Source organism: Streptomyces sp. G45 (genome assembly GCF_049542095.1).
In the GTDB taxonomy this organism is placed as follows: Bacteria; Actinomycetota; Actinomycetes; order Streptomycetales; family Streptomycetaceae; genus Streptomyces.
The window spans coordinates 1,027,596-1,084,329 of record NZ_JBMUZU010000001.1 but is presented as its reverse complement, the minus strand read 5'-3'; the positions used below and the strand labels follow the sequence as shown (position 1 = coordinate 1,084,329).

Annotated in this window: 46 protein-coding genes and 4 pseudogenes (1 of these 50 running past the window's edge); 28 read left to right on the top strand and 22 right to left on the bottom strand. The window is 72.2% G+C overall.

What is annotated here, in order from left to right:
- The first annotated feature begins 38 nt into the window (after positions 1-38).
- Entirely contained in the window at positions 39-1,343 is a 1,305-nt protein-coding gene (locus ACOBQU_RS04535) for an NAD(P)/FAD-dependent oxidoreductase (RefSeq protein WP_423624604.1), read from the top strand.
- Positions 1,344-1,419: 76 nt separating this feature from the next.
- The gene (locus ACOBQU_RS04530; protein WP_423624603.1) at positions 1,420-1,689 is read left to right on the top strand and encodes a 4Fe-4S dicluster domain-containing protein; all 270 of its coding nucleotides are present in this window, start codon (positions 1,420-1,422) and stop codon (positions 1,687-1,689) included.
- A gap of 31 nt (positions 1,690-1,720) precedes the next feature.
- Here the strand turns inward: ACOBQU_RS04530 and ACOBQU_RS04525 are convergent, their stop codons facing one another.
- Positions 1,721-2,959 (bottom strand): trypsin-like serine peptidase, encoded by a 1,239-nt coding sequence (locus tag ACOBQU_RS04525; RefSeq protein ID WP_423624602.1) that lies wholly within the window; start codon positions 2,957-2,959, stop codon positions 1,721-1,723.
- A gap of 215 nt (positions 2,960-3,174) precedes the next feature.
- Between ACOBQU_RS04525 and ACOBQU_RS04520 the strand changes: the two genes are divergently transcribed.
- From ACOBQU_RS04520 to ACOBQU_RS04495, 6 genes are all read left to right on the top strand, one after another.
- On the top strand, positions 3,175-4,464 hold the full coding sequence (locus tag ACOBQU_RS04520) for a lactonase family protein (RefSeq protein WP_423624601.1): 1,290 nt from the start codon (positions 3,175-3,177) through the stop codon (positions 4,462-4,464).
- 107 nt (positions 4,465-4,571) lie between these two features.
- Positions 4,572-7,517 (top strand): NACHT domain-containing protein, encoded by a 2,946-nt coding sequence (locus ACOBQU_RS04515; protein ID WP_423624600.1) that lies wholly within the window; start codon positions 4,572-4,574, stop codon positions 7,515-7,517.
- Positions 7,518-7,667: 150 nt separating this feature from the next.
- Positions 7,668-8,894 (top strand): FUSC family protein, encoded by a 1,227-nt coding sequence (locus tag ACOBQU_RS04510; protein WP_423624599.1) that lies wholly within the window; start codon positions 7,668-7,670, stop codon positions 8,892-8,894.
- Positions 8,895-9,555: 661 nt separating this feature from the next.
- The gene (locus tag ACOBQU_RS04505) at positions 9,556-10,809 is read left to right on the top strand and encodes a helix-turn-helix domain-containing protein (protein WP_423624598.1); all 1,254 of its coding nucleotides are present in this window, start codon (positions 9,556-9,558) and stop codon (positions 10,807-10,809) included.
- A complete protein-coding gene (locus ACOBQU_RS04500) occupies positions 10,806-11,312 on the top strand; it encodes a hypothetical protein (RefSeq protein ID WP_423624597.1) in 507 nt (168 codons plus the stop codon). Before ACOBQU_RS04505 ends, ACOBQU_RS04500 begins: the two co-directional genes overlap by 4 nt.
- Before the next feature lie 204 nt (positions 11,313-11,516).
- Complete coding sequence (locus ACOBQU_RS04495; RefSeq protein WP_423624596.1) at positions 11,517-12,320, top strand: SAM-dependent methyltransferase; 804 nt, start codon at positions 11,517-11,519, stop codon at positions 12,318-12,320.
- 109 nt (positions 12,321-12,429) lie between these two features.
- On the opposite strand, the gene ACOBQU_RS04490 is transcribed toward ACOBQU_RS04495, so the two are convergent.
- Positions 12,430-13,344 carry a helix-turn-helix domain-containing protein gene (locus ACOBQU_RS04490; RefSeq protein ID WP_423624595.1) on the bottom strand — a complete coding sequence of 305 codons (915 nt, stop codon included), beginning with the start codon at positions 13,342-13,344 and terminating at the stop codon, positions 12,430-12,432.
- Positions 13,345-13,465: 121 nt separating this feature from the next.
- Positions 13,466-13,702, bottom strand: a complete 237-nt coding sequence (locus tag ACOBQU_RS04485; protein WP_423624594.1) for a DUF397 domain-containing protein — start codon at positions 13,700-13,702, stop codon at positions 13,466-13,468.
- 66 nt (positions 13,703-13,768) lie between these two features.
- Between ACOBQU_RS04485 and ACOBQU_RS04480 the strand changes: the two genes are divergently transcribed.
- Complete coding sequence (locus ACOBQU_RS04480) at positions 13,769-14,437, top strand: ATP-binding protein (RefSeq protein WP_423624593.1); 669 nt, start codon at positions 13,769-13,771, stop codon at positions 14,435-14,437.
- A 21-nt stretch (positions 14,438-14,458) separates the two neighbouring features.
- On the opposite strand, the gene ACOBQU_RS04475 is transcribed toward ACOBQU_RS04480, so the two are convergent.
- Positions 14,459-14,881 (bottom strand): hypothetical protein, encoded by a 423-nt coding sequence (locus ACOBQU_RS04475; protein WP_423634246.1) that lies wholly within the window; start codon positions 14,879-14,881, stop codon positions 14,459-14,461.
- A gap of 47 nt (positions 14,882-14,928) precedes the next feature.
- Positions 14,929-15,513 (bottom strand): RNA polymerase sigma factor, encoded by a 585-nt coding sequence (locus ACOBQU_RS04470; RefSeq protein ID WP_423624592.1) that lies wholly within the window; start codon positions 15,511-15,513, stop codon positions 14,929-14,931.
- A 490-nt stretch (positions 15,514-16,003) separates the two neighbouring features.
- Between ACOBQU_RS04470 and ACOBQU_RS04465 the strand changes: the two genes are divergently transcribed.
- Entirely contained in the window at positions 16,004-17,119 is a 1,116-nt protein-coding gene (locus ACOBQU_RS04465) for a serine hydrolase domain-containing protein (RefSeq protein ID WP_423624591.1), read from the top strand.
- 82 nt (positions 17,120-17,201) lie between these two features.
- On the opposite strand, the pseudogene ACOBQU_RS04460 reads toward ACOBQU_RS04465, so the two are convergent.
- Both ACOBQU_RS04460 and ACOBQU_RS04455 read right to left on the bottom strand, forming a co-directional pair.
- A pseudogene (locus ACOBQU_RS04460) lies at positions 17,202-17,420 on the bottom strand (Lrp/AsnC ligand binding domain-containing protein); the annotation flags it as partial.
- Positions 17,410-17,830, bottom strand: a pseudogene (locus ACOBQU_RS04455) (helix-turn-helix domain-containing protein); the annotation flags it as partial. The pseudogenes ACOBQU_RS04455 and ACOBQU_RS04460, both read right to left, overlap by 11 nt.
- A 2-nt stretch (positions 17,831-17,832) precedes the next feature.
- Here ACOBQU_RS04455 and ACOBQU_RS04450 point away from each other — a divergent pair.
- Positions 17,833-17,967 (top strand): annotated as a pseudogene (locus ACOBQU_RS04450) (zinc-binding dehydrogenase); the annotation flags it as partial.
- A 96-nt stretch (positions 17,968-18,063) separates the two neighbouring features.
- Here ACOBQU_RS04450 and ACOBQU_RS04445 read toward each other — a convergent pair.
- Together ACOBQU_RS04445 and ACOBQU_RS04440 are read right to left on the bottom strand one after the other, a co-directional pair.
- Complete coding sequence (locus tag ACOBQU_RS04445; protein WP_423634244.1) at positions 18,064-19,329, bottom strand: cytochrome P450; 1,266 nt, start codon at positions 19,327-19,329, stop codon at positions 18,064-18,066.
- Positions 19,330-19,400: 71 nt separating this feature from the next.
- Positions 19,401-20,755: pseudogene (locus ACOBQU_RS04440) on the bottom strand (glutamine synthetase family protein).
- A 347-nt stretch (positions 20,756-21,102) separates the two neighbouring features.
- Between ACOBQU_RS04440 and ACOBQU_RS04435 the strand changes: the two are divergent.
- The 10 genes from ACOBQU_RS04435 (at position 21,103) to ACOBQU_RS04390 (ending at position 31,499) form a co-directional block, all read left to right on the top strand.
- Positions 21,103-21,291, top strand: coding sequence for a ferredoxin (locus tag ACOBQU_RS04435; RefSeq protein WP_423624590.1), 189 nt, complete (start codon positions 21,103-21,105; stop codon positions 21,289-21,291).
- Between the two features lie 5 nt (positions 21,292-21,296).
- The gene (locus ACOBQU_RS04430; protein WP_423624589.1) at positions 21,297-22,520 is read left to right on the top strand and encodes an NAD(P)/FAD-dependent oxidoreductase; all 1,224 of its coding nucleotides are present in this window, start codon (positions 21,297-21,299) and stop codon (positions 22,518-22,520) included.
- Positions 22,521-22,623: 103 nt separating this feature from the next.
- Positions 22,624-23,430: an acetoacetate decarboxylase family protein gene (locus ACOBQU_RS04425; RefSeq protein ID WP_423624588.1), complete on the top strand. Its 807-nt coding sequence runs from the start codon at positions 22,624-22,626 to the stop codon at positions 23,428-23,430.
- Between the two features lie 107 nt (positions 23,431-23,537).
- On the top strand, positions 23,538-25,001 hold the full coding sequence (locus tag ACOBQU_RS04420) for an aldehyde dehydrogenase (RefSeq protein WP_423624587.1): 1,464 nt from the start codon (positions 23,538-23,540) through the stop codon (positions 24,999-25,001).
- On the top strand, positions 24,994-25,881 hold the full coding sequence (locus ACOBQU_RS04415; RefSeq protein ID WP_423624586.1) for a 3,4-dihydroxyphenylacetate 2,3-dioxygenase: 888 nt from the start codon (positions 24,994-24,996) through the stop codon (positions 25,879-25,881). The genes ACOBQU_RS04420 and ACOBQU_RS04415 overlap by 8 nt, the downstream gene beginning before the upstream one ends.
- Positions 25,882-25,919: 38 nt before the next feature.
- Positions 25,920-26,765: a fumarylacetoacetate hydrolase family protein gene (locus ACOBQU_RS04410; RefSeq protein ID WP_423624585.1), complete on the top strand. Its 846-nt coding sequence runs from the start codon at positions 25,920-25,922 to the stop codon at positions 26,763-26,765.
- A 44-nt stretch (positions 26,766-26,809) separates the two neighbouring features.
- A complete protein-coding gene (locus tag ACOBQU_RS04405) occupies positions 26,810-27,424 on the top strand; it encodes a TetR/AcrR family transcriptional regulator (protein ID WP_423624584.1) in 615 nt (204 codons plus the stop codon).
- 303 nt (positions 27,425-27,727) lie between these two features.
- The gene (locus ACOBQU_RS04400) at positions 27,728-29,185 is read left to right on the top strand and encodes an APC family permease (protein ID WP_423624583.1); all 1,458 of its coding nucleotides are present in this window, start codon (positions 27,728-27,730) and stop codon (positions 29,183-29,185) included.
- A 101-nt stretch (positions 29,186-29,286) separates the two neighbouring features.
- Entirely contained in the window at positions 29,287-30,777 is a 1,491-nt protein-coding gene (locus ACOBQU_RS04395) for an aldehyde dehydrogenase (protein ID WP_423624582.1), read from the top strand.
- Complete coding sequence (locus ACOBQU_RS04390) at positions 30,774-31,499, top strand: gamma-glutamyl-gamma-aminobutyrate hydrolase family protein (RefSeq protein WP_423624581.1); 726 nt, start codon at positions 30,774-30,776, stop codon at positions 31,497-31,499. Before ACOBQU_RS04395 ends, ACOBQU_RS04390 begins: the two co-directional genes overlap by 4 nt.
- A gap of 378 nt (positions 31,500-31,877) precedes the next feature.
- Here the strand turns inward: ACOBQU_RS04390 and ACOBQU_RS04385 are convergent, their stop codons facing one another.
- Positions 31,878-32,540, bottom strand: a complete 663-nt coding sequence (locus ACOBQU_RS04385; RefSeq protein ID WP_423624580.1) for a hypothetical protein — start codon at positions 32,538-32,540, stop codon at positions 31,878-31,880.
- Positions 32,533-33,309: a TetR/AcrR family transcriptional regulator gene (locus ACOBQU_RS04380; RefSeq protein WP_423624579.1), complete on the bottom strand. Its 777-nt coding sequence runs from the start codon at positions 33,307-33,309 to the stop codon at positions 32,533-32,535. Before ACOBQU_RS04380 ends, ACOBQU_RS04385 begins: the two co-directional genes overlap by 8 nt.
- Before the next feature lie 416 nt (positions 33,310-33,725).
- Here ACOBQU_RS04380 and ACOBQU_RS04375 point away from each other — a divergent pair, with 416 nt between their 5' ends.
- Positions 33,726-34,430, top strand: a complete 705-nt coding sequence (locus ACOBQU_RS04375) for a hypothetical protein (protein WP_423624578.1) — start codon at positions 33,726-33,728, stop codon at positions 34,428-34,430.
- Between the two features lie 1,185 nt (positions 34,431-35,615).
- A complete protein-coding gene (locus ACOBQU_RS04370; RefSeq protein WP_423624577.1) occupies positions 35,616-35,918 on the top strand; it encodes a hypothetical protein in 303 nt (100 codons plus the stop codon).
- 167 nt (positions 35,919-36,085) lie between these two features.
- Here the strand turns inward: ACOBQU_RS04370 and ACOBQU_RS04365 are convergent, their stop codons facing one another.
- The 5 genes from ACOBQU_RS04365 to xylB form a co-directional block, all read right to left on the bottom strand.
- The gene (locus ACOBQU_RS04365; protein ID WP_423624576.1) at positions 36,086-37,609 is read right to left on the bottom strand and encodes an aldehyde dehydrogenase family protein; all 1,524 of its coding nucleotides are present in this window, start codon (positions 37,607-37,609) and stop codon (positions 36,086-36,088) included.
- A 256-nt stretch (positions 37,610-37,865) separates the two neighbouring features.
- Positions 37,866-39,149 (bottom strand): GAF domain-containing protein, encoded by a 1,284-nt coding sequence (locus ACOBQU_RS04360; protein WP_423624575.1) that lies wholly within the window; start codon positions 39,147-39,149, stop codon positions 37,866-37,868.
- A 210-nt stretch (positions 39,150-39,359) separates the two neighbouring features.
- Positions 39,360-39,998, bottom strand: a complete 639-nt coding sequence (locus ACOBQU_RS04355) for an N-acetylmuramoyl-L-alanine amidase (RefSeq protein WP_423624574.1) — start codon at positions 39,996-39,998, stop codon at positions 39,360-39,362.
- Positions 39,999-40,879: 881 nt separating this feature from the next.
- Complete coding sequence (locus tag ACOBQU_RS04350; RefSeq protein ID WP_423624573.1) at positions 40,880-42,112, bottom strand: ROK family protein; 1,233 nt, start codon at positions 42,110-42,112, stop codon at positions 40,880-40,882.
- Between the two features lie 118 nt (positions 42,113-42,230).
- Positions 42,231-43,694 (bottom strand): xylulokinase, encoded by a 1,464-nt coding sequence (xylB, locus tag ACOBQU_RS04345; protein WP_423624572.1) that lies wholly within the window; start codon positions 43,692-43,694, stop codon positions 42,231-42,233.
- Between the two features lie 228 nt (positions 43,695-43,922).
- Between xylB and xylA the strand changes: the two genes are divergently transcribed.
- Positions 43,923-45,089, top strand: a complete 1,167-nt coding sequence (xylA, locus tag ACOBQU_RS04340) for a xylose isomerase (RefSeq protein WP_423624571.1) — start codon at positions 43,923-43,925, stop codon at positions 45,087-45,089.
- A gap of 352 nt (positions 45,090-45,441) precedes the next feature.
- Positions 45,442-45,735 carry a hypothetical protein gene (locus ACOBQU_RS04335; protein WP_423624570.1) on the top strand — a complete coding sequence of 98 codons (294 nt, stop codon included), beginning with the start codon at positions 45,442-45,444 and terminating at the stop codon, positions 45,733-45,735.
- Positions 45,736-45,825: 90 nt separating this feature from the next.
- Here ACOBQU_RS04335 and ACOBQU_RS04330 read toward each other — a convergent pair whose 3' ends face one another.
- The 3 genes from ACOBQU_RS04330 to ACOBQU_RS04320 form a co-directional block, all read right to left on the bottom strand.
- Positions 45,826-47,190: an esterase-like activity of phytase family protein gene (locus ACOBQU_RS04330; protein WP_423624569.1), complete on the bottom strand. Its 1,365-nt coding sequence runs from the start codon at positions 47,188-47,190 to the stop codon at positions 45,826-45,828.
- A 478-nt stretch (positions 47,191-47,668) separates the two neighbouring features.
- Positions 47,669-49,048, bottom strand: a complete 1,380-nt coding sequence (locus ACOBQU_RS04325) for an SWF or SNF family helicase (RefSeq protein ID WP_423624568.1) — start codon at positions 49,046-49,048, stop codon at positions 47,669-47,671.
- Positions 49,045-51,987, bottom strand: a complete 2,943-nt coding sequence (locus ACOBQU_RS04320; RefSeq protein ID WP_423624567.1) for an SNF2-related protein — start codon at positions 51,985-51,987, stop codon at positions 49,045-49,047. Before ACOBQU_RS04320 ends, ACOBQU_RS04325 begins: the two co-directional genes overlap by 4 nt.
- Positions 51,988-52,178: 191 nt before the next feature.
- Here ACOBQU_RS04320 and ACOBQU_RS04315 point away from each other — a divergent pair, with 191 nt between their 5' ends.
- Both ACOBQU_RS04315 and ACOBQU_RS04310 read left to right on the top strand, forming a co-directional pair.
- Positions 52,179-53,231, top strand: coding sequence for a fatty acid desaturase family protein (locus tag ACOBQU_RS04315; RefSeq protein ID WP_423624566.1), 1,053 nt, complete (start codon positions 52,179-52,181; stop codon positions 53,229-53,231).
- Between the two features lie 106 nt (positions 53,232-53,337).
- Entirely contained in the window at positions 53,338-53,520 is a 183-nt protein-coding gene (locus tag ACOBQU_RS04310; RefSeq protein ID WP_423624565.1) for a hypothetical protein, read from the top strand.
- Between the two features lie 106 nt (positions 53,521-53,626).
- Here ACOBQU_RS04310 and ACOBQU_RS04305 read toward each other — a convergent pair whose 3' ends face one another.
- Both ACOBQU_RS04305 and ACOBQU_RS04300 read right to left on the bottom strand, forming a co-directional pair.
- Positions 53,627-54,517, bottom strand: a complete 891-nt coding sequence (locus ACOBQU_RS04305) for a hypothetical protein (protein WP_423624564.1) — start codon at positions 54,515-54,517, stop codon at positions 53,627-53,629.
- A 480-nt stretch (positions 54,518-54,997) separates the two neighbouring features.
- Complete coding sequence (locus ACOBQU_RS04300; RefSeq protein ID WP_423624563.1) at positions 54,998-55,306, bottom strand: hypothetical protein; 309 nt, start codon at positions 55,304-55,306, stop codon at positions 54,998-55,000.
- 119 nt (positions 55,307-55,425) lie between these two features.
- Between ACOBQU_RS04300 and ACOBQU_RS04295 the strand changes: the two genes are divergently transcribed.
- On the top strand, positions 55,426-56,331 hold the full coding sequence (locus ACOBQU_RS04295; RefSeq protein ID WP_423624562.1) for an oxygenase MpaB family protein: 906 nt from the start codon (positions 55,426-55,428) through the stop codon (positions 56,329-56,331).
- On the opposite strand, the gene ACOBQU_RS04290 is transcribed toward ACOBQU_RS04295, so the two are convergent.
- Positions 56,320-56,734 carry the 3' portion of a PadR family transcriptional regulator gene (locus tag ACOBQU_RS04290; RefSeq protein WP_423624561.1) on the bottom strand. Its footprint extends 107 nt past the window's final position, so 415 of the gene's 522 nt are visible here — the last part of the coding sequence; the start codon falls outside the window, past its right edge — the gene reads right to left on this strand; it ends in the stop codon at positions 56,320-56,322. The two genes, ACOBQU_RS04295 and ACOBQU_RS04290, sit on opposite strands and share 12 nt — an antisense overlap.

The following is a 56,734-nucleotide window of genomic DNA, read 5'->3' as shown; positions in this document are numbered from 1 at the left end:
ACCAGGAACACGAGGAACATGAGGAAAGGGATTCGGCCGTGTACGACGCCATCGTCATCGGTGCCCGCGTGTCCGGCGCACCCACCGCCCTGCTGCTCGCCAGGAAGGGGCACCGGGTGCTGCTGCTCGACCGGGCCACCTTCCCCAGTGACACCGTCTCCACGCACATGATCACGGTCGAGGGCAGCGCCCAGCTCAGGCGCTGGGGCCTGCTCCACCAGATCGAGGCGTCCGGGTGCCCGGCCGTGACGAACATCGTGCTCGACCTGTGCTTCGAGCGGTACGGCCACTTCACCCTGGAGGGCTTTCCGTACCCCGACGAGGACGGGTTCGCCGCCATCTACGCCCCCAAGCGCACCGTCCTCGACAAGATCCTGGTGGACGCCGCCGCGGCGGCGGGCGCCGAGGTCCGCGAGGGCTTCTCGGTCCGGGAGGTCCTCACCGAGGGCGGCAGGGTCGTCGGCGTACGGGGCCGGGGCGCCAGCGGCATCCCCGTCACCGAGCGGGCCCGTGTGGTCGTGGGCGCGGACGGGCTGCGGTCGATCGTCGCGCAGACCGTGTCGGCGCCGGAGTACCACGTGGTGCCGCCCAAGGCCTTCGGCTACTACACCTACTGGGACGACGTCCAGCTCAAGGGCCTTGAGTTCTTCACCCGCCCCGGCAGCACCGTCATCGCGTTCCCCACCCACGACGAGCAGGCCGCCGTGTTCATCGAGCGGCCCGAGCGCGACTTCGCCGACTTCAGGTCCGACGTGCACGCGGCGTACCTGAAGACCGTCGACGACATCGCGCCGGACCTGGGCGCGCGCCTCGAAGGCGGGCGCCTGGCCCACCGGTTCATGGGCGCGGGCAACCGGCCCAACTTCTTCCGCAAGCCCTACGGCCCCGGGTGGGCGCTGGTCGGGGACGCGGGCGTGCACAAGGACCCGATCACCGCCCAGGGCATCACCGACGCCTTCCGCGACGCCGAACTGCTGGCCCAGGCCCTCGACGCCGGGTTCCGCGGCCGCATGCCGCTGGAGACGGCCCTCGCCACGTACGAGTACCGGCGCAACGAAGCGCTCAAGCCGCTGTACGACTTCATCGTCGACCACGCGGCGATGGAGCCGTTCGACCCCGCGTTCCAGGACGTCCTCGCCGCGATGCGGGGCAACCAGGACGCCATCAACCGGTTCTTCGGGGTGATCCAGAACACCGTTCCCTGGGCGGAGTTCTTCTCCCCGCAGAACCTGTCGGCGCTGATGGGCCTCGCGGACGCGGCACTGCCCGCCGAGGCGGAACTGCCCGGTGACGCCGAGGTGCCCGCCGTCTCCGCGGAGCCGGAACTCGCCGACGCCGGGTGACCCGAAGACCGTCGTCCAGCGGAACGGCGCCACGCCCGGGCGCCGTTCCACCGACCTCGCCACGGGGGAGAATCCCATGACGTACGTGATCACCGAAGCCTGCGCCGGGAACAAGGACACCGCCTGCTGGGAGGCGTGTCCCGCCGACGCGATCCACCCCGGCCCGGGGGACGCCTCGTTCGGGCAGCACGTCCAGCTCTACATCGACCCCACGGAGTGCATCGACTGCAGCGCCTGCGAGCCGGTGTGCCCCGTGGAGGCGATCTACCCCGAGGAGGACGTGCCGGAGGAGTCACGGGCCTCCATCGACGTCAACCGCGCCTTCTTCGCGGCCCGCACGGCTTAGGGGCCCGGGGTTCGGGGGAGTGGCCCGGTGCCTAGGGGCGGTTGTCGATCAGGTCCTGGATCTGCGGATAGATCAGGCTCATCCGCGTGCCCACGTTGTGCGGGCAGGAGCCGCCCCAGTGCAGGGCGATCACCTTGTGCGAGGAGGCGGCGAGGACGGGGGAGCCGGAGTTGCCGCCGGAGGTGTCACAGGAGTACCCGACGTCCTCGGTGCCCATCTGGGTGTTGCGGATGGCGCAGTAGGCGCCGCCGTCGCGCTCCTCGTACAGCGATATCCGCTTCGGCCGGGTGTCGCCGTGGCCGATCACATAGGCCTGCTCGTTCAGGACCGGTGCGCGGGTCTCCAGGAAGAGGGTGCCGAACTGGGTGATCCGGTCGAAGTCGTCGACGCTGAACAGCGAGAAGTCCAGGGCGGGCGAGGTGCGCAGGAGCCGGTTCGCGCCGACCTTGGTGCCGGGCCGCGGGTCGTTGCCGCCGCAGGTGGCGCAGTCGTAGTCGAACTGCACCTCCATCGCGTCGAGTTCGGCCTGGGACTTCACGCAGTGGTTGTTGGTCATCATGTGGTTGCCCCGGCCCACGCGCCAGGCCGTGCACCAGCCGCCGCCGTTCTTCAGCATGCGGGCCACGCCGCGCGACGCGGCGTACTGCGCGGGGTGGCTCGCCTGGTAGCACACCGCGTCCCGGCGGGCGTCCGCACCGCAGACACTTCGGGTGCCCACCGGGTTGGCCGCCTTGATCTCCGCTTCGGTGTAGCCGCGCCAGTAGCGGTCGAGCACGGCCGTCGAGCCGTGTCTGGCGCGGGTGTGCAGCGTGACCACGGCGGTGTCGCCGTCGACCGACATCGCGGCGAAGCCGGTGCGGCCGTGCCGGGTGAAGCCGGAGTCACCGGGCGCGGCGGCGCCGCGCGTGGGATCGCCGCGGTACGTGTGCACCTCGCGTCCCTTGGGGTCGGCCACCGTCAGATAGTCGCCGGGCGCGAGCGTGAGCCGGGAGAGGTGCACCTTGACGTAGGAGGCGCCGCGGTGCCGGATCTCCTGCCGGTCGTGGGAGGCGTCGAGGGTGCGGCCGAGGGCCTTCTCCTCGCCGACGGACAGCGGCGGCGTGGGCCGGGCGCTCCGCGGGGTGGCCCGGCTGTCGTGGGGTGCGGTCTGGGTGCGTGCCGACGCGGACGTGCCGCCCGCCGCTTCGGCCGGGCCCGCCGCCGTCGGTGCGACGGGGACGAGGACGGCCGCGGCCACCAGGGCCGCGGCCATGAACAGGCGCTTCACCACGGGTACCTCCTCAGTACGTTGGCTGAAGACGAAACTGTTGCGCAGGATAGATCTGTACATGACAAGCCGTGAGGCGTACGTCGGTCAGAAGTAGGCCGACGGGGAGGGGTGGGGCCGTCGCGTGGCGGCAATTGGTCTGTACCTGGGGGTCGTCGCGGCCTCACGCTGTTGACGCATGCATGTCGGCATCACCCTGGTCTCGAAAGGTGCCTGCCATGTCCCCCCACTCTCTGGAGCACCCCGAGCACACCACCCCCACGCCTCCCGACGCCCTCACGCCTCCCGGCACTCCCACCCCTCCCGGCACCCCCACCCCTCCCGACGCCCCCACCCCTCCCGGCACCCGCGCGATCGGCCTCGCCCGCCGCGTGTTCCTCGGCTCCCTGGGCGCCGCCGCGCTCGGCGTCCACGCGTCCACCGCGCGGGCCCTGCCCTCGCCGTCCCCGCCCCGCCCGGCGCGCGCCCCCGCCGAGGAGCGGCTCGCCTTCCTCGGCACGTACGGCGACGGCATCGTCACCTGCGCCTACGACACCGCCACCGGCGCGCTCACCCGGCGCGGCCGCTTCCCCGCGGTGACCAACCCGTCCTTCCTCGCGGCGGCCCCCGGCGGCCGGGTCCTGTACGCGCTGGACAACGGCGGACCCCAGGGCGCGGTGCGGGCGTTCACCATCGGCGCGGGCGGCGCGCTGACCCCGCTCGGCGCCGCCCGGTCCACCGGCGGCGCCAACGTCACCCACCTCGCCGTGCACCCCACCGGCCGCTACCTGCTCAGCGCGAACTACGGCGCCGGAAGCGTCGCCGCGCACGCCCTCGACCACGACGGCGGCGTCGGCGCCCGCACGGCCCTGGTGCGGCACACCGGCTCGGGCCCCGACCCCGGGCGCCAGGAGGGCCCGCACGCCCACCAGATGCTCACCGACCCCAAGGGCGGCCACGTCTTCGCCGTCGACCTCGGCACGGACACGGTGTATACCTACCGGCTCGACCTGCCCACCGGCGCCCTGCACCCCGTCGCCGAGGCCCGCTCGGTGCCCGGCGCCGGACCCCGGCACATGGTCTTCCACCCCACGGCCCCGTACGCGTACGTCGCCAACGAGCTGAACAGCACCCTGACCGTCTACTCCTACGACGCGGCCACCGGGGTGCTCACACGGGGCGAGAGCTGGCCCACCGTCCCCGGCAGGTCCCCCGTCCGCACCTACCCGGCCGAGGTGACGATCTCGGCCGACGGCCGCTTCGTCTACCTCTCCAACCGGGGGCACGAGAGCGTCGCCCGGTTCACCGTCACCGACGGCGGGGCCGCCGTGCGCCTGACGGACACCGTGCCCTGCGGCGGGTCCTGGCCCCGTCACATCAGCCTGTCGCCCTCGGGCACGCTGCTGTTCAGCGCCAACCAGTACGGCAGGACCGTCGGCGTCTTCACCGTGGACCAGGGCACCGGCGCGCTCACCCCCTCCGGGGCGCCCTTCGCCACCTCCTCCCTGGGGTGCGTCCTGCCCCTGTGAGCCCCCCGACGTATGGCCGTTTCGCCGTGCGGCCCGGTGCGGGCGGGCCACTATGTGCGTCTACACACGCACGAAGGACCGCACGCACGAAGGACTGGGGGCACGCGGTGACCGAAGAGGAGGCGCGGCGGCGGCTGCGCGAACTCCTGACCCATGCCCGCGCCAAGCGCCGCCTCGCCATGGCGGCGCTGGCCCGGCGCGCGGGACTCGGCAGAACGACCGTCAGCCAGGCCCTGAACGGGCGGCACGTGCCCAGCGAGGCCACCCTCGTCGCCCTGGCCGGGGCCCTCGACCTCGACCCGGACGAACTCCTGCGGCTGCGCCGCGCCAGCCTCGGCGCCACCCGCGCGGCCCACACCGAGGGCCTGTCGCCGCAGGACATCGGGTTCGAGGAGCGCTATCTGGCGTACCTGAAGCGGCGGCACAGCTCCCTGACCGTCGTCGGCCTCGACCTGCGCGGCCCGGCCCAGGCCAGCTGGCCGCTGGACGCCGCCTACCTGAGCCTGGAGCTCGCCGAACGCGACCTCGGCTGGGGCTACCCCGCCGGGCGCGCGGGCGCCCAGCAGCGCGTCGAGCGGGCCGAAGTCGCCCTCTCCGGATCCCGGCGCACCCTGATCCGCGGCCTCGCGGGCAGCGGCAAGACGACCCTGCTCCAGTGGCTGGCCTGCGCGACCGCGACCGCCCAACTGCCCGCGCCCCTGGAGGAGTTGCGCTCGTCGGTGGCCTTCGTGCTGCCGCTGCGCACGCTCGCGCGCCGGGGAGAACTGCCCGAGCCCACCGCGTACTTGGAGGCCGTGGGCTGCCCGTTCGCCGCCGCGCAGCCGGAGGGCTGGATCGACCGGGTGCTCGGCGCTGGGCGCGGGCTGCTGCTGGTCGACGGCCTGGACGAGGTGCCCAAGGCGATGCGGGAGCGGACCGGGCACTGGCTGCGCGACCTCGCGGCGGCCTACGGGCGCTCCCGCCTGGTCGTCACGACCCGCCCCAACGCCGTACCCGACTTCTGGCTGAGCGACCTCCAGTTCCGGGAGCTGACCGTGCGCCCGATGAGCCGCGGGGACGTCGGCGTGTTCGTGTCCCGCTGGCACGCCGCCGCCAAGCGGGAGGCGCCCGACAAGGACGTGCGGGCCCATCTGGACGTCCTGGAGGCCGAGTTGCGCGACAAGGTCCGCGCCAAGCGCGACCTCGCCCTGCTCACCACCACGCCCCTGCTGTGCGCCCTGGTGTGCGCGCTGCACCGGGATAGGCGCGGACGGCTGCCCCACGACCGCATGGAGCTGTACGCCGCCGCCCTGTCGATGCTGCTGATCCGCCGCGACCAGGAGCGCGAGGTGAACGCCCCCGAGGGCGTCGAGCTGAGCGAGCGCGAGAGCATCCAGCTCCTCCAGAAGCTGGCGTACTGGTTGATCCGCAACGGGCAGACCGAACTGTCCCGCACGACGGCGGAGTTCCTCATCGACGAGGCGCTGCCGCTGATGCCGAGCGTCGCCGAGCAGGGCGACGCCGCGGCCATCCTCGCCCACCTCCTCGGCCGCACGGGACTGCTGCGGGCCCCGACGGCGGACACGGTGCATTTCGTCCACCGCACCTTCCAGGACTACCTGGGCGCGAAGGCGGCGGTCGAGACCAAGGACCTCCCGCTCCTCGTCAACAACGCCCATGACGACCAGTGGGAGGACGTCATCCGCATGGCTGTCGCCCACGCCCGCCCGGACGAGCGCGCCGACCTCCTCGGCAGGCTCACGGAGCGGGCCGCGGTCAACGGGCAGAGCAGCACCCGCCTCACCCTGCTCGCGCTCGCCTGCCTCCAGCACGCCACCGAGCTGTCCGCGTCGGTCCGCGCCGAGATCCAGGCCAGGGCCGACGACCACCTGCCTCCCCGTACGGACGCCGAGGCCGACGCCCTCGCCCAGGTGGGCCCGGTCGTCCTTGACCTGCTGCCGCCCCCGGAGCGCCTGGCCGACGACGAGGTGCCCGCCACCATCCGCACGGCCCAACGCCTCGGCGGCGACCCCGCGTTGACGTACCTGAAGGCCTTCACCAGGCTGCCCGCCGCCGACGTGGGCCCCTGGCTCGCGCAGGACTGGTCCGGCTTCGACCCCCAGACGTACGTGTCGGAGGTCCTCACGCCTGTGGCCGCCGCGGCGGACGTGATGGTCCAGGTCGACGACGGCCGCCAGGCGGCGGCCCTGCGCCCGCTGCCGGTGACGAAGGCGCACTTCCGGGGCGCCCACGCGCACGCCGACCTCGCGGGCTTCCCCCACGCGCCCGGCGTCACCACGCTGGTCGTCGGCGGCGGCGCCGCCGTCACCGGCCTGGCCTGGCTCCGCCCCTACGCCGCCCTGGAGGACCTCACCCTGTACGGCCTGTCCGGCCTGACCACCCTCCACGGCCTGCGGGTGGGCCACCTCACCGGCAGGCTGACCGCCCTGCGGCTGCGCGCCCTGCACCCGAACCTCGACCTCAGCGCCCTCAACTGGCTCACGGGCCTGCGCACCCTGTCCCTGCACACGGAGCTGGCCCCCTACCTGGACCTGGTGGGCCTGCTGCGCGGACACGACCTGCGGTCCCTCACCCTGGGCCACGAGGTGATCTCCGACGAACCCCTCAAGGCCCTCTCCAGCTGGCCCGGCCTGGTCCACCTCGGCCTGCCCGCCTGGCAGTTCACCACCTACGCGACGGAGGTCAGCGGCCTGCCCCGGCTGACCCGCGTCGAGCTGAGCCAGGTCGACCTGACGGACCGCGACCTGCACGACATGCCGCCCCTGCCCCGCATCAGGGACGCCGTCCTCACCCAGGCCACCGGCGACGACCTGACCGCCGTCGCCCGCCTCTTCCCCTACGCCCACACCCTCACCCTCACCGCCGCGACGCCCACCCAGTCCCTGGACCTGACCCCCCTCACGGCCCTGCCCGCCCTCGAACGCCTCGACGTCATCGGCTTCCACGGCACCACGGGCACGGACGCGTTCCGCGCGGGCGTGGTCCGGGCACGGCCCCGGAGGCGGGTGGGGAAGGGGGTGGGGGTACGGGAGGGCGAGGCGAGGGCGGTCTAGACCGAGGCGGGCCCCCGCTTCCCCCTGCGCCGATCGCGCCGACCGTGCCCGCCCGCGCTGATCCTCCGGCCGGGCATACCCGCCGGTTCGTGGGGTACCGCGTGTCCACTGATGGTCATCGTGCACCGCGCCCGAACGAAGGACTCTCGCATGGCGGGCCGCATCGACTCCCGTGCCGACGTGACGCGTACCCCGCGTACGGCCCGGCGCCCCTGCCCGGCGCGCGTGCGCCGGGCCGCGCAGTGGTGGCGGCGCGCCGTCACCCGGTCGGGCCACGAGCGGCACGCCGCTCTGCTGACCGGCAAGAGCGCCCTGGCGGCGACCCTCGCGTGGTTCGTCGCCGATCACGTGCTGCACACGCGGTCCCCGGCGTTCGCCCCGTTCTCCGCCGTCCTGGTGATGCAGACGACCGTCTACCAGTCGGTGCTGCACGCGCTCCGGTACGCGGGCGCGGTCGTCGTGGGCGTCGCCGTGCAGGCGGCGCTGTGCCTGGTGCTCGGCCCGGGCCTGGTGGCGTTCGCGCTGGTCGCGCTCGTGGCGCTCGGCATCGGCCGGTGGGCGAGGCTCGGCTCGCAGGGCATCCAGGTGCCGACGGCCGCGTTCTTCGCGTTCGCCACCTACGTCGCCGCGAGCGGGGCCGCTGACCGGCTCGCCGACCTCGGCGAGATCGTGCTGCTCGTCCTCACCGGCTGCGCCCTCGCCACGGCCCTCCACGTCACGGTCGTACCGCCGATGCGCCACCGCAGCGCCGAGTTCGGCATCGGCGTCCTCGCCCACGCCCTCGCCGAGCTGCTCGCCGACGTCGCCCACGCGCTGCGCGAAGGGGAGGCGGGCGAGCGCGGCGGCGTGCGGCGGCGCCGACGGGTGGACCACACCGACGCCCTGATCGCGCAGGCGCGGGCCGACCTGCGGACGGCCCGGGACAGCGTCTCCCTCAACCCGCGCCGCCTGCTGCGCGCGCACCGCGAGCACACCAGCTTCGACGGGTACGCCACCGTGCTCGAAGCGCTGGTGCGCACGCTCTACCAGGTGGCCTCGCTGCACCGCGCTCTCGACCGGTGGCACGAGGACCAGAACCAGTACGAGGACCAGGAGTTCCTGCGCGGCTACGCCCGCCTCCTGGACGCCTTGCGGGAGTACGCCCGCGTCCTCAGCGACCTCGACGCGGCGCGTCTCCCCGCCCAGGCACGCCAGCTGCGCCGCCTGACCGGGGAGGCGGGCGAGCTGCGCCGCGCCCTCGCCGACGAGGCCGTCCGGCGGGAGCTGCCGCTGGGCGATCCGTCGTGTCCGTACGGAGTCCTCGTGGTCGAGGCCACCCGTCTCTGGGAGGAGTGCCGACGGGGCTCCGAGGCGCTGAGGCGGTGGGCGCGGGGCTGAGCGCCCACGCTGCGGAGAGCCGTGGGGCGGTGCGGTCCCTTTGCGGTGTTGCCTAGGGCTCCGGTCGTGAGCCAATGGGGGAGCGGGCACCCGCCGTACGTGGGAAATGGGGCGGGCGCGGGGTGCGCGAGGGGCGTGGAGGCCCGGAAGGTGCGAGCCGGAGCGAGTTCGTGGGTTTTCACGCGACGGCGTATGGCGGATCGTGGCAGGTACCCGTTGGCCGCGATCAGTTGCGTTCTCAGATGACCAAAGCGTGGCCATTCGCGCCGTAGAAATGTTCGGCGAGGAGGCTCCGGAAGGGATTTCGCACGCTGATGCGTCCGATTGCCCGTTAGTGCCTCACTCTGATGGCCGAATGGCGTGAGCGCCCGCTAGGGTCGCGCCGGAGAGGCGGCCCCGGTCTCAGGCTGGCACCTATGGCGGACCAGGGCCCCTCCGCATTTTGACCAGCCGTCAATTCCCGAAGGAGAAAGATGACTGAGCACAATGTCGCCCGGGGCACCGTGGTGTCCGGAACGATCCCGGACGGTAGCAATACCGGCTGGCATTCCGCACGTTCGCGTGCCTCCGCTGTCACGCCCGGCCCGGGCCCGCTCCTGATATCGATCCGCGGAGGCGGCCCAGGGCGCGGCGGTGGCGACGACGGAGGGAGGAGGGCCCGTTGACACGTGGCACCTCTCCGCCGACGGCCTGCGTGGTGTGTGACGCGCCGCTGGTGCAGCGGCCCGGCGCGGGACGGCGGCGGCGGTACTGCGGCACGGCGTGCCGACGCAGGGCGCAGCGGCTGCGCCAGGCGCGCGCCGCGTCCGCCAAGGACCAGCAGGGCCCGTTGGGGCGGTCCGTGGCCGCCGAAGTGCACCGTCTGGCACGGCAGTTGCTGGACGCCGAGGCGCGCGCGGAGGACCTGGGCGCGCTTCTCGACCGTGCCGAGGCCGTCCGCCGGGAGGTCGAAATCTATACCGCGGCCGCGGTCCAGGACGCCCGTCACCGGGGTGCGAAATGGGAGGCGATCGCCGAGGCGGCCCATGTCGCGCCGGACACCGCCCGTTCCCGCTGGAAGCCGGAGCGGGTGGCGCGCATGATGGATCTGCACGCCAACGACAAGCGGGTGACCCCGCCCCGGCCCCGCCAGGGCGGCGCCCGGCGCCGCGCCGAGGGGGATGAGGGCGCCGGGACGCCAGGGATGTCCGGGGTGACACGGGTGCCGGGGGCGGCGAGGGCGCAGGGCACGGCGGGGGCGGCGCAAGGCGTGGCGAGGGCGGCGCAGGGCGTGGCGGGGGTGAAGGCTCCGGTGGGGGCGAAGGGTCCGGTGGGGCGGCCGCAAGACGCGACCGCGGACACCGTGGAGGTCCAAACGACCGACTCCGTCAGGCAGTTGGCGTCCGCCCTGACGCAGCTTCAGGCGAACAGCGGCATGACCATCCGCGAGGTCGCCGACTCCACCCGGCTCTCCCCGTCGTTCATCTCCCGCGTCCTGTCGGGCGACCGCCTGCCGAACTGGGACCTGGTGTGCTCGCTGGCCGTGCTGTTCGACTCGGACCCGGCTGATCTGCACATGCTGTACGAGGCGGCGCACGGCATCACGGCCCCCGCGCGCCAGTCCGTGGTGGGCGCCATAGCGGCACTGCACGCGGCGGTGCGCGGACTGTATCTCGCCGCCCGTAGACCGCCGGTGACGGAGATTCAGCGGCGGAGCGGCAACGCGGTGAGCGCGACCGTGGTGCGCCGCACCCTCGCGGGCCTCGACGTCCCCGAGTGGCCGGACCTGCAAGCGCTGATCACCGCGCTGGGCGGGCGGCCCGCCGACATCAAGCCGCTGTGGGAGGCGGTGCACTACACCTTCCTCATGTGCGACGACCCGCGCCGCCCTGACGGGGCGGAGCACGCGGCCGAGCCCCGGAGGACGGACCGGTGATCCCCGAGGACGGTCCGCGTGAGCCGATACCGGGGCCGGGCGGCGGCCGGTTGGCGCGCCGCCCCGCCGCCATCAGGGCGGACCGCTCCCAGCGCCTGCTCCTCGCGGCCTTCCACGCCTTCCGGCAGCGCCATTACCAGCCATACCTCCAGTACGCCGTCCTCCGGCTCGGCCGCAGGGCGCCCGCGGAGGCGGCCGTGGCGGCCACGTTCACCGAACTGGCCGTGTCCTGGCACATGATCCTGGGCAGCTCCGAACCGGCGGCGATCGCGTGGCGCACCCTGCACGACCACGTCGACGAGGCCCAGGACCACGCGATGAAGCCCCCGTCGGGCGGCGGCGCCGCGCGGGCCCTCGAGCGGGACGCCCATCTGCTGCACGACGAGCTGAACTTCAGCCGCGAGCGGGCCGCGGAGATGATGGGCATCGCCTCCACCGACCTGCCCCGGCTCCTGGAGTCGGAGTCCGCCCAGGAGGGCCCCTCCAGGGGGCGCACCTCCTAGGGGGCGTCCTCTGAAGGGGCTTCCTCCAACGGGTGCTCTTCAACGGGTGCTCTTCAAGGGGTGCTCTTCAAGGGGTGCTCTTCAAGGGGGTGCTCCTCCAAGGAGTGATATCCGGCCGACAGCACCTGCCCCACCGTCTCGCTGCGCTTACACTCTGTCGCGGCGGCGCACGCCACCAGGCGTGCCACGGGTTCGGGGGCGGACATGGACTTGCCGTACGGTGTAGACGTCAACACGCCGAGCGTGGCCCGTATGTACGACAGCCTGCTGGGCGGGCAGGACAACTACCCCGCAGACCGCGCGGCCTGCGAGGCCCTGCTGGAGCACGTCCCGAGCATGCGGGAACTCGCCCTGAACAACCGGCAGTTCCTGCGCCGCGTCGTCCACACCCTGGCGGCCGATTACGGCATCCGCCAGTTCATCGACCACGGCTCCGGACTGCCCACGCAGGACAACGTGCACGAGGTGGCGCAGCGCGTCCACCCCGGAAGCCGGGTGGTCTACATCGACAACGACCCCATCGTCCGGCGCATCGGCGGCATCCTCCTGGAACGCAACACCAACACCGCCGTCCTGGAGGAGGACATGCGCGAGACGGAGAAGATCTTCTCCAGCGAACCGGTGCGCCGACTGATCGACTTCAGGGAGCCGATCGCCGCGCTGTTCGTTTCCGTGCTGCACTGCATCCCCGACAGCGACCGCCCCGCCGACCTGATCGCCCGGGTGGCGGACAGGCTGCCTGCGGGCAGCATGATGGTGGTGTGCCAGCTCGTCAGCGACTCGCCCCGGATCCGTGACTTCGTCACCACGTTCATGGCGGAGCAGACGCGCGGCCACTGGGGGCGCGTCCGCGAGAAGAGCGACGTGGCCGACTTCTGCGCCCCGCTGGACCTGGTGGAGCCGGGCCTGGTCGAGGTCTCGACGTGGCGTCCCGGCAACGATGACGTTCCCGCTCAACTCACCTGGGAGTGGGAGGAGTACGGCGGCGTCGGCTTCGTGAAGATCTGAGGAGTCCGGGGGCCTCGCGTCGCGCGTGGGCGGTGGTCTGGATGCCGAGTGCGCGGGCGGCTCCGCTGTCGGGAGCGTCGACCCCGCTGCCAGGCGTGTGCGGCGGACCCTACTGCCAGCGCTCCAGTGCCTCCTCCAGCAGGGAGCGCGAGTGCTGGGCCAGGGACGCCACCCCGCACAGGTTGTTGAGGACGGCCAGATAGCGCTCGGCGTTGGCAGGTTTGTCGTGGTAGACGGCGCCCTCGTACTGCTCCAGGTACACCATGTCGGGAAGGTAGTCCGGAGTGAAGAAGCGCAGATGGACCACGGGGTGCCCGATCACTCCCGCCGCGCCCACCTCCAGTGGGGCGATCTGTAGGTAGAGCTGGTAGGGGAGTTCCTCCAACAGCTCCAGCAGATATCGAATTTGACGGTACATCACGCCGGGGGTGCCGATCTGGCGGCGGAGCACTTCCGAGTCCATCACGGCCAGCAGGACCGGGGGTTGTGTCGGTCGGCGCAGCATCTGCAAGCGCTGGCGTCGCAGCCGGACCAGGTGGTCGATCTCCGCCCGGGGGAGCGTGGGGTGCGCGGCGCGGAGCACCGTCTGAGCGTACTCCTCGGTCTGGAGCCAGCCCGGCACCAGCTGGGGCTCGTAGGAGATGATGCGCCGCGCGGCGGGTTCCATGGCGAGCAGGGGCCGCAGCGACGCGGGCGCGACCTGGGCGTAGGGCTGCCACACCTCCGGCTGGGCGGCTTCCCGCACCAACAGCGCGATTCGATTTCGCTCTTGAGGGTCCCTCACCCCGTACAGGTCCAGGAGCCGTTCGACCTGGTCTTCCTTGAGTGCGCCGAGGCCGGTCTCGACCCGGCTGAGTGTCGACTCCGATGCGCTGATGCAGCGGGCGGCCTGCCGGGAGTCGACCCCGGCGTGGTCACGGCAGCGGCGCAGGTGCCCGGCGAGCGCTCTGCGATGCGCTCCGGCTCCCCATTCCGGGCAGTGCGGAAACCCCAGAATCGACGGCGCCTTCCTCTCGGCTGCCATACCGGACTCTCTCTGTCGACTTCAACCAGAGCCCGAGTATGGCAGCACGAGTCATGCGTGTCAGGAACTCACCACGGCTTAGCCCTGAGTGGCTACGCGGCGCGTGGCTCCTCGGTGCGGGCTACACCGTGAAATCGAACTCTCCGCCTTTGGCGCCCGCGAGGAACGCCGCGATCTCGTCCTTCGTGTAGATCAGGGCGGGCCCTTCGGGGAAGCGGGAGTTGCGGACCGCTACGTCCCCGCCGTCCAGTACGGCGATCTCCACGCAGTTTCCATTTCCGCCGCTGTGGCTGCTCTTGCGCCACACGGCGTTCTGAATCGCGTTCGCGTTCATGCCGTTGTGCACCGGCTGCACCATCCTCACCCCATCTTTTCTGGCCTCGCCTGGTGAACGCCCCTCTGCGGCCGGTCACCAGTCGGCCGTATGTGCGGATTCTTCCGTCCTGCAATTGCAGGATCCCGCTTGCAGGAACGAGCGTCAGGCCGGAATAGTGACGGCCTGGACGGCACGATGTGCCCAGTGCGCGGCGACGCTAACGGGGGACGGGCGATGACTTCACGCTGTGACGACACCTGTAGACCGCCATCCGGACCCTTCTCACCAGCAAGTCCGTCATCCTCGCTGTTCCTGGGCGAACCCCTGGCCCGCACTCCGAATCTCGCGGTGCACTGCGGGCTCGGCAGCACCCCTTTCGCCGCGCGACGCATCCCTCTCACCGCCGAATGCTGCGCTGTCGCCCGGGAGTTCACCCGCGCGGCTCTGTACGGCTGGAATCTGCACGGAGTCTGTGACGACACCGTGCAGATCGCCTCCGAGCTGGTCGCCAACGCCGTGCGCCACGGGCGGACCCGTACCAGCGCGCCGGACACGAGCCAGGCCGCGGTGTGGCTCGCCTTGACTCCGCGCCCCCACACCTTGCTGTGCGTCGTCCGTGATCCCAGCCGCCGCCTTCCCCGGTACACGCCGCCCGCGCCGCTGGCCGAGCGCAACCGCGGCCTGCCCATCGTCAGGGCCCTGGCGGCGAGTTGGGGCTGGACCAACGACAGCCAGGCCCATGGGAAGACGGTCTGGGCCCGGGTCGCGCTGCCGTAAAGCTGAGGGATGAAGGCCTCGTCACCGGGGTGCGGTCGGGGTGGTGAGGTCGGCTGTGGGGCCGGTCACGGAGTCTGCCGCTGGGTGCGCCTTGGCGAGCGTACAGACGTTGTCCGCACACTGCCGTTCGAGACGGCCGCGGGAGACGGTCTGCGCCAAGCCGACCAGCCAGCAGGTGGGGCAGCCGCGGAAGGCGATCAGGGCCAGGGGGGCCGCCAGCAGGGCGGCCGGGCCGACGGTGGGCACCAGGCCGATGGAGCCGATCAGCAGCCCGAAGCCGAGGGCGCCGCGCGCCAGATGGCGGGGGACGGACGTGCTGGCGAAGTTCCGCGCGGGCACGGCGGGTTGTGGGGCGGGTCGGGCCTTCGGCTGGGGTGAGGCCTCCGGTGTCCTGTGCGGGCGTTCCACAGTGTTCAAGGCGTTCGCGGAGTTCAGGGCGTTCAAGGCGTTCGAGGGGTTCAAAGTGTTCACGGAGTCGGTGGTGTTCACGGTCAGGAGTCTCCTGCGGCTGGCTGGGTGGTGGCCTCATCGGCCGCTGTGAGGGACTGGCGCAGTGCGGTGCGCGCCCTGTGCAGGCGCGACTTCATCGCGGCGTTGCTGAGGCCGAGCATGTCGGCGACGGTCTTGCCGGGCAGGCCCTGCACGTCCCGCAGGATCAGGACCTGTCGCTGCTCCCGGGGCAGCGCGGAGACCGCGGCCGCGATGCGCTCGGCCTCCAGGCCGCGCAGCACCGCGTCCTCGGCGGACGGTTCCGCGGGCGCCTCCAATTCGGTCGGCGCGTCGTCGCGGCGCCGCGAGACGAGCAGCCGTACCTGCCGGAGGCATTCGTGGCGCACGATGCGGAACATCCATGAGGCCAGTGCGCCGGTGGCCCGCAGGGTGCCGATCTTCCGGTAGAGGATGATCATCGCCTCCTGCGCCGCGTCCTCCGCGTCCTGCGGCGAGGCGCACAACGTGCGGGCGAACTTGCGCACGTGCGGCTGCGATGTCATGACGACGGTGGTCAGCGAAGTGACGTCGCCGTCCTGTGCGGCCTTGATCAGCCGCTCGTCCGGCCAGGGGAAGCGTTGGTTCATGTGCTACTCGTCCTCGGGAGGTGCTTCGTACGCGGGGGGGGCTGGTCAGCGTCGGCTCCGGTAGCGCCGCGCCAGGTGCCAGCTGCACGCGCCCACGAGCAGGGCTCCGATCACTATGAGGCCAGCGACCACCATGGGTTTCTTCCTTCCGGTTCTGTCGGCATTCCGGTTCTGTCGGCCCGTTCGGCCGGTACGGGGATAAGAGGCGGGAGGGGCTGGAAAGGATTCACCCTGGGCTGGGCTTGCCTGGCTGAGCTTGCCTGGCCGGGTCTGAGCCTGCCTGGCCTGGCCGGGTCTGAGCTGGCCTGCTTGGGGGCGGCAGGGGAGTGGGGTGGGCCGGGGGTTGGTGAGGGGCGGGGGCCGACGGGGTGCTCGTTCCCAGGGGTGGATCAGGGGCTGGTCAGGGTGATCCCTGATGGCACCGGCGGCCGTGTGCCGCAGAGTTGATGTTGTCGTCGTAGCCCGTCAACGCCGCCGTGGAGAAGCCTCGATGCGTACACGCCTCGCCCTCACCGCCCTCGCCATGGCCACCGCCGTCACCGCGGGTCTGGCGGCGCCCGCGACTGCCGCCGGACCGGACCCCGTGCGGCAGGACCTGGAGACGCTGGTGCGCTCGGGCGAGGCGCCGGGAGCGCTGGCGAGCGTGAAGGACGCCCACGGGAAGTTCCGTACCTACACCGCGGGTGTGGGGGACAGGGACACACAGGCGAAGGTGCCGAGGGACGGTCAGGTGCGGATCGGCAGCGTCACCAAGACCTTCACCGCGGTGACCGTGCTGCAGCTGGTCAGGGAGGGGGAGATCAGCCTGGAAGGCCATGTGGAGGACTATCTGCCGGGCGTCGTCCGGGGCGAGAGCATCGACGGACGCGCCATCACGGTCCGGCAGCTCCTCCAGCACACCAGCGGACTTCCCGACTTTGAGGACGACGTCACCGATGACATCCTCGAGCGCCGCTATCTCTCCCCTCGTGACAGCCTGGACATCGCCCTCACGCACAAGGCCGTCTTCGAGCCCGGCACAAAGTGGTCGTACAGCAACACCAACTACCTGGTCGCCGGGCTGATCGTGCAGAAGGTCACCGGCCGTCCCCTCCCCGAAGTGATCGCCCAGCGCATCCTCAAGCCCACGGGCCTCCGCCACACCTACTTCCCCGCCCCCGGCGAGACCACCCTCCGCGAGCACCACCCCCGGGGATACCGCGAGGATTCCCCGGGAGCCCCCCTGCGCGACGTCACGGAGATCGACCCCTCCGCGGCCTGGGCGGCCGGAGCGATGGTCTCCACCCCCTCCGACCTCAACCGCTTCTACTCCGCGCTGCTGAAGGGCGACCTCCTCGCGGAGCCCCAGCTCAAGGAGATGCTCACCAGCGTCCCCATCAAGACAGGGGAGGACCGGTACGGCATGGGGCTGGGGATCATGAAGGTGCGGTTGTCCAAGGACTGCGTCGTCTGGGGCCACAGCGGTGGCATACCGGGCTACGGCACCTGGGCCGGGGCCACCGAGGACGGCCGCGCCGCCAGCGTCGCGATGACCCGCGAACCGACGACCAGCGAGGCCGTGGCGCACCTGGAAGGAGTCGTGGACGCGGCCCTGTGCCGCCGCTGACGGAACGCCCGTTCCTGGGAGGCGGCAACGCCTTCATGACGTCACGCCTGGTCGGCGGTCGGCGGTCGGCGGTCGGCGGTGACAGCGTCCGCTCGAAGGAGGTCTCCAGGACCAGCGTCGCCTGCGTCCCGGTGACCCCGTCGATGGCGTAGATCCGGCGCAGCACGTCCTGCCACACGTCCTGCGACTGCTCGGTGGTCGCGGGCCTGACCTTCACCAGCACCGAGGCGCTGCCAGCGATGGTGTGCGCCTCCAGGGCCTCGGGGAGCGCGGCGACGTCCTGCGCCGAATCACCCATCCAGCGCGGAGTGCAGGTGCTCGCGCAGGCAGGTGCCGGTGGCGAAGCCGCCCCGTCCCGCGATGGCGTCGACGGACAGGTCGGTGGTCTCCCAGGTCGGTGGTCTCCAGGAGATGCTGGGCCCGGGACACGCGCTGCTGGATCACCCAGCGCCCGGGGCTCATCCCGACCCCCTCGCCGAACCGGCGCGCGAAGGTGCGCAGGCTCATCCGGGCGTGACCGGCGAGTTGCGCCAGCGTCAGCGGCTCGTGGAGGTTCTCCGGCGCCCACTGGCGGGTGGCCGAGGTGCTGCTCGCCGACGGCGGGGGCACCGGGTGCTCGATGTACTGGGCCTGGCCGCCGTCCCGCCAGGGCGGTACGACACAGGCCCTGGCCACGTGGTTGGCGACGGCGGTGCCGTGGTCCCGCCGCACCCGTCGCCGACCTGGTCGCCGCCGGGTCCCCGCGCGCCCACGTCGAGGCCGTCTTCCCGCTCACCGACGCGGCCGAGGCCCACGCCCTGGGCGAGACGGGCCGCACGACCGGAAAGATCGTACTGAGCGTCTCCTGACCCGATCCCCAGCCGTGTCCCGCTTCCGTGAAGGGCCGGGTCCCAGCCACGACGCTCGGACCCCGCATGGCCGCGCCGTCAGGCACGGCCCCGGTGTCAGGCGAGGGTGACCTCGACGGGCAGCTTCTTGATGCCGTTCACGAAGTTGGAGCGCACCCGTGGGACGTCTCCGGCGAGCCTGATGCCCGCCAGGCGCGGGATGAGTTCCTCGAACATGATGCGGATCTCGGTGCGCGCCAGCAGATTGCCCAGGCACAGGTGGGGGCTGCCCTTGCCGAAGGTGACGTGGTCGTTGTCCTCGCGGGTCACGTCGAAGTCGTACGGGTCGCGGAAGACGTCCTCGTCGCGGTTGCCGGAGGCGAACCACATGACGACCTTGTCGCCCTCCTTGACCTGCTTGCCGCCGAGTTCGACGTCACGGGTGGCCGTGCGGCGGAAGTGGTAGACGGGAGAGGCCCAGCGCAGGAACTCCTCCACCGCCCGGGGGATGAGGGAGGGGTCCTCCTGGAGGCGGGCGAGCTGCTCGGGGTGCTGGAGGAGGGCCAGCAGGGAGTGGCTGATGGTGTGGCGGGTGGTCTCGTTGCCAGCGACGACCAGGAGCAGGAAGTAGTTGTCGAAGTCCTGCGCCGAGAGCGGCACCCCGTCGCGCGGGGTCTCGTTCACGAGCCGGGAGATCAGGTCGGTGCCGGTGCCGCCGCGCCGCCGCCGGGCGAGTTCGCGGCCGTAGGCGAAGACCTCCAGGGAGGCGGGCGAGCGGAACGGCAGGTCGCGGTACCGCTCGCTCTCCTCGCTGTCGAGGAGGACGTCGGCGTAGTCGGGGTCGGTGTTGCCGATGATGCGGTTGCCCCAGTCGATGAGCCGCTGGTTGTCCTCAGGGGGCACGTCCAGGAGGCGGGCGAGGACGTTGATGGGGAAGTCGGCGGAGACCTCCCTGACGAAGTCGAAGGTGCCCTTGGGCAGGGCCGCGTCCAGGGTGGTGGCGGTCAGGCCGCGCAGGAAGTCGGCGTAGCTGTTGATGACGCTCGCGCCGAACTGGCGTTGCAGAAGGCTGCGCAGGGCGCGGTGGCGCACGCCGTCCAGCTCCAGGAGGGAGGCGCGCTTGTTGATCTGGTCGTCGTCGACCTCCTCCAGGTTCACGAACCTGGTCGAGGTGAAGGTCTCGGCGTCACGGTCGACGCGGGCGATGTCGGCGTGCCGGGTGACCGCCCAGAAGCCGGAGTTGGGCGCCTCCTCCGGCTGCCAGTGGACGGGGTCCTCGTGGCGCAGGGTGTGGAACATGCGCCACGGTGTGACGCCGTCGGTGAAGTTGTCGAGGTCGGCCAGGTCCACCTCGTCCAGGGGCATCGGCTCGTCCGGGGGCATCGGCTCGTCGATGGCGCCGGACGCGGACGGCGTGGTCGTCACGGAGGTCATGGGGTTCGCTCTCCTCGGCATCACAGGTGGTGGGCGTACTCGGTGAACTCCCAGTCGGTGACGTGCCGATGGAAGCGCGCGACCTCGTCACGCTTGTACGAGAGGTAGGCGGTGGTGAAGTCCTTGCCGAGCACGTCGGTCAGCGCGCTGTCCGCCTCCAGCGCGTCGAGGGCGTCGGACAGGGTCATCGGCAGCAGGGGGACTTGGTGGTGTCGTAGCCGTAGCCCTCCAGCGGGGCGGTGGCTTCCTGACCGGCGAGGACCCCCAGGAGTACGGCCGCGAGGGCGCCCGCGATCAGGAGGTACGGGTTGGCGCTCGCGTCTCCCAGGCGCAGTTCGAGACGGGTGCCGGAGCCGCGTTCCGGCGGGACGCGGACCATGGCGCTGCGGTTGTCGAGGCCCCAGTCGATCAGCCAGGGCGCGAGGGTGTCGGGGCCGAAGCGCTTGTAGGAGTTGACCGTCGGGTTGGCGAGGGCGGCGAGGGCCGGGGCGTGGGCGAGGACACCGGCCACCGCCCGGCGCGCGGTGGCGGACAGGCCGTACGGCCCGGACGGGTCCGCGAAGACGTTCGCGCCCTCGCCGTCCACGCAGGACAGGTGCAGATGGAAGCCCGATCCGCCCGAGCCCTGGAATGGCTTGGCCATGAAGGTGGCGAGGCGGCCCTCCTTGCGGGCCAGCTCCTTGACCGCCGACTTGAAGCGGAAGGCGCGGTCCGCGGCGTCCATGGCGTCGGAGTGGGTCAGATTGATCTCGAACTGCGAGCCGTCGAACTCGTGGTTGCCGCCGCTGATGTCGAGGTCCAGGTCGCGCAGCAGGCGCAGGGTGCGCAGCAGGTGGTTGTCGCCGTCCGCGCGCAGGCCCGCCGTGTAGACGGCGCCGGTGGCGTCGCTGTAGCGGCGCCAGCCCTGCGGGTCTCCGGGCGCCGCGTCGCACAGGAAGTACTCCAGCTCCGGGCCGACGACCGGGTGCAGGCCGTGCTCGGCGCACCGGTCGACCACCGCGCGCAGCAGATCGCGGGGCGACTCCGGCGCGGGCCGCCCGGTGGCCGGGTCGGTGACGTCGCCGAGGCAGCTCGCGACGCCGGGCTCCCAGGGCAGCGCGGTCAGGGTGTCGAGGTCGGGGCGCACGCGGATGTCGGGCAGACCGGCGTCCAGCCCCCCGGGGACCGGGACCACGTCGCCCTGGGGGCTGGTGTGGTAGACGGCGCGGCAGAAGGCGAGGCCGTGCTCGCAGGCCGAGGCCAGGTGGTCGAGCAGGACGTCCCGGGCCCGTTCGGTGCCGGTCAGGTCGGGATAGGTCACCCGGACCACGTCGATGCCCTCGGCGGCGAGGCGCTGCGTGTGGTGGCGGACGGATGGGATGTCGGATGCGCTCACCGGCGTCTCCTCAAAGGGGGAAGTGGGGCGCCTCCCCGGGGCTCGCGGCGCCGGGGGAAACGGGGGAGCGACGGCTTCGGACTGCTGGAGGCGCAGGACACCGGTCGCTTGTTGGTGGCACACGCTAAGGACGCCGGTCAGCGTTGCGCAAGGGTCCCGTCGAAGGAATTTATCCATACGGATAGCTATTGACCGGAGCCTGCCCGGTTCCTATGTTGTTTGATGCCAAACGAGTTGGGGCCGGTGTTCACCGCGCCCTTTGGCCGGGGCCCGGCCCCCGTGGGCACGGGCCCCTCTTCTCCTCTCGCTCCCTTTCCGACGCTGCCCCAGCACCAGGAGGACCGGTCATGCAGGTCGTCGTCGACATGAACAAGTGCCAGGACCACGGCCAGTGCGTCTTCGCCGCCCCCGACGTCTTCCGCTTCGACGACGACGGGCGTCTGGCCTACGCCGCCGAGGTCGACGAGACGCTGCGCGGCGACGTCGAGGAGGCCGCGGACGTCTGCCCGCTGCAGGCCATCCGGATCGAGGGCTGAGCCCGGTGAGCACACCCGTCGTCGTGGCCGGTGCCTCCATGGCCGGTCTGCGCGCCGCCGAGCAGCTGCGCGCCGCGGGCTGGACCGGGCCGATCACCCTCGTAGGTGACGAGCCCCACATGCCCTACAACCGGCCTCCGCTGTCCAAGGAGGCCCTGGCGGGCGAGGCCGCCTTCGACTCGCTCGCCTTCCGGCCCCGGGCCGCCGTGTCCGACGTGCGGTGGCGCCTGGGCACCGCGGTCGTGCGCGCCGACCTCGACCAGCGCGTCGTGGAACTCGACGGCGGCGAGACCCTGTCGTACGGCGGTCTCGTCGTGGCCACCGGCATGCGCGCCCGACGGCTGCGCTGCCCCGGCCCCCTCACCGGGCGGCACACCGTCCGCACGCTGGACGACGCCCGGGGGCTGCGCGCGGCGCTGACCCGGCCGGGGGCGCGCGTGGTCGTGGTGGGCGCCGGGTTCATCGGCTGCGAGGTGGCCGCCACCGCCGTGGCCCTCAGCGCCGCCGAGGTCACCGTGGTCGACCCGCTGCCGCTGCCCATGGTCGGCCCGCTGGGCGAACTGCTCGCCCGGGCGCTGCTCAGGCGCCACGAGCGCAGGGGCGTGCGCTTCGCCCTCGGTACGGGCGTGACCGCCTTCCACGGCCATGACCGGGTCACCGGGGTGGCCCTGGCCGACGGCCGGGTCCTCGCCGCGGACGCGGTGGTGGAGTCGGTCGGCTCCGTGGCCAACACCGAGTGGCTCCGGGGCAACGGCCTGGACCTCTCCGACGGCGTGCTCACGGACGAGCACCTACGGGTCGGCGGACGCCCGGACGTGGTCGCCGTCGGCGACGTCGCACGCTTCCCGAACCCCCGGTACGACGGCGTTCCGCGCCGCGTCGAGCACTGGTCCATGCCCACCGACACGGCCAGGCACGCCGCGAAGGCGCTCACCGCGCACCTCACCGCGCACCTCACCGGCGGCGACGGCGGCGGCCTCGCGCCGTTCGCGCCGCTGCCGACCTTCTGGAGCGACCAGCACGACTTCCGCCTCCAGTCCTTCGGCGCCCCGGCCCTCGGCATGGACGACGTACGCGTCCTGGACGGCGACCCCAACGGGGACGTCCTGGTCGGCTACCACCGGGCGGGCCGCCTGGTCGGCGTCGTCGCCCTGGGCGGCCGGGCCGTCGCGACGGCCGCCGTGCGCTACCGCGCCGAACTCCTCAAGCAGCCCTCGCTCACCCCGTGAGGGACCCTCTCGCTCCCCCGTGAGGACCCCTCTCCCTCGCCGCGTGAGGGACCTCTCGCTCACCCCGTAAGGAACCTCCTCGCTCACCCCGTAAGGATCCCAAGTGGCCCGTGTCCGTGGATACTTCCACCCCAAGACGGCGACCGGCACCTCGTCGCTGATCCCCTCGCCGCCGTGGCACTACTCCGGCGACCTGCTGACCGTCGAGTACCGCACCGACCCGTCCCGTGTGCGCGAACTCCTGCCCGAACCCCTGGAGCTGGCCGACGAGGACCCCGGCGCCGTCGCGCTGATCTGGGCCGACTGGCAGTCCTGCGCCGCATCGGGGCAGGAACTGCTCGACCCGGTGCTCGCCCAGTACAAGGAGGCGTTCGCGGTCGTGCGCTGCGCGTACCAGGGGCGGACCTACACGCGCTGCGTGTACATCTGGGTCGACAAGGACTTCGCCATCGCCCGGGGACTGCACCAGGGCTATCCGAAGAAGCTCGGCTCCATCCACCAGACCCGCCCGCACCCGTACGGCCCCGCGCCCCGCATCGAGGCCGGAGCCCGCTTCGGCGCGACCCTCGCCGCCGCGGACCGGCGCCTGGCCCAGGCCGTCGTCACCCTGCGCGAACCGTCCGGGACCAACGGCTTCGTCAACGGCCACCCGATGGCCCACCACCGCTGGCTGCCCTCCATCGAGAAGGGCGGGGGCCTGGCCCTGGACGAACTGGTCGAGTCCGGCGCCGCCTCCGTCGAGGGCGGTCAGCCCTGGGTGGGCGAGGCCGATCTCGACCTGTTCGCGTCCCCCACCGAGGAGCTGGCCCGGCTGGAGGTCCGCGAGCCGATCGCCGCCTACTACCGGCAGATCGGCGTGGTGTGGGACGGCGGCCGCCTCCTTGAGTCGAACACCTCCGGCGCCCAGTGAGCCCCCGCCGCACCGACCACGAGGACCGTGAGGCCCACGAGGAGCGTCAGGAGCACGAAGGCCGTGAGGCCCAAGAGGACCGGCACGAGCACGAGGACCGTGAGGACATGAGCGAACACACCACCACCGTCGCCGGGGTCGCCGTCGACACCCGGCACTGGATCGGCGGCGAACGCGTCGCGTCCACCGAGACCTTCGCCGACACCTCCCCCATCGACGGCGGCACCCTCGGCGAGATCGCCCGGGGCACCCCGTCGGAGGCCGCCGCGGCGGTCGCCGCCGCCAAGGCCGCCTTCCCCGCCTGGGCCGCCACCCCGCGCGCCGAGCGCGCCCGCGTCCTGCACGCCATCGCGGACGGCGTCGAGCGACGGCTCGAAGAGCTGGCCGCCGTGGAGACGGCCGACAACGGCGCCCTCCTGCGCTCCCACCGCCGCGGCGTCATGCCCCGCGTCGCGCACAACTTCCGCTTCTTCGCCGACTGGCTGCTGCGGCTCGGCCACGAGGACTTCGACACCCGCGGCCACACCAACCACGTCAGCTGGGACCCGGCCGGGCCCTGCGTGCTGATCACCCCGTGGAACGCGCCGCTGATGCTGGCCACCTGGAAGGTCGCTCCGGCCCTCGCGGCCGGGAACACCGTGGTCCTCAAGCCCGCCGAGTGGTCGCCGCTGACGGCCTCGCTGCTCGCCGACATCGCCGCCGAGGCCGGGCTCCCCGCCGGTGTCCTCAACGTCGTCCAGGGGTACGGCTCCGAGGTCGGCGACGCCCTCACCTCCCACCCGGACGTGCGCCGCATCAGCTTCACCGGATCCGTGCCCACCGCCCGGCACATCGCCGCGTCCGCCGCGGCCAACCTCACCCCGCTCAGCCTGGAACTCGGCGGCAAGTCCCCGCTGCTCGTCTTCGCCGACGCCGACCTGGACCTCGCCGTCGACCTCGCCGTCGAGCAGTACGACAACGCCGGGCAGGTCTGCCTGGCCGCCACCCGCGTCCTGGTGGAGGAGACGGTGGCCGAGGAGTTCACCCGCCGCTTCGTCGACAGGGCGGCACGCCTGAAGCAGGGCGACCCGCGCGACGAGGCCACCGACATCGGCCCCACCATCCACCCCCGCCAGCTGGAGCGGATCGACGGCTTCGTGCGGCGGGCGCTCGCGGCCGGGGCCCGCGCCGTCATCGGCGGACACCGGGGCGAGGGGCAGTACTACGTCCCGACCCTCCTCACCGATGTCGCCCAGGACTCCGAGATCGTCCAGGAGGAGGTCTTCGGCCCCGTCCTGACCCTGCAGACGTTCACCGACGAGGACGAGGCGGTGCGCCTGGCCAACGACACCCGCTTCGGCCTCGCCGCCACGGTCGCCACCGGCGACGCCGAGCGCGCCGAACGGGTCAGCGCACGGCTCGTCGCGGGCACGGTCTGGGTCAACTGCTTCTTCGTCCGGGACCTGCGGGCACCGTTCGGCGGCTCCCGCCACTCCGGCGTGGGCCGCGAGGGAGGCACCTGGAGCTTCGACTTCTACTGCGACCTCAAGAACACCGTCACCGCGCCGAAGGGATGGCAGGACCATGGGTGAGATCGTCGGTGCGGGCCTGCTCGCGCACGTGCCCACCATCATGCTGCCCGAGGAGACCAGGCGGCAGCTCAACCAGGGCAGGGAGATCACCCTCGTCACCGGCCTGCGGCAGCTGCGCCAGGACGTCTTCGAGCGCGACGACTACGACACCGTCGTGGTCCTTGACTCCCACTGGGCGACCACCGTCGAGTTCGTCGTCACCGCCCAGCGGCGCCGCGCGGGCCTGTTCACCTCCGAGGAGCTGCCGCGCGGCATGAGCCGCATCCCCTACGACTACCCCGGCGACCCCGAACTCGCCGACAACGTCGCCTCGTTCGCCGACAAGCACGGCACCTGGATCACCGCGATCGACGACGCGTACCTGCCGGTCTACTACGCCACGATCAACCTGTGGAAGTACCTCGGCGAGGGCCTGCCGGACAAGCGCTGGGTGACCATCGGCGTCTGCCAGACCGGCGACATGGAGGACCACCTGCGCCTGGGCCGCGCCCTGGCCGACGGCATCGCCGCCACCCCCGGCCGACGCGTGCTGCTGATCGCCTCCGGCGCCCTGTCGCACACCTTCTGGCCGCTGCGCGAACTGCGCGACCACGAGTCGAGCGACCCGGCGCACATCGTCACCCCCGAGGCGCGGGCGGCCGACCTGGAGCGGATCGCCTGGTTCAAGGAGGGCGGCCACGACAAGGTCATCGACACCATGGACACGTTCTGGCGGCACCGGCCCGAGGCCAGGTTCTTCCACTACCTGATGATGGTCGGCGCCCTCGGCGAGCGGGCGTGCACGGCCAGGGCCCGCCAGTACGGCGCGTACGAGAACTCGATCGGCACCGGCCAGGTCCACCTCTGGTTCGACCGCCCGCACGGCGGCTGGACGGCCTAACCCCCCGCCTCCTCAGCCCCCCCGGAAAGGCTTCCGCCATGCCCGAGTACCGCCGCATCCTCCTCGACGGCGCCGCCGTGGAGACCCGTCGTGACGGTGACGAACTGGTCGCCGGTGACGGTCGGCGCGTCGCGATCGCCGACGCCCGCCACCTGCCGCCCGTCGTCCCCTCGAAGGTGATCGCCGTCCACCTCAACCACCGCAGCCGGGTGGAGGAGTTCCAGATCGACCTGCCCGACACCCCCACGTACTTCCACAAACCGACCTCGGCGCTCACCTCCCACCAGGGCGCGATCGTCCGCCCCGAGGGCTGCCGCTGGCTCAACTACGAGGGCGAGGTCGCCATCGTCATCGGCAGGACCGCGCGCAACATCTCCCCGGCCGAGGCGGGCGGACACATCGCTGGCTACACCGTGGCCAACGACTTCGGCCTGCACGACTTCCGCGACACCGACGCGGGCTCCATGCTCCGCGTCAAGGGCTCCGACACCCTGTGCCCGCTCGGCCCCGGCCTTGTCACCGACTGGGACTTCCACGGCAAGCGGCTGCGGACCTACGTCAACGGAGAGGTCGTCCAGGACGGCTCCACCGACGAGATGACGTGGGACATGCACTACCTCGTCGCCGACATCGCCCGCACCATCACCCTGTACCCCGGCGACGTACTGCTGTCCGGCACCCCGGCCAACTCCCGGCCCGTCCAGCCCGGCGACGTCGTCGAGGTGGAGGTCGACGGGCTCGGTCGGCTCACCAACCACGTCGTCACCGGACCGACCCCCGTCCGGGCCGACGTGGGGGCCCAGCCCACGGAGTCGGAGGAGGTGCTGTCCACCGCGCTCGGCGGCGACTGGGAGTTCCGCGGCATCCGGCCGCCGAAGCGCTGACCGGCCGCCGAGGCGCTGACCTGCGCCCCGGTAGGGTCGGCCCCATGACCGACCCGGCCCGGCCCGCCGACGAGCGCGGCCCCCGCAAGCGCGTGACGAACTACGGGACGGGCCGGGTGGCCCTCCTCGACGCCGCCGTACGCGTGGTGGCGCGGGGCGGGCTGCGCAAGCTCACCTACCGGGCCGTCGCCCAGGAGGCGGGCGTCACCCACGGGCTCGTCGTGCACCACTTCGGTTCGCGCGACGCGCTGATCGAGGAGGCCGTCACCCACGCGATCCGCTCCTCGCTGGCCAGCAGCGCGCTCGACATCGGCACGGGCAGCCTGGCCGACTTCTCCGCCGGTCTCGTGCACATGGTGGAGTCCGGCCCCGAACTGCAGGCGTTCCAGTACGAGTTGCTTCTGGAGGCCCGGCGCAGGCCCGAGCTGCTGTCCCATCTGCGCAGCCTCTACGAGGAGTACTTCGAGGCCACCCGGCGCGAACTGGACCGCGTCCTGCCCGGCCCGGTGGGCCGCGGCATGTCCCGGCTGGTCTTCGCCGCGCTGGAGGGCCTGGTGCTGCACCAGCTGGTGTTCGGCGAGCGCGAGGTCACCGAGGAGGCGCTGGCGGAGCTGAGGGGCCTGCTGGCGGGTCTCGCGGGGGAGCCGGACGAGCACTGACCGGTGCCGCCGGGGGCGGGGCGCGGGGTGCGGGTTGCGGGTCGTCGGCCGTCCGGGGCGCGGAATCCGGGCCTCGGGTACGTCGCGGGGCGCGGGTCTCGTTCATGTCCTGACGTACGGCGCCCGGGCGCCGCCCATGTTCGGGCGCGCGGCGACCGGGCCGCGGTCACGTCCGCGTAAAGATCCGTACGGCGTCCGGTCCTCCCGTCCCCCAACCCCTTGCCAAGTGGATAGTTGCGCCCCACGATGAGGCAACTCGTTTGGCCCGAAACGACCTCCCTCTCCTCTGGCAGGTGAATCCGAGTGGACAGTCAGACGGCGTCCGCCGAGCGGACCGTACGGGCCGCCCCCACGACAGCCACCCTCAAACCCGACGCCCTGGGCGTCCTGGGCATCCTCTTCTTCGTCCTGTCCGGTCAGGCCCCGCTCACGGGCATCGCGGGCGCCGCCCCGATGTCGGTCGCCATCGGCAACGGCTCCGGCACCCCCGCGGCCTACGTGGTGGCGGGCGGAGTGATCCTGCTGTTCTCCGTCGGGTTCATCGCGATGGGCCGCCACGTGGTCGACGCCGGTGCCTTCTACACGTACATCGGCATGGGCCTGGGCCGGGCCGTCGGCGCCGGCAGCGCGAGCGTCGCCCTGTTCGCCTACTGCGTCATCCAGGCGGCGATGTACGGCCTGTACGGCTCGATCGTCAGCGGCCTCCTCGACGACCACACGCCGCTGCACGTCCCGTGGTGGGTCTGCGCCCTGGTCACCATGGCCGTGGTGCAGGTCCTCGGCGCCGCGGGCATCGAGATGGGGGCGCGGGTCCTGGCCGTGTTCGTGCTCGCCGAGTTCGGCATCCTGCTGCTCTTCGGCCTGGTCACCCTGTGCAACGGCGGCGGACCAGAGGGGCTCGGGGTGGCCGACAGCTTCTCGCCCTCGGCCGCGCTGCACGGCGCGCCGGGCGTGGCCGTGATGTTCGCCCTGGCGTCGATGTTCGGCTTCGAGGCCACCGCCATCTACGGCGAGGAGGCGAGGAACCCGAAGAAGACGGTGCCGCGGGCCACGTACCTCTCGGTGCTCGTGGTCACCGGCTTCTTCACTCTCACCTCGTGGACGCTGATCTCGGCCCACGGCGCCTCGAGGGCGCCGGGCGCGGCGAACGCGGCCCTGGCCGACGGCGACTCCGCCGGTTTCGTCTTCGCGCCCGTGGCCGACCTGCTCGGCGGCTGGGCCGACGGCGTGCTGCCCGTCCTCCTGGCCACCTCCCTGTTCGCCGGTGTGCTCACCTTCCACAACTCCGCCAACCGCTATCTGTTCTGCCTCGGCCGCGACGGCCAACTGCCCGCCGCGCTGTGCCGACTCAACGCCCGGCACGCCCCGTGGATCGCGGGCCGGGCGCAGACCGTCATCGCCGTACTCCTGGTCGCGCCGTTCGCGCTGGCCGACGAGGACCCGGTGCTCACCCTCTTCTCCTGGTTCAGCGGGCTCGCCGTCCTGGCGATGATGCTGCTCTACCTGCTGACCTCGGTGTCGGTCGTGGTGTTCTTCCGCCGCCGACGGGCGGACACCAGGCTGTGGAACACCCTGGTCGCGCCCGTGCTGGGCGCGCTCGGCATCGCGGGCGCCATCTGGCTCATCCTGGCCAACTTCACCACCCTCATCGGCGGCGCGGCGAGCACGGCGCTGTGGCTGGTCCTTTCCGTGCCCGTCGTCATGGTGCTCGGCGTGGCCCGCCACCAGGTCCGCCGCCGCGCCACTCCCGGCACCGGCTGACGCCCCGCGCCGTTGGCGCGCCCCCGGCCGACCGGACGCGCCAACGGCACCGCCCAGCCGCCCCCTTCCCTTCCCCTGCACCCCGTGGTCTGGAGGACCGCATGACCCACCCCACCCACGCCGCATGGCTCCGCCGGGCCGAGGCGCTGGATCCGGCCGACACACACCTGATCGACGGTGCCGACGAACCCGGTGGCGGCGGCACGTTCCCCGTGGTGTCACCCCGTGACGGCCGGGTGCTGGCCGAGGTCGCCGACGCGGGGACGGCCGAGGTCGACGCCGCCGTCGCCGCCGCCCGCCGCGCGTTCGACGACGGCCCCTGGCCGCGTCTCGCGCCCGCCGAACGTGGCCGCGTCCTGCTGCGGTTCGCCGACCTCCTGGAAGAGCGGCGAGCGGAGCTGGCGCTCACGGTCAGCCTGGAGATGGGCAAACCCGTCACCGACGCCCACGACATCGAGATGCGGGCCGTCATCAGCACCTTCCGCTGGTACGGCGGGCTCGCCGACAAGCTCACCGACGAGTCCCCGCACACCGCGCCCGACGCCCTCGCCCTCGTCACCCGGGAGCCCGCCGGTGTCATCGGCGCCGTCGTCCCGTGGAACTTCCCCCTCACCCTCGCGGGCTGGAAGGTGGCCCCGGCGCTGGCCGCCGGATGCACGGTCGTACTCAAGCCCTCGGAGAACTCGCCGCTGTCCGCGCTGCTGCTCGGACGCGTCGGAGTGGAGGCCGGGCTGCCGCCGGGTGTGCTCAACGTCGTGGCCGGACACGGACCGGTGGCCGGGCGGGCCCTCGGGCTGCACCCGGACGTCGACGTCCTCGCCTTCACGGGCTCCACCGCCGTCGGCCGCCACTTCCTGCGCTATTCCGCCGACTCCAACCTCAAGCGGGTCTGGCTGGAGCTGGGCGGCAAGTCGCCCAACATCGTCCTGCCCGACGCCCCCGACCTGGACGAGGCCGCGGCCACGGCCGCCTGGGGCATCTTCTTCAACCAGGGCGAGATGTGCACGGCCCCCTCCCGGCTGCTGGTGCACGCCTCCGTCGCCGAACGGGTCACCGAGGCCGTCGTGGCGCGCGCCCGCGCGCTGCGCGTGGGCGACCCCCTCGACCCCGCCACCGAGATGGGGGCCCTGGTCGGCGAGGACCACCTCGGCCGCGTGCTCGACCACGTCCGCACGGCCGTCGACGACGGCGCCCGCCTGCGCACGGGCGGCGCCCGCACCTGTACCGGCACCGGCGGCGCCTACCTCGAACCGACCGTCTTCGACCGGGTCGCCCCGGACAGCCGCCTGGCCCGTGAGGAAGTCTTCGGCCCCGTCCTGTCCGTCATCGCGTTCGACGACCTCGACGAGGCCGTCGCCCTCGCCAACGCCACCGAGTACGGCCTCGCGGCCGGGCTGTGGACGTCCGACCTGTCCACCGCCCACACGGTCGCCCGCGCGCTCAGGGCCGGAACGGTGTGGGTGAACTGCTACGAGGAGGGCGACCTGACCGTGCCCTTCGGCGGAATGAAGCAGTCCGGCAACGGACGCGACAAGTCCGCCCACGCCCTGGAGAAGTACACCGAACTGAAGACCACGTGGATACGGCTGTGACCCACCGCCCGCTCATCGCGATCCCCGCCCGCTTCGCCGCCACCACCTCCGCCCTGCGCCACGCCGCCGAAGTCAACGCCCGAGCCCTGATCGACGCCGTGTGGCGGGCGGGCGGCGAGCCCGTCACCCTCCACCCGCACGCTCCCCGCGGCGAGGCCGACCCCGCCGAGGTCGCCGCCCGCCTCTCCCGGTTCGACGCGCTCCTCCTCCCTGGCGGCGGCGACATCGCCCCCCACCGCTACGGGGCGGCCCACACCCACGAGGCCGTCTACGACGTGGACGACGAACAGGACGCGTTCGACCTGGAACTCGCCCGGCAGGCCCTCGCGAGCGCGGTGCCGCTACTGGCCGTCTGCCGGGGTCTCCAGGTGGTCAACACGGTCCTGGGAGGCACCCTGCACCAGGACATGGGCGGCCCCGCACGCGATCACCGCCATCTGCGCCACCCCGTCTCCTTCACCCCCGGCTCCGCCCTGCCCCGCATCACCGGCGCCGACAAGACCGAGGCGTCCTGCTACCACCACCAGCACGTGGACCGGCCGGGGGAAGGGCTGACCGCCACCGCCCGGGCCGCCGACGGCACGATCGAGGCCCTCGAACTCCCGGAGCACGACGGCTGGTTCCTGGCCGTGCAGTGGCACCCCGAGGACACCGCCCATCACGACCCGGTCCACCAGCGCCTCTTCGACGCGCTGGTACAAGCCGCACGGAAGACCCCCTGAGGCCCTGCCCCTGCCCCGGCTGGCCCTCACCGTCCGAGCGGGGCGTCCGTGGCATGGGGCATCGGGTCCTTGCGCGGCTACCTCCTGGAGGAGGTGCTGGCCTGGCTGCAGTTTCGCGCGACGCGCGGTCATCCGTTCCAGCAGCTCGGGGTCCGCATGGACCGGATGGTGGAAAGCCACCCGGCCACGGCGAGCGGGAGCCGACAGCCTTGGCCCCTGTCAAAGCACGCACTGGTAAACGGAGTGTCAGTGAGCCTCGCCCAGGATTCCGGCCCCGGGGCGCTGCCCGTAGGGATGGGTAACAGCGGTACGTCAAGGCCGACACGGCCCCGGGGAGGCTGTGGCCGCCCTGCCTCGATCGCACCGAGGCTCCGGCCGTCAGGTGAGTCGCGTGAACTGCCAGGAGGGGCGCCTGAGGACCACGATGCCTACGGCGAGTGCCCAGTAGACAACCAGCGCCGCAGTCAGGGCGGTATTGCCCCAGCCGACGGCACTGTAGAAGTCAGCCGCGTCCGTCCCGAAGAACAGCGATGGTATGAAGGCGAGGTTGACCGCCGAGACGGCATAGGCCAAGCGCCCGGTCCAGCGCGGCAGCACCCCGCTGCGCAGGATCGCGTATCCGGCGGCCATCAGCAGGACCGCCGTCAGGAGCCGGGCCACCGACCCGTGCAGGAGCATGTTCGCGTGGGCGAGTGTGCCGTCGACGGTCGGGTCCATGGTCCCGTCGGGATTCTCCAGGACGGTCCCCGCCTCGATGGACGCGGCGACCAGAGTGACGGTGACATAAGCCAGCCCAGAGCCGAACACCAGGCTCGCCAGCCACTCGAACCCGGTGCCCCCGCCCCGGATCAGATGGCGCAGGCCCGTCAGGAAGACCAGAAGCGCGCCGCAGGTCAGGATGTTCAGCAATATCCTGGCGAGCACGTTCGAGGCCGGTGGCGCCCCGGAGTACACGAAGTACAGCGGGACGCCGACCGCAGCCAGTACCCCGGCGGTGATGCCGCACAGGCCCATCAGCTGTCGTATGCGGATGTCATCCATGACGTTCTTCCTTGTCTGGTGCGGAAAGGGAGTTGGCGTGGGCTCGGGCCTCGATGCCATCGAGCAGGCGCTGAATACCGAGGTGGACGATCGGCGTGACATCGCCGTCCTCCGCTTCGTCGAGCCCGTCCCCGCCTGTCAGCGAGCTCAGCGTGGGGAACTGCTCCGGGTCCAGCCGCTCGGCCAGGACCTGGCCGTATGCGGCAGCGCCTGCGGGATCGAGTTCGGTGGCCACTCGCGCCAGGTCGCGTACAGCACTGGAGATGAAGGTGGCGAGCGGAATGAGTTCTCCGCGGTCGAGGCCTGCGCGGTGGAGCGGGCTCAGCAGCGCCTCGAACCACGCCAGTTCGTTCGGCCCGACCGGTGCGCTGAACGTGGGCGCCTGCAGGATCCAGGGGTGGCGGAGATAGAGACCCCACAGGGCGTCCACCCATCCTTCGATCTCGGAGCGCCAAGCTGTGGCCGCTGCTGGTGCGGGTGGGCGGCCAGTAGCGGCGTCGGTCATAGCCGCGAGGAGCTGGTTCTTGCTCGGGATGTGCCGGTAGAGCGCCATCGCGGTACAGCCCAGTTCGGAGGCGATGCGTTGCATCGACAGTGCGTCCAGTCCCTCGACTTCGGCGAGAGCGATGGCTGTCTCCACGATCAGCTCGGCGCTGAGCCGGGCGCGATGCTCCTCGGCATGGTCGGGAGTGGCGCGCCACAGGAGGTCTGCGACAGCGCTCAGGTCGATCGTGCGTTTGCCACGCCTGGCGTGATCTGCGGGCGGCATGGGCCTCTCCCCTCGATGTGTTTACACCATACACAATGTATATGCCGTAAACACTGGTTCCCGCACCCGGCCCGAGACCAGGCATCCCGTCAGGGTGCCGTCGCGGTACATGCCGGATCTGCTGTGGCAGGGCCTCTGCTGTGATCACCGCGACCTGCGGCGGGCCCTCCGGCCGTCGTCGCAAGCGAGGTGTACGTGTCTACTGCGGTGGTGCCGGAAGGGCGGGGCGGGCGGGTGAGTCGAACCAGTGGCCGAACTCGGGGGCAGGGCGCGTTGCGGTTGCCGCGCGCCTGGGTCGTGCCTGTGTCCGCGCCCCCGCGTCGTACACCGCGGCGGGCGAGCGGTACCTCACCGGCGCTGGCATCGCGCGATCCTCCGCGCGGATCGACCGGATCTCCCTCACGACGTGAGGATGGATGCTCACCGGTGAACCCGCGCCCACCGGACCCGCACGCCGGGACGCGAAGCCGCCCGATTCCCCCGTCGCGGCGATCGACGACCCGGCGCTTCCGGAGGTGCTGACCGAGCTGGCGGCGCGCGCGGACGAGAGGGACGCCGACACCGTCAACCGGGAGCTGTCCATCGCGCGCAAGACGATCGGCTGGTGGCACCGCCAGGGTTGGATCGAGTGCGATCCGACGATCGGCATCGAACGGCGGCCGACGCCGCCGGACCGCACCAGGGCTCTCGCGGAGAATCAGATCGCTGCCCTGTGGCGCCTCGACGTCGCACTGCGGGAGAAGACGCGGTGGAAGATGCTCGATGAGTCCGCCGCACGGGCCGACGAGGTGCTGTGCCTGAACGTGGGAGACCTGTACCCGCAGGACAAGCGGGGGAGGATCACCGCCAAGGGCGGGGCGATCGAATGGATTCACCGGCAGCCCGGCACCGCCCAGCTCCTGGCCCGCCCCATCGCCCGCCGCACCCGCGGCCCGCTGTTCCTCACCGACCGCAAGGCCCCGGCCGGAATACCGACGCTCGACGTGTGCCCCGAGACTGGCCGGGCCCGGCTCTCCTACCGCCGCGCTGAGGAGATCTTCGAGGAGCACACCCGCTGCTGGCCAACCCCCTCGGCTCCCCGGCGATCGGATACGACCAGCCGCCCGCGCTCAGGACGGTGACGGCCCGAGCGTTGCGCGGCAGCCGACTCAGGTCGCTGGACGGCTTCCGGCCGGCGTAGCGACGGCCACCGACGATAACCAGCCCGAGGGCGGCAGGGCGCACGGGCGCCGTCCGCCGCCGCGCGCGGGCGCCCGCGTCCTCGCCTGCATCGCATGCGCGTGCGCCTGGTGACGCAGGTACATCGCCACCTGGCACAGGACGCCGCTGCACCAGGCCCCCCAGCATGCTGTCGGCCGAGTCGTCCGTGAGCGCCAGGGCAGCCAGGCCGAGTTGGGCGCGCGGCGGCGGCCAGCAGGTCCGGGACATCGGTCGTGGGATGAAGGTCGGCGAAGGGCTCCGTGTTGCGGACATCGAGCGTCGCGCCGTACGCGACGCAGGCTGGTGTAGTGCCTGCCCGACGTGTGCTGGCCGTGCCGCCGCACCAGGCCGGTAGCCAGCAGAGGGGAGACGGCGGTGGATCACTCGCCGTGAATCTGGCTGCCGCCGTATGGTCCAAGACGAATGAGCCCGAATCGGGTCAGGGCGCCTATTCGCCTACGTAAACCAGACACAGAACTGGCCTCTCTCATGGTGGCCCGTCGGTGCACTCGCGGAAGCCGATGTGCTGCGACGGGCACTGGACGCCCTGTGTCGCAAGCTGGACGGCAAGGCGGCTGTGGCCAAGACGGCGCGGCGTAAGAGGGCTGCGTTCAACGAAGTACTCAACAGTGCAGTGGAGAAAGTTTACTTCGGGGGCAACCTCCTCAACGGGCTCAGGTGGAACGCTCCAGCCGTCAACGAGGAGGTGGACCCGACTGCCGTCCCCAATCCGGCCCAGGTCGCCCGGCTCCTCGTAGCGGTTGCCCAGCAGCGCGGACGCGGTCCTCACCTGGAGGCGTTCTTCGGCTGCATGTACTACGCGGCCATGCGGTCCGCTGAGGTCATCCACCTGCGGCTCGAACAGTGTCACCTCCCCAAGACCGGTTGGGGGATGCTCAACCTGTCGGGCGGCGTCGTCACCGCGGGAAAGGACTGGACGGACGACGGCGCGGTGCACGAGGTGCACTCGCTCAAGCGCCGTGCGGCTACCGCGACCCGACCCGTGCCGATCCCCTCGCAGTTCGTGCGCATCCTCCGCGCGCACATCGAACGTTTCGGCGTGGCGCCGGACGGGCGGCTGTTCCGGAACCAAGCCAGGCAACTACGTGGACGCAGCCGCGTACGGCACAACCTGGGCGCGGGCGCGGAAGCACGTCCTGACGCGCACGGAACTCGCCTCAGGGCTGGCCAAGCGGCCTTACGGTCTCCGACACGCTGGCATCTCGTTCTGGCTCTACTCCGGTGTGGACCCGGCCGAATGCGCTCGCCGCGCGGGCCAGAGCATCGAGGTCTTCTTCCGTCACTACGCCAAGTTCCTGGACGGACTCCGGGAGCAGCCCAACCGCCTCATCGAGCAGTCGATGAAGGAATGGGACCGCGTCAGCCAGGGCGGGGCACCTGCGGGATGAGTCGGGGTTTGGTCCGCCACTGGTCCGGAACAGTTGGTCAGATGGTCAGAAGGGGGATAGCGGTGGGAGGAACTGGGAGGCACAACGCAATCCGGGCTCTGCGCTGAGCGGGCCGAATGGAAGGCGCCTGACGGGCAGAAGGCCAGGTCAGACGCCTTTTTGTACCCCTAGAAGAAGCCGAGCTTCTTCGGCGAGTACGACACCAGGAGGTTCTTCGTCTGCTGGTAGTGCTCCAGCATCATCTTGTGCGTCTCGCGGCCGATGCCGGACTGCTTGTAGCCGCCGAACGCCGCGTGCGCCGGGTACGCGTGGTAGCAGTTCGTCCACACGCGGCCCGCCTGGATCGCGCGCCCCGCGCGGTACGCGGTGTTGATGTCGCGCGTCCACACCCCGGCCCCCAGGCCGTACAGCGTGTCGTTGGCGATCTTTATGGCGTCGTCGAAATCGTTGAACGACGCCACGGAGACGACCGGACCGAAGATCTCCTCCTGGAAGATCCGCATCCGGTTGTCGCCCTCGAAGATGGTGGGCTGCACGTACCAGCCGCCCGCCAACTCCCCGTCGTACTCCACGCGCTGGCCGCCCGTGAGGACCTTCGCGCCCTCCTGCTGCCCGATATCGAGGTAGGAGAGGATCTTCTCCAACTGGTCGTTGGAGGCCTGTGCGCCGATCATCGTGTCCGTGTCGAGCGGGTGGCCCGGCTTGATGAGTTCCGTGCGGGCGATCGCCGCCTCCAGGAACTCGCTGTAGTGACCGCGCTGGATGAGCGCCCGCGACGGGCACGTACAGACCTCGCCCTGGTTGAGCGCGAACATCGTGAAGCCTTCGAGCGCCTTGTCGCGGAAGTCGTCGTCCGCGGCCCACACGTCGTCGAAGAAGATGTTCGGGCTCTTGCCACCGAGTTCCAGCGTCACCGGTTTGATGTTCTCCGAGGCGTACTGCATGATCAACCGCCCCGTCGTGGTCTCCCCGGTGAACGCCACCTTCGCCACCCGCGGGCTCGACGCCAGCGGCTTGCCCGCCTCCACGCCGAAGCCGTTGACGACGTTCACCACGCCCGGCGGCAACAGGTCGCTCACCAGGCTCAGCCACACATGGATCGACGCGGGCGTCTGCTCCGCGGGCTTGAGGACGACGGCGTTACCGGCCGCGAGCGCGGGAGCCAGCTTCCAGGTCGCCATCAGGATCGGGAAGTTCCACGGAATGATCTGCGCGACCACGCCCAGCGGCTCGTGGAAGTGGTACGCCACCGTGTCCTCATCGACCTCGCCAAGCGACCCCTCCTGCGCGCGGATCACGCCCGAGAAGTAGCGGAAGTGGTCGATGGCCAGCGGAATGTCCGCGGCCAGCGTCTCACGCACCGGCTTGCCGTTCTCCCAGCTCTCGGCCACCGCGAGCTGTTCGAGGTTGGCCTCCATGCGGTCGGCGATCTGCCGGAGGATCGCCGCACGCTCACCCACGGACGTACGGCCCCACGCGGGCGCGGCCGCGTGCGCCGCGTCGAGCGCCCGCTCCACGTCCTCGGCCGTGCCCCGGGCGATCTCGGTGAACGGCTGCCCGTTGACCGGACTCGGATTCTCGAAGTACTGCCCACGGGCCGGTGGCACGTACTCGCCACCGATGAAGTGGTCGTACCGGTCCTGATAGGAGACGACCGCACCCTCCGTACCGGGCGCCGCGTAACGGGCCATGTTGACTGCCTCCCCGGGAACGCTGCCCTCCGTTGGGCAGCTCTCGGCCGGGAGGCTAGGCACGGGGAGGTTGCAAGTACGTTGCGCTGGTCGGGGTCGGGGTCGGGGTCGGGGTCGGGGTCGGGCTCGGGGTCGGGGTCGGGGCCGAGGGGCAGGGGGGTGGGGTGGGATTGAGGGTGGCCTGGGGTGTGGCGGGCGTTCGGTGGGGGAGAGGGCGGGCCCGGGCCCCGGGGTGCCTGGTGGCGTGGCTTACCGGTTACCGGTTACCGGTGTGTGGTCGGTTGGGTGGCGGCACCGACAACTCGGCGTCGAGCGCCCGCAGCCTCGCCACCACCGGCGCGGTCGGCCGGACCGCCGCCAGCGCCCGCCACACCTCCACGTCGTCCTCACCCCACGGCGCGTGCACCCAGTCCGACAGCAGATCCGGGTCCCCGCGCGCGATGAGCGCCGCCCGCACCTGGTCGGCGAGCCTCCGCCGCAGCCGGACCACCGCCGGTGCCCCCGAACTCGGCAGCAGCGGACCCGCGTACACGGACACCGCCGCCGTCACCGCCCCGCAGCCCAGCCGCCGCTCCACCACGTCCGCGTCCACCGCGACCGGCACCGCCAGGCGGTACGGACGCGACCGCAGCACATCCGCCCCGAGCAACTGCCGCAACCGCGCCAGCTCCGCCCGCAACGTCACCGGCGTCACCGACTCGTCCTCATACAGCGCGCACAGCAGTTCGTCACCGCTCAGCCCCTCGGGATGACGGGCCAGCAGCAGCACTATCTCACTGTGCCGTCGGCTCAGCCGCTGCTTGCGGCCACCCATGAGCAGCAGGGCCTCGTCCCGTCCGAGCGCCGCCAGCTCCAGTGAGTCCTGCGGGCCGTCCGCCGGGGCGAGGAGCGCCAGCTGGGACTCGGCGGCCCGCGCCACGGCCTGTACGAAGGCCAGGCTGTGCGGATGGGCGAGGCCGTCCCCGCCGGTGATGTCCACGGCCCCCAGCACCCGCCCACTGCGCGGGTCGTGCACCGGCGCCGCCGCGCACGTCCACGGCTGGACCTTGCGCACGAAGTGCTCCGTGGCGAACACCTGCACCGGGCGGTCCACGGCCACCGCCGTTCCCGGAGCGTTCGTGCCCATCGCCGACTCCGCCCAGCGCGCACCCGGTACGAAGTTCATCCGCCCGGCCCGTGCCCTGGTCGTGGGGTGCCCCTCGACCCACAGCAGCCTGCCGTGCGCGTCGCACACCGCGAGCAGGTGCTCCCCGTCCTTGGCGAAGCCGCCCACCAACTCTCGGAACAGCGGCATCACCAGGGACAGCGGGTGCTCGGACCGGTAGGCGCCCAGATCCCCGGCCGTCAGCTCGACCGACGCTCCGCTGCCCTCCGGGCTCACCCGGGCGCGCATCGACCGTCGCCACGAGTCGGCCACCACGGATCGCACCGGCCGGGCCACCGTTCCGGCCGCGGTGAACCGCTCATGGGCCCGACGCACCTCCCGCACCCGCTCGACGGGGTCGGCACCCGGCTCCAGGGCCACCCATGGATCGGTCAACTCGGCCTCCCGGGACGGCGACGACAGCGGCGCGGTGCTGCCATCGTCGTCCTGGGAACCGGAGCCGACAAGCGCCCGCGTGCCAGCGTCTACGGGTCTGCTGGGCCGCCGGTTCGGCGTGACGGCGGGTTGGCTGCCCCACGGTTGGCGGTCAGGGCCACCGCGTCGCGGCCGGAGCCAGCCGGGCCTGCGGCCTGGCCCGCCCAGGGCTCAGATGGAGTTGACGATGCGGATGTAGCGAGACCAGTCCCAGTACCGGCCCGGGTCGGTGTGGTCGGCGCCGGGGACCTCGACGTGGCCGATGATGCGCTCGCGGTTCTTGGGGATGCCGTACTTGTCGCAGATCGCCGCGGTCAGCGCGGCCGACGACTCGTACATGGCGTCGGTGAAGTACTCCGGTTTGTCCACCCATCCTTCGTGCTCGATGCCGATGCTCTGCGTGTTGTAGGTCCAGTTGCCCGCGTGCCAGGCGACGTTCCGCTCGCGGACGCACTGGGCGACGTGCCCGTCCCGGGAGCGGACCACGTAGTGCGCGGACACTTTCTTCGCCGGGTTCTTGAAGATCGCGAGGGTGTCCGCATAGGTCTCCTGCGTGACGTGGATGACGACGTACTTGACCGGATAGCTGCTGGGGCGGCTGGAGGCGGTGTAGTTGGATGAGCTGGCAGGGACCCATTCGGCCGGTGGGTAGTCGTCCGTGCGGGGCCCCGCACTGGCGCTGGGGGCGGTCAGGAGTGCGGCCGGGACGACCGCGAGGGCCGCGCCCTGGAGGAGTCTGCGCCTGCTCGGCAGGGCCGAACGTGCGGTGCTCTGCGGGTCGTTGGTCGCTCGGTGTCGTGCGTGTTCCATGGCTGGTGTGCCCTCTCGGTGGGGGGAGTGGCTGGACGTCACGGCGCGCCGGGGTCCGGTCGGCACGGTGGGGCATGCCGGGAGGACTTCAACGCGCGTGGATGTCTGGACCTTGCGGGGAGAGCTTCATATCTCGTGGGGCGCGGTGAGATGCGGTACACAGTGGCGCGGCGCGCTCGCCCGACGGACGTTCATGAGCTCGTCGCGGGCGCTCGCTGACGGTGCCTGCACAGTGTGGGCGGCGAACGGGGGCGCGTCCAGATCGTTGAAGACGAAATCCCTCACGAGGGCTCGCCTGAGCCTGAGTTGGCTGGTGCCGTGGGCCTCCGGCCAGCGGCAGACAGGGCTGGTCGGCATGGCGGGCGAGGCGGAGTCCGGCCCTGGGCGCGACTTGACGGCGGCCGTGTCTGGTGGCGGCTCGGTGATCACAACGATGTTCATAGCGCACCCGGTGACCGCAGCGCGGGTTTGGGCAGGGTCTGGGCGGGCGGCGTGTCCGCGGTGTGCGGTGTGCGGTGTGCGGTGTGCGGTGTGCGGTGTGCGGTGTGCGGTGTGGCGGCTGGCCTGGCGCGTGCGATGAGCGTCGCGCGCGGTCGATGAGTGCGCGGCTTTGACTTGGTGTCCCCCGACATGTGAATCCCCCGATCCGCGTGAGCCCGATGCCCCGTCACCAGCGCGGAAGGCGGCTCACGCGAATTACGTTACGGGCCTGGCGGGTTGGGGTGGAAGAGCCTGCGGCGCATCTGTGCACGGCCGTGTGACTGTGGAAAACTTCGCCACCCGTGTGGGGGATCCGTCCGGTTCCGTTCCCGCACCGTCCGGCCCCGCGCTGGCAAGCTGACCGGGCCTCGCGTCCTCGAGCGGTGAAGGTCTCGCACACCTCACCGGTCAAGCGCCGCGAGGCCCCCACGATCAGGGCCCGTCACCCCTGCCGGATCGTCGAGCACCGCCCGTACCACGGACTGAGCCGCGCCCAGCAGAGGGCCGTCGGAGCCCACGGTGGAGACGGTGACGTCACAGCCGGGGCCCGTGGTGCGGTCCCCCAGCTCCCGTGCCAGGCTGGGCAACAGCCACGGCGCCAGTCGCGAGAGGGCTCCGCCCAGGACGACGGCCTGGGGGTCCAGCAGGTTCACCGCCCCGGTGAGCGCGATGCCCAGGGCGGCCCCGGCCCCGTACAGAGCCCGCCGCACGGCCTCGTCACCCTCGGCGGCGCGTTCGGCGAGCAGCGCGACGCGGCGCGGTCCGGCGGCCAGCCCCGCCTTGCGGAGCACCGCCTCCTCGCCCGCGTACTGCTCCAGGCACCCGCGGCCACCACAGGCGCAGGCAGGCCCTTCCGGGTGGACGGGCACGTGCCCCAACTCGCCCGCGAACCCCCGGCTGCCGTGCAGCAGCCGCCCGTCGACCACCACGGCCGCGCCGATGCCGATCTCCGCCGAGACGTGAAGGAAGTCCTCCGGTACGTCGCCGAGCCACAGTTCCGCGAGGGCGCCGAAGTTCGCCTCATTGTCCACGGTCAGCGACAGGCCTGTCGGCAGGTGGGCGTCGACGTCCACGCCGTGCCAGTCGAGGTTGGGAGCGCTGACGACGGTGTGGGTGCCGCGTGCGACCAGACCGGGGACCGCCACCGACAGACCCGCCGGGCGCAGACCGTCGCGTTCGGCGTCCCGGCCCACCTGCCGCACGAGCGAGGCCAGTTCCTTGAGGACCGCCTCCGGTGGGCGCCCCCGGTTGGCGGCCTGGCGTCGCACACGCGCCCGTACCTCGCCGCGCAGGTCCATCGCGCAGACCGCGAGGTGGTCGACACCCACCTCCGCTCCGATGCCCGCGGGCCCGCGGGAACTGACCGCGAGTGCGGAGCAGGGGCGCCCCACGCGGCCGGGGCGCTCCGGGCCCAACTCCTCCAGGAGGCCGGATCTGATCAACTCGTCCACCAGGGTGGACACCGCGGCACGTGTCAGGCCGATCCGGGACGCTACGGAGGCGCGGGACAACGGCCCGTCCGTCGCGACGGTCCGCAGCACTCGGGAGAGGTTGCGACGGCGCATTCCCTGCTGCGTGTTGGGCAGCTCCTCAGGAGCGCCGGGAGTGCGCGCGCCATGCGGTGGTGCGGTCATGTGCTCGCCACCTGCCTCCTTCGCGGGTCGGTACGGGTTACGGGCTCTCATCCGGCGCTCCAGGGAGGCGAGAGGCCCCTCAACAGGGCTCTCCTACAGGGCCCTCCTATAGGGCTCCCTACAGAGCACCCCCAGCTTCGGGGCCACCGTCCAGTAGCGCGGCCGCGTCGCAGGCTACCTGGGTGATCCGCGACAGCGTCTCCTCGTCCTGTTCAACGGCCTCCAGAAGCGGCCCCCGAGCGGTGTCCCAGCGCCGCGCGACGGCGGCCGGGTCCTCGCCGGACAGCAGCCCCGCCGCTTGCGCCGCGGCGCCGAGCGCGACGAGTTCACCGGCCTCAGGGATCCGCACGGGCCGACCGGACAAGCGTCGAACGGTCTCCTGCCACGCGACGCCGCGTGCTCCGCCGCCGATGAGCAGGAGCGGCTCGGAGTGGTCCGCGTCCGCGTCCAGGACGGCGTCCAGCGCCCCCAGGAGAGCGTGCACCGCGCCGTCGTACGCCGCCTGGAGGAGCTGTCCGGAAGCGGTGTCGTGGCGCAGCCCGTACAGGAGGCCTGAGGCGTGCGGCAGGTCAGGGGTGCGTTCGCCGTCCAGGTACGGCAGCAGCGTGACCGCTCCGCCCGGCTGGACTGCCTCACGGTCCAGGCCGAGCAGCGCGGCCACACGGTCGACGGCCTGAGTGCAGTTGAGCGTGCAGGCGAGCGGAAGCCACGCGCCGCGGGCGTCGGCGAACCCGGCGACCGTCCCTGTGGGATCCGTCGGGCGGTGCTCGGAGACGGCGTACACCGTGCCGGAGGTGCCCAGGCTCAGCACCGGGGTGCCGGGTCGCAGGCCGAGGCCCAGGGCGGCGGCCGCGTTGTCCCCGGTGCCGGGCGCCACCAGCGTCCCCGTGGAGAAGGGCAGTTCCTCGCTGGCGCGCACAGTGCCGACGACTTCCCCGGGGGCGGCGACCCGCGGCAACAGGGCGGCGTCCAGACCGACCGCGCTCAGGATCTCCTCGTCGTACGACTCCGTAGCGGACGCCCACCACCCGGTGCCGGACGCGTCGCCGCGGTCGGTGGTGCCGGTGCCGGTGAGGCGCTGCGTGAGGTAGTCGTGGGGGAGGCGCACCGCCGCGGTGGCGCGGGCAGACGCGGGCTCGTGCTCCGTGAGCCAGGCCCACTTGGTGACCGTGAAGGACAGGCTGGGCACGCTTCCCACGCGTTCGGCCCAGGCCTTCGCGCCGCCCAGTCGCTCGACGAGGCGCCGCGCCTGCGCCGCGGACCGCCCGTCGTTCCACAGCAGAGCCGGGCGCACTGGTCGACCCCGGCCGTCCAGGGTGACTAGGCCGTGCTGCTGCCCCGCCACCGAAACGGCGGCGGCCTCACGCGCGGCGGCGCCGCACTGGCGCAGCGCCTCACCCAGGGCGCTCCACCACTGTTCGGGGTCGCTCTCCCGGAGCGCGCCGGAGCTGACCGTGTGCGGGGCCTGGCCACTGGCCACGACCTGCCCGGTGGCCGCGTCGACGACCAGGGCCTTGGTGGACTGCGTGGAGCTGTCCACGCCGACGACGAGGGGGCCCTCGGCGGCTGGGGCTGATGACATCGTGTCTCCGTTCCCATGACTGTGGGCTGACTGTGCGCGTACCGGACAGGAGTGCTCCCGGCCTCTTCGGGGCCTGCCCCACGGGGATCGCGGGGATCCATCGAACTCCCGGGATCCGCCCCACAGCGCGAGCCGCGGATCCGCCTGCGCTCTTCCCCTCGCCTTCCGCGGATACTAATTTGTCAATCGCCATGACGAAATGGTCCAGGAGCTGTCGAGGAGTCACTCATGAGCTACCAGCCCACCCCGGAGGACAAGTTCAGCTTCGGCCTGTGGACCGTCGGCTGGCAGGGCAGGGACCCATTCGGTGACGCCACCAGGGCGGCGCTCGACCCGGCCGCATCGGTGCGGCGCCTCGCCGACCTCGGTGCCTACGGAGTGACGTTCCACGACGACGACCTCATCCCGTTCGGCTCCTCGGACGCTGACCGAGCCGCGCACGTCAAGCGCTTCCGCGAAGCCCTCGACGCGACGGGGCTCGTCGTCCCGATGGCCACCACCAACCTGTTCACGCACCCCGTCTTCAAGGACGGCGCGTTCACCGCCAACGACCGCGACGTGCGCCGCTACGCGCTGCGGAAGACGATTCGGAACATCGACCTCGCGGCCGAACTCGGCGCGCGCACCTACGTCGCCTGGGGCGGCCGGGAGGGCGCGGAATCGGGCGCCGCCAAGGACGTCCGCGACGCGCTGGACCGCATGAAGGAGGCCTTCGACCTCCTCGGCGCCTACGTGACCGAGCAGGGCTACGACCTGCGCTTCGCGATCGAGCCGAAGCCGAACGAGCCGCGCGGCGACATCCTGCTGCCCACCGTCGGGCACGCCCTGGCGTTCATCGAGCGCCTGGAGAGGCCCGAACTCTACGGAGTGAACCCCGAAGTGGGCCACGAGCAGATGGCGGGCCTGAACTTCCCGCACGGCATCGCCCAGGCCCTGTGGGCGGGCAAGCTCTTCCACATCGACCTCAACGGCCAGAGCGGCATCAAGTACGACCAGGACCTGCGCTTCGGAGCGGGCGACCTGCGGAGCGCCTTCTGGCTGGTCGACCTGCTGGAGCGCGGGGGCTACGACGGCCCGCGCCACTTCGACTTCAAGCCGCCGCGCACCGAGGACCTCGACGGGGTGTGGGCGTCCGCGGCCGGGTGCATGCGGAACTACCTGATCCTGCGCGAGCGTTCGGCCTCGTTCCGCGCCGATCCTGAGGTGCGCGAGGCGCTGCGGGAGGCCCGCCTGCACGAGCTGGCGCAGCCCACCGCCGAGGACGGCCTCACCGGTCTGCTCGCCGACCGCGGCGCCTACGAGGAGTTCGACGTCGAAGCGGCCGCCGCGCGGGGGATGGCCTTCGAACGGCTCGACCAGTTGGCTCTGGACCACCTGCTGGGAGCGCGGGGCTGACCCGCGCGCGGGCGGCGCCCTGGTCAGGCCTCGGGATGTACCGGAACTGTCCGGTCCTGAGCCGGGGTGCGTATCAAGTTCCCCAGGAGGGTCGCGCCACGACCGGCGCGGCGCGACTCTTGACGGCATGGCCACGCCGCCCGTACCGCCGCAGCAGCCTCCTCGCCCGCCGGGCGACGTCCCCCCTCCTGGGAGCGGCGGCGTCGGCCCGCCTCCCGGAGGCTATGGACCGCCACCCGGAGGGTACGGACCCCCTTCGGGCGGATACGGGCCGCCCTCCGACGACGGCGGGGCGCCTCCGCCCGCCGGGAGACCGCCCGCCAGGCGCAACGGACTGTTCATCCTGCTCGCCGTGGTCCTGGCCGTGAGCGCCATCGCCGTAGTGGTCTTCCTCGCCACGGGGAACGACGACTCCCCGGACAAGAAGAGCCCCTCCGAAAGCAGCAAGAGCAGTGACGGGCGCCGTCCCACCCCGTCACTGAGCCTCCCTACGGAGATCCCCACGAGGATCCCCACACGGCTGCCGAGCAACCTGCCCAGTGGCCTGCCCAGCGAGTTGCCCAGCCGCGTGCCCACGCTGCCCACGGACCTGCCCGACGACATCAGCTCTCTGATCCCGACGCCCTCGGCTCACGAAGCACCGTGAGCCGAGGGCTGCCCCTGACCGGGACTCAGCGTCGTCGGGCGGCCCGCGAGCCGCATGGCTGGCCTCTCACCGGCTCTTTGGACGCAGCGGTCACAGCTCCTTGGGGAGCCGCACGTACGTCACCGTGGTCTCCACGCCGCTGTCCACGAGACGGCCGTCCTTGTCGAACGCGTCCGGACCGTCGGTCATCCCGAAGTCGTTGTCGTTGATCAGCGCCAGCGTGCGGCGGTCGACCAGGGCGACGCCCTCGATCTTGCCAGGAACGCCCTTGACGGCGGCCAGGTCGACGGCCAGCCGCTTGCGCAGCACCCGCACTCCGGAGGCAGCGGGGTCGTCAAGCTCCTCCAGGGAGGGCCGCGTCGCCGCGTTGTCCCACCGCTTGCCCAGGATGTCGGAGCGCCGGTCGAGCCGGACGAGCTGGAGGCGGGCCGCCTTGTCGGTGCGCTCCTCGACGAGCAGCCGATCACGGCCGACGGCGACGACAGAGGAGATCTTCAGCTCGGAGGTGTCGTCCTCTCCGGGGTCGACGACGCCGACCGGGTCGAACCGGTACGCGTACTCGGCGGTCACTGCCTGCTCCTTCGGAGAGAAGCGCAGCAGCCGCGCCGTGCGCGACTTCTCCCCGGCGTCCTGGTCGGGCAGCGACAGCGGGCTCTGCACCGCCAGGACCAGGTCGCCGCCGGGGAGCTGGGCGAGCCCCTCGAAGCCCCGGTTGACCTTGCGGTGCAGGAGGATGCCGGGAAGCGCCTCGACGACCGGGTAGTCGGCGCCGCGGAGCTTCAGTCCCTTGGGGACGTAACGCTTGATGACCTTCCCGCGCGCGGAGACGTGGACCAGCGAAGGGCTGTACTCGTCGACCAGCCAGAAGGTCCCATCGTGGGCCCGCACGATGCCTTCGGTGTCCAGGCCGTTCGGGTCGTAGGAGAGGGGCTTCTTCGCGTTGTACGTGTAGGGCGCCTCGTCGCGTCCCTTCTGGTTGGGCAGGCCCGTGACAGGCTTCCCGGAGCGCGTGGTGATGGGCAGCGCGTCGATGACCTTCACGGAGCGGCCGGACACGCGGATCTTGACGATCGCCGGATCGAAGCCCGGCACCGGGAACGTGCGCCGCTTGGTGCCGTCGACCTTGATCTGCCCGTTGGGGCCGCGGTCGGTGACCGTCCAGAACTCGCCCTTGCGCCCCGCCGGGTAGATGTCGCTGCCGATGCCGCCGAGGTCGACACCCCGGTCGTTGCGCACTGTGCCGGGCAGCAGCCGGTTGCTGAACGTCCCCAGAGGGAGGTCACCGAGCGTCGCGGTACGGGTGACGCGGGGCGCGTCGCCCTTGCTCGCGCGCGGCGCCTCGACAGGGGCGCCGATCGCGGTGCCGGTCACCGCGACCGCGGTGAGCAGAGCGAGCGGCACGCCGACAGCGGTGGAGCGACGGAGACGGCGCCGAGTGACGGCACGCGCGGACATGGGGCCTCCAGGAGCAAGGGGAGCGGTATCGGCCTCACCCTTGGCCCTCCCTGCGAACGTCAGATGTCCTACGGGTGAACCGACGGGAGTCTGGTGCGTGAACCGCCAGTTCGGCACCCCGGCGAGCAGCAGTCCGCCGGATCAGGCCGGAGGGCTCCCTGGGTTCCGGTTGCGGCGCACAGCGCCTGTGGCACACGCAGTGTGCCGACGGCGCCTCTGCGAGGGGCGAGAGGCGCCGTCGGTCGTCACCGGGGCGACAAGCAGCGATGGGGCACCTTCCCCTGCGTGCACCCCCCTTCAGGTGGCTCCGCACAGATACGCGCTGCTGAACCGGCGTGCTCCACGGTCCTGGATGGCATCGCGGTGCTCAATCGCTGGCCAGGGCGAGTGCGCGCGCCGGTGTTCCCGGCGCACTGCGCGACCGCGCGGGCACGCCGGTGGCCGACGTACACGTTTCAGCCATGTACCCCGGGCATGGTCACTCGCCTCCGGACGCCACCGCCAAGGCCGTCGCGGGGTCGTGCGCCGCCGGTCCGGCGGGCATCCAGCGGCCGCCCTCCCTGCGGTAGGGCCACCAGCGCCCGTCGCGCCCATGGCGGAGCTGGGTGTCGCCGTCCACCACCGTCCAGTGGTTGTGCGCGGCGCGCAGTGCGGGCCGCTCGCCCTCGTCCCAGGCGGCGTCGAGGGCGGCACGCGCGCGTGCAAGGGCCGCGGCTTCCGGGACCCACGTGTCCTCGAGCACCGCGAGCGCGGCACGCCCGCCATAGCCCCAGGCCCGCACGGCGCACGCCAAGCCGTCGCGGTCACGGCCAGAGCCCTCCGCGAGCCGCGCCGCGACCGCGTCCGGAGCCGCGACGGCCAGCCGCACTGCATCCTCGGACGGCGTCAACTCGGCCTCGACCGGCTGCTGCTCATGCCCCGGAGAGAGGGCTTCGCCGAGCATGCGGTGCGCCTCCGCCGCGGCGTGCGCCGCCAGGAACCGCAGCGCCGTCACATCGACGCCGGGCGCGGGCTCCGTCTCCGAGTCCAGGGAAGGCGGCAGACCGGCCTCTGGCGGCAGCGGAGGCGGCTCGGGCAGCGGGGGCAGGATCACCCCCTCCGCGTACGCCTCAGCGGCGTCCACGCCCTCCGGGGCGCCCTCCGCCGCGCCCTCCTGGGGCGTGTCCGCCGCGGGTTGCCGGGCCACGCTGCGGACCTGCAGTTCGTCGAGGAGCTGCCGCTCACCGCGCCCACGCATCAGGAGCAGGACGAAGGGGTCTTGGTCGAGGAGCCGCGCCATCTGGTAGCACAGCGCGGTCGTATGGCCGCAGTGGTCCCACGCCTCGCAGTCGCACTCCGGCTCCAAGTCGCCGATGCCCGGGAGCAGCTCGACGCCCGCGGCCGTCGCGTCCTCCACCAGGTGCGGCGGCATGTCACGGTCAAGGAGGGCGGCGATGTGACCGGCCCGCTCGACGACCGTGCTCAGGAACCGCTCCCAGGCCTCCTCGCTCAGCTCCTGGAAGAGCACGTCCGAGCGGTGGGCCGTGCCCTGCTTGTCCTGGACGACCGCCGTGATGCGTCCCGGGCGCACCGAGACCGCGCCGACGGAACCCGCGCGCGCCAGCCTCCGGCCGGTCTTCAGCTGCTGGTTGTCGAGCGCCGTGTCCTCCAGTGCCTTCAGCCAGGCCTGCCCCCACCAGGTCTCCGCGAACCCCCTCCCGCGCGCGGGAGGCAGCGCGGCGAAGGTCCGCTCGTCGTCGTACGCCGCCACCTCGTCGTCGCTCCCTTCGCTGCCGCTGATACCGCCCGTGTCTGTCGTGCCGCGCGCGTACACGCCGTCTCCGTGGACGCCGTACGCCGTGTCGTGTCCGTTGCTCATCGCCCGCCCCCTCGCAGCTCGACCAGGTCGGCCAGCTCGGCGTCGGTCAGCTCCGTGAGCGCGGACTCGCCGGACCCGAGGACGGCGTCGGCCAGCTCGCGCTTGCGCAGCAGCATCTGGGCGATGCGGTCCTCGATGGTGCCCTCCGCGACGATGCGGTGGACCTGCACGGGCTGCGTCTGCCCGATGCGGTAGGCGCGGTCGGTGGCCTGAGCCTCGACGGCCGGGTTCCACCAGCGGTCGTAGTGCACGACGTGCTCGGCTCGCGTCAGGTTGAGGCCGGTGCCCGCCGCCTTCAGCGACAGCAGGAACACCGGGACGTCGCCGTCCTGGAAGCGGCGCACCATGTCCTCACGCTCGGCGACCGGCGTGCCGCCGTGCAGGAACTGCGTGGGGATCCCCCGCGCCCCCAGGTGGCGTTCGATGAGCCGCGCCATCTGCACGTACTGCGTGAACACGAGCACGCTCGCGTCCTCCGCCAGGATCGTGTCGAGCAGCTCGTCGAGGAGTTCCAGCTTCCCGGAGCGGCCGGTCAGCCGCGGCTCGTCCTCCTTGAGGTACTGCGCGGGGTGGTTGCAGATCTGCTTCAGGCCGGTCAGCAGCTTGACGATCAGGCCGCGTCGCGCGAAGCCGTCGGCACCGGAGATCTCCGCGAGCGCCTCGCGCACCACCGCTTCGTAGAGGCACGCCTGCTCCGTGGTGAGCGAGACCGCGCGGTCGGTCTCCGTCTTGGGCGGCAGCTCCGGAGCGATGCCCGGGTCGGACTTGCGGCGGCGCAGCAGGAACGGGCGCACCAGCTTGGCGAGCCGTTCGGCGGCGGCCGGGTCGGTGCCGCCCTCGACTGCCTGCGCGTAGCGGGTGCGGAACGTGCTGAGCTTGCCCAGCAGGCCCGGGGTCGTCCAGTCGAGGATCGCCCACAGCTCGGAGAGGTTGTTCTCCACCGGGGTGCCGGTGAGCGCCACCCGTGCGCGTGCCCCGATGGTGCGCAGCTGCTTGGCCGTCGCGGAGTACGGATTCTTCACGTGCTGCGCCTCGTCGGCGACGACCAGCCCCCAGGAGACGTCGGCAAGGCGCTCGGTGTCGAGGCGCATCGTCCCGTACGTGGTGAGCACGAACTCGCCGTCCGCCAGGTCCTCCAGGCCGCGCTGGGCGCCGTGGAAGCGGCGCACCGCCGTGCCGGGGGCGAACTTCTCGATCTCGCGCTGCCAGTTGCCCATCAGGGACGTCGGGCACACGACGAGCGTCGGGCCCGCCGTCGCCTCGTCGCTCTGCCGGTGCAGGTGCAGCGAGATCAGCGTGATCGTCTTGCCGAGGCCCATGTCGTCGGCGAGGCATCCGCCGAGGCCCAACGACGTCATCCGGTACAGCCAGTTCAGGCCCCGCAGCTGGTAGTCGCGCAGCTCGGCGGCGAGCGCCGCGGGCTGCCCGACGGGCTCCATGCCCTCGGGGTCCGCCAGCCGCTCACGCAGCGCCGCCAGCCACCCCGTGGGCTGCACCTCGACACGCTGGCCGTCCACGTCCGCGCTGCCCGTCAGCGCGGCGCTCAGCGCGTCGATCGGCGTGACCTTGTGGTCCTGCCGGGCCAGGGCGCGCCGTGCCTCGTCGGGGTCGATGAGGACCCACTGGTCGCGCAGCCGCACCACGGGCCTGTTCGCCTCCGCGATGCGGTCGAGCTCGGCCCGGCTGAGCTGTCGGCCGCCGAGCGCGAAGCGCCAGTCGAAGGCGAGCAGGGCGTCGGCGGAGAGGTACGAGGGCGTGTCCGAGGACAGCTTGTCCGGGCCTCGTTCGCTGTCGTCGTCGGGGCCCTGGGAGTCGTCCGGGCCGATCACGGCGCGCGCGGTGAGGCCGCGCGCCAGCTCCTTGGGCCAGTGCACGTCCACGCCTGCCACGGCGAGCCTGCGGGCCCCCTCTCCGAGGAGCCCGGAGACCTCTTCGTCGGCCAGTTCGAGCGCGTCGGGCACCGCAGCGGACAGCAGCGGGCCAAGGGGCGCCCACGCGCGCGTGGCACGGCGCAGCGCGAGCAGGGCGTCCATCCGCGCGCGGGGACCGAACGCCCGCGCCGCGGTGCCGGTCCCGGCCCACACCTCGGCGGCGTCGGCGACGAGCGCGGGGTCACTGACGCTGTGGATCTGGAGGACTGCCCGGAACGGCAGGCGCGTCTCCTCGGAGACCTCCGCCGACAGGCCGGGCAGTTCGACGCGGAGCGAGATCCGCACGCCCGCGTCGTGCCCCGCAGCGACATCCGTGGCCCAGTCGCGCTGCTCCGGAACGTGCTGGGGCTCCGGTGCCGCGAAGGCCCGCTGCCCTGCGGCGGTAGCGGCGGCGGGGGAGCGGGGCAGGGTGTCGGCGACCGCGTCCAGGAACTGGCGCAGCAGCTTCTCGGGCTCCGCCAGCCGCGGCGGGACGGCACCGTCGAGCGGGACCGCGTGCGCGGCGGGCGGCATCGCGGCGGCAAGCTCACGCAGCCGCTGGAGGTCGGCGGTGCCGAGCGGACCCGCGCGCCAGGCGTCGTGATCGCTGTCGGTGAGGCCGGGCAACAGCAGCCCTCGGGCGGCTAGTTGCAGCGCCAGCACGGCGGCCGTGCCCCAGAAGGCCGCGGTGGGGTGAGCGCCGGACGAGGCACGTGCCCGGGTGAGGACCGGCAGCGCCGCCCGCACCGGGAGCAGCGTCGCCGGGACGGTGCTCACCTGGACGGCGCCGTCGTCCGGCAGGGCGACGGCGAGCTCTTCGAGGACGCCGGAGGCTGTGGTGGGCGGGGTGTCGCCGTCGGGGTGCCAGAAGGCCACTCGGCCGGTGCGTCCGGGGTCGCCGGGCACGAACACCACGGAGCAACGGGACAGTTCGGAGATCTCGGAGGGAGGGACAGCGGGGAGCCTGGGCACAGCGATGGCGCATTCCTCAAATTTGACTAATGAGACCGGGAGCGGCCGAGAGTACATGACGCACAGGGCGGCGCGCGGCTCCAGCCGCAGTGACTCCCGTCACTTCTTGGCGGGGGTGTACCCAGCACCCCTAGACGCAGGTACTGAACCCCCCTGGAACTCGGGGGAAGGCGTCATAGGTGCCGACGGTCGCCGATCCGTACGTTTTCTCAGGTCAGCCCACCGATACGGAGACCGGAGACCCCGCCATGCCCCAGGCCATCGCTGCCGTCGCGGACCGCCCCACAGGCGCCGCCCCACGGCGCGCCGGAAGTGACTTCGCACCTCTCCTGCGCACGGTCAAGGCACAAGGTCTCCTGGAGCGGCGCCCGGGCTGGTACGCCCGCACCATGGGCGTCAACGCCGCGGCGCTGGTGGCCGCGGGCATGGGGCTGTTCGCCCTGGGGCAGAGCTGGTGGGTCCTGCTCCTCGCGCCCGTGCTCTCCGTCCTGTGCGTGCGCACCGCGTTCATCGGTCATGACGCCGGGCACGCACAGATCACCGGCAACCGCGCCGTGGCGCACCTCATCGGCCTCTTCCACGGCAACCTCCTGCTCGGCATGAGCGTGAGCTGGTGGAACGACAAGCACAACCGCCACCACGCCCACCCCAACCACATCGACAAGGACCCCGACGTCGCCGCCGACGTGCTGGTGTTCACCAGCGAGCAGGCAGGGGTCCGGGTGGGCTTCCGGCGCTGGCTCACCCGCAACCAGGCATGGCTGTTCTTCCCCCTGACGCTGCTCCAGGGCGTCGCCATGAAGGTCTATGGATTCCAGGACCTGCGCCGCCAGCCCCCACGCCAGCGCGCGCTGGAGGGCACCCTCCTGGTGGCGCATCTGGTGGGGTACGCGACCCTGCTCCTGACCGCCATGCCCCTGGCGCACGCCCTTGTCTTCGCCGCGCTCCACCAGGCCCTGTTCGGCCTGCACCTGGGCATGGCCTTCGCCCCCAACCACAAGGGCATGGACATGCCCGACCCACACGGTGACCGCTGGGGGCACCTCCAGCGCCAGGTCCTCACCTCGCGGAACATCCGTGGCGGCGCGGTCACCGACTGGCTGCTCGGCGGCCTGAACTACCAGATCGAGCACCATCTCTTCCCGAGCCTGCCCCGCCCGCACCTGCGGCTCGTCCAGCCGCTGGTCCGCGCGCACTGCCATGCTGTGGGTATGCCCTACACGGAAACCGGCCTGATCGATTCCTACCGGCAGGTACTGCGCCACATGTACGAGGTGGGCGAGCCGCTCAGGGTCGAGTAGGGGTCGCACCTCAGGGATCGGTCAGGGTCGTGCCCTGGAACTGGGCACGGACCGATCCCGTTTCTCAAGGCAGAGAGCGGCACCAGCCGCGAAGGAGGCGACGGACATGTCGAAGAACGCGAAGATCGCCGCGGGAGGCGTGGCGGCGGGCATCATCCTGCTGATCTGGCTGCCCTGGTGGGTCGCCTTCCTGATCATGATCGGTGTCCCGACGGCGGCCTATCTGGCCCTCGACCCCAGTCAGCGGCGCAAGCTGCGCCGCGTCACCCGCAAGGAGCTCGGCCGCTGAGCGCCCCGGCCTCCCCGGGACCGCGGCCCACTGCGCCGCCGTATAGCCGGCCGCATGACCGCCGCCCCCGCGAGGCCGGACGCGCTGCGACAGGGCCACGCGGGGGTCAGGAGGGCCGCACGGCCAGTTTGTCGAGGGCCGCGAGCAAACCGGGGAGCTCGGCCCCACGCCCCACGGGAAGGACCTCTCCGGGCTCCTCGTCGAGCAGTACGAAAGCGATGTCGTCCGTCCTCGCGACCATGGACCAGCCCGGACCGTCGGCGCGCAGCGTACGGGCATCACCGGAGGCGAACGCCGAGCGCACGCGCCCCACGGGCGGCGGCGTATCGACGTACGCACGGGCCTCCGCCAGCACACGCCGCACACCGGTCGGCGGCTCGGCCCCGGAATCCGGGGCGCCACTGCCCGTGGCGCCCCGGGCGTCCTGCCGCTCGCCGCTCCGGGACTCCGTACCGGCACGGGCACCGGAATCGGCATCGTCGTCCGTCGCGAAGTCGGCGTCGTCGATCTGGTCGCGCCAAGCGGCCCACTGAAGGGCGATCTCGTCCGCGCCGAGACGCCGTTGGGCAGGCCCCCAGGAGTCCGACTCCGGCGGCGACAGGGGCACACGGCCGGGCTCGCTCGGGTCGGGCTCGGGGTCGTGCGGCGCGGGCACGCCCGGGGCGGCCACCGCGACGGCGAGGGGCCAGCCCGGAAGCGCGGCGACCACCGTGCGCTCGTCCGGGGACAGGTCGTACTCCATGCCGCAGTCCCAGGTGGCGATCGCGACGGCCACCAGCGACACGTCGTCGGTGACCACGGTCCACCGGGCGCCCTTGCTGTCCTGGCCGAGCACAAGCCCGTATCCGGCGGCCACCGGAGCCAGCCCCAGCGCGGCGCACGCCTCCGGATAGTCGTCGCCGAGCACACTGGGGAACTTCGCAGGCGTCAACAGCACCGCCGTCAGCACGTACAGCGCCTCGTCGTCGACGGCGCCAGCCTTGTCCGAACCGGCCATGCCGACCTCCCCACCGCGGCTCACTACGTTCTCCGACGGCGCACCCTAACCACTGGCCCCCAGCGGCGTCGAGAGGTGGATGACCAGGAAAATCAGCTGGTACGCCGCCGCCAGCGACATCTACGCTGCTCGGCATGTCCAGGGCCAGTTCGCACTACATCTGTCTTCCGTGCCGGGTGTCGTACAAGGATTCGCACCGCTACGCGCGCAAACGGCACGGTGTGTGCCCTCGGTGCGGAGGCCAGCTCCTGAACGCGGGCTCGGCACTCGCCGTGCCCAAGCGCCGGGACACCGCCGGATGGCGCGCCCTGACCGCCGTGCTGTCCGCGGGGGTGCGCTTCCCCCAGGACTGCTGCGGCTGCGGCCCCGGCTACCGGCCCCGCACGCCGCGCGAGGTCCGCGAGCGGCTGGCACACGCGGCGGAGACGGGCGTGCCGGTGCGCACGGCGCTCGTCTGCCCCGACCCGACGCACACGGACGTCAGGCGGAAGGCAGGCCGAGGAGCTTACGAGCCACGGCGGGCGGCGATTCGTCGTGCTCCCGGGCCAGGGCGATGACCGCCCGGCACGCCAGTTCCTGCACCCCGAACGACAGCGCCTCCGGCGACACCCAGCCGCTGGCCTCGTCCATGCGCTCCTGGTCGTCATCGGCGCACGCCGCCACGTAGACGGCGGCCGCCTCGAAGAGGTTGTGCGGGCGCTTTCCGTCGCCCGTTGACGCCTCCGCCCTCTCGTCCGTGTCCTCGTCGTGCTCGGTCCCCCGCCACAGGCTACGGATCCTGCCTAACATGTGGACCGCCTTCCCCCGCATGGGCCCCGCCCCTACGCTGTGAGGGCCCGATCACCGATCCTGCATCTGTCGCTCCCCAAAGTAGAGTTGAAGATGCGGCGACAGAAGGGGACCGAGCGGTGAAGCGCTACGACCGGCTCCGCCAGATCAGGCGTCTGGACCCGGAGAAGGACTCTCTGACGATCTACCGGCTCTCGTCGACGTACGAGTTCCCGTGGGACTACATGAGAGCGCTGGAGCTGGCGCTCTACCGCACCTACGCCGTGCCGAGCATCGGCGGCCTCCTGGCGCGGACCGCGGAGCTGACCGACCGCACACAGCGCCGGTACGACGACACGACGCTGCTCCTCGACGCCATCGTCGAGCACGGCTTCGACGCCGACGAGGGGCGCTCGGCGATCCGCCGCATCAACCAGATGCACCGCAGCTACGCCATCAGCAACGACGACATGCGGTACGTGCTGTGCACCTTCGTGGTGACGCCCCGGCGGTGGATCGACGCCTACGGGTGGCGCAGGCTGTCCAGCCACGAGGTGATTGCGTCGGTCGTGCACTACCGCACCCTGGGGCAGCGCATGGGCATCAAGGAGATCCCCCGCTCCTACGAAGAGTTCGCCGCGTGCCTGGACTCCTACGAAGAGGCCCACTTCGGGTGGGACGAAGGGGGCCGCAAGGTCTCCGACGCGACGCTGGCCCTGATGGGCACCTGGTTTCCGCGCCCCCTGGAGCCCGCGACGCGCACGGCGATCCTCGCGTTGCTCGACGATTCGCTGCTGCGCGCGTTCCGCTACGACCCGCCCAGTGACCTCACGCGCGCGTTGGTCCGGCGGGCCGTGCGGCTGCGCGGCCGCGCGGTGCGCTTGCTGCCGCCGCGTACGACGCCGAGCCACGCCCGGCAGAACTGGCGGATCAAGAGCTACCCGAACGGATACCGGCTCGACGCGCTCGGCACGTTCCCCGTGTCCGGAGCGCGCGGCTGCCCGGTGCTGGCGACCGACCCCTCCCGGGCGCCGTCAGCCGAGTGACGCCAGTGTCTTGCGCAGCCAGGCAAGCTCGGCGCGGCTCGTGGCGCGCGCGATGGTGAGGATGCCCTGCCGGAAGGGATCGTCCAGTTCCTCGGCGCGCAGCGGCCGGTCGCCCTCGTAGAAGAAGCTGGCCGGTTCCTGGAGGAAGTCCAGGCGGCGGCGCAGGACGGCTGCCTGGGCCTTGGGGTCCTCCAGGTGCCGAAGGAAGGCGAGCACCGTGAACCAGCGGTTCTCGTCGGTGATGTCCCCCCGCGCGGGCTCCGCCAGGCGGCGGCGCAGCTCGCTCCGGCCGTCCGCGGTGAGGCTCAGGACGTGGCGGGGAGCGGCCACGGCGCCGGGCTGGGTTTCGCGGGCCAGCAGCCCTGCCCGCTCAAGCCGCTTGATGGCCGGGTACAGGGTGCTC

Excerpts from the sequence above, each read along its gene's own strand:
- ACOBQU_RS04530 (WP_423624603.1), top strand. The coding sequence starts at position 1,420 with ATGACGTACGTGATCACCGAAGCCTGCGCCGGGAACAAGGACACCGCC.
- ACOBQU_RS04520 (WP_423624601.1), top strand. The coding sequence starts at position 3,175 with ATGTCCCCCCACTCTCTGGAGCACCCCGAGCACACCACCCCCACGCCT.
- ACOBQU_RS04510 (WP_423624599.1), top strand. The coding sequence starts at position 7,668 with ATGGCGGGCCGCATCGACTCCCGTGCCGACGTGACGCGTACCCCGCGT.
- ACOBQU_RS04495 (WP_423624596.1), top strand. The coding sequence starts at position 11,517 with ATGGACTTGCCGTACGGTGTAGACGTCAACACGCCGAGCGTGGCCCGT.
- ACOBQU_RS04490 (WP_423624595.1), bottom strand. The coding sequence starts at position 13,344 with ATGGCAGCCGAGAGGAAGGCGCCGTCGATTCTGGGGTTTCCGCACTGC.
- ACOBQU_RS04485 (WP_423624594.1), bottom strand. The coding sequence starts at position 13,702 with ATGGTGCAGCCGGTGCACAACGGCATGAACGCGAACGCGATTCAGAAC.
- ACOBQU_RS04480 (WP_423624593.1), top strand. The coding sequence starts at position 13,769 with ATGTGCGGATTCTTCCGTCCTGCAATTGCAGGATCCCGCTTGCAGGAA.
- ACOBQU_RS04470 (WP_423624592.1), bottom strand. The coding sequence starts at position 15,513 with ATGAACCAACGCTTCCCCTGGCCGGACGAGCGGCTGATCAAGGCCGCA.
- ACOBQU_RS04465 (WP_423624591.1), top strand. The coding sequence starts at position 16,004 with ATGCGTACACGCCTCGCCCTCACCGCCCTCGCCATGGCCACCGCCGTC.
- ACOBQU_RS04445 (WP_423634244.1), bottom strand. The coding sequence starts at position 19,329 with ATGCCCCCGGACGAGCCGATGCCCCTGGACGAGGTGGACCTGGCCGAC.
- ACOBQU_RS04435 (WP_423624590.1), top strand. The coding sequence starts at position 21,103 with ATGCAGGTCGTCGTCGACATGAACAAGTGCCAGGACCACGGCCAGTGC.
- ACOBQU_RS04420 (WP_423624587.1), top strand. The coding sequence starts at position 23,538 with ATGAGCGAACACACCACCACCGTCGCCGGGGTCGCCGTCGACACCCGG.
- ACOBQU_RS04415 (WP_423624586.1), top strand. The coding sequence starts at position 24,994 with ATGGGTGAGATCGTCGGTGCGGGCCTGCTCGCGCACGTGCCCACCATC.
- ACOBQU_RS04410 (WP_423624585.1), top strand. The coding sequence starts at position 25,920 with ATGCCCGAGTACCGCCGCATCCTCCTCGACGGCGCCGCCGTGGAGACC.
- ACOBQU_RS04405 (WP_423624584.1), top strand. The coding sequence starts at position 26,810 with ATGACCGACCCGGCCCGGCCCGCCGACGAGCGCGGCCCCCGCAAGCGC.
- ACOBQU_RS04395 (WP_423624582.1), top strand. The coding sequence starts at position 29,287 with ATGACCCACCCCACCCACGCCGCATGGCTCCGCCGGGCCGAGGCGCTG.
- ACOBQU_RS04385 (WP_423624580.1), bottom strand. The coding sequence starts at position 32,540 with ATGGATGACATCCGCATACGACAGCTGATGGGCCTGTGCGGCATCACC.
- ACOBQU_RS04380 (WP_423624579.1), bottom strand. The coding sequence starts at position 33,309 with ATGCCGCCCGCAGATCACGCCAGGCGTGGCAAACGCACGATCGACCTG.
- ACOBQU_RS04375 (WP_423624578.1), top strand. The coding sequence starts at position 33,726 with ATGCTCACCGGTGAACCCGCGCCCACCGGACCCGCACGCCGGGACGCG.
- ACOBQU_RS04365 (WP_423624576.1), bottom strand. The coding sequence starts at position 37,609 with ATGGCCCGTTACGCGGCGCCCGGTACGGAGGGTGCGGTCGTCTCCTAT.
- ACOBQU_RS04355 (WP_423624574.1), bottom strand. The coding sequence starts at position 39,998 with ATGGAACACGCACGACACCGAGCGACCAACGACCCGCAGAGCACCGCA.
- ACOBQU_RS04350 (WP_423624573.1), bottom strand. The coding sequence starts at position 42,112 with ATGACCGCACCACCGCATGGCGCGCGCACTCCCGGCGCTCCTGAGGAG.
- xylB (WP_423624572.1), bottom strand. The coding sequence starts at position 43,694 with ATGTCATCAGCCCCAGCCGCCGAGGGCCCCCTCGTCGTCGGCGTGGAC.
- xylA (WP_423624571.1), top strand. The coding sequence starts at position 43,923 with ATGAGCTACCAGCCCACCCCGGAGGACAAGTTCAGCTTCGGCCTGTGG.
- ACOBQU_RS04330 (WP_423624569.1), bottom strand. The coding sequence starts at position 47,190 with ATGTCCGCGCGTGCCGTCACTCGGCGCCGTCTCCGTCGCTCCACCGCT.
- ACOBQU_RS04325 (WP_423624568.1), bottom strand. The coding sequence starts at position 49,048 with ATGAGCAACGGACACGACACGGCGTACGGCGTCCACGGAGACGGCGTG.
- ACOBQU_RS04320 (WP_423624567.1), bottom strand. The coding sequence starts at position 51,987 with ATGTACTCTCGGCCGCTCCCGGTCTCATTAGTCAAATTTGAGGAATGC.
- ACOBQU_RS04315 (WP_423624566.1), top strand. The coding sequence starts at position 52,179 with ATGCCCCAGGCCATCGCTGCCGTCGCGGACCGCCCCACAGGCGCCGCC.
- ACOBQU_RS04310 (WP_423624565.1), top strand. The coding sequence starts at position 53,338 with ATGTCGAAGAACGCGAAGATCGCCGCGGGAGGCGTGGCGGCGGGCATC.
- ACOBQU_RS04305 (WP_423624564.1), bottom strand. The coding sequence starts at position 54,517 with ATGGCCGGTTCGGACAAGGCTGGCGCCGTCGACGACGAGGCGCTGTAC.
- ACOBQU_RS04300 (WP_423624563.1), bottom strand. The coding sequence starts at position 55,306 with ATGTTAGGCAGGATCCGTAGCCTGTGGCGGGGGACCGAGCACGACGAG.